At 70.3% G+C, this 57,671-nt stretch carries 43 protein-coding genes (1 of these 43 running past the window's edge); 14 read left to right on the forward strand and 29 right to left on the reverse strand.

The window, feature by feature from the left end; genetic code table 11:
* Positions 1–113: 113 nt before the first annotated feature.
* On the reverse strand, positions 114–965 hold the full coding sequence (locus OG588_RS48575; RefSeq protein WP_405952920.1) for an alpha/beta fold hydrolase: 852 nt from the start codon (positions 963–965) through the stop codon (positions 114–116).
* A gap of 237 nt (positions 966–1,202) precedes the next feature.
* Positions 1,203–2,507 carry an MFS transporter gene (locus OG588_RS48580; RefSeq protein ID WP_405952921.1) on the reverse strand — a complete coding sequence of 435 codons (1,305 nt, stop codon included), beginning with the start codon at positions 2,505–2,507 and terminating at the stop codon, positions 1,203–1,205.
* Positions 2,508–2,789: 282 nt separating this feature from the next.
* Between OG588_RS48580 and OG588_RS48585 the strand changes: the two genes are divergently transcribed.
* The 3 genes from OG588_RS48585 to OG588_RS48595 all read left to right on the forward strand — a co-directional run bounded on the left by OG588_RS48585 (position 2,790) and on the right by OG588_RS48595 (position 7,390).
* Positions 2,790–3,152, forward strand: coding sequence for a VOC family protein (locus OG588_RS48585; RefSeq protein ID WP_405953405.1), 363 nt, complete (start codon positions 2,790–2,792; stop codon positions 3,150–3,152).
* Positions 3,153–3,284: 132 nt separating this feature from the next.
* The gene (locus OG588_RS48590; RefSeq protein ID WP_405952922.1) at positions 3,285–5,921 is read left to right on the forward strand and encodes an alpha-L-rhamnosidase C-terminal domain-containing protein; all 2,637 of its coding nucleotides are present in this window, start codon (positions 3,285–3,287) and stop codon (positions 5,919–5,921) included.
* A 206-nt stretch (positions 5,922–6,127) separates the two neighbouring features.
* The gene (locus tag OG588_RS48595; RefSeq protein ID WP_405952923.1) at positions 6,128–7,390 is read left to right on the forward strand and encodes an MFS transporter; all 1,263 of its coding nucleotides are present in this window, start codon (positions 6,128–6,130) and stop codon (positions 7,388–7,390) included.
* A 36-nt stretch (positions 7,391–7,426) separates the two neighbouring features.
* On the opposite strand, the gene OG588_RS48600 is transcribed toward OG588_RS48595, so the two are convergent.
* A complete protein-coding gene (locus OG588_RS48600; protein WP_405952924.1) occupies positions 7,427–8,680 on the reverse strand; it encodes an acyltransferase family protein in 1,254 nt (417 codons plus the stop codon).
* A gap of 147 nt (positions 8,681–8,827) precedes the next feature.
* Here OG588_RS48600 and OG588_RS48605 point away from each other — a divergent pair, with 147 nt between their 5' ends.
* Both OG588_RS48605 and OG588_RS48610 read left to right on the forward strand, forming a co-directional pair.
* A complete protein-coding gene (locus tag OG588_RS48605; RefSeq protein ID WP_405952925.1) occupies positions 8,828–9,193 on the forward strand; it encodes a DUF4440 domain-containing protein in 366 nt (121 codons plus the stop codon).
* A gap of 63 nt (positions 9,194–9,256) precedes the next feature.
* Positions 9,257–9,901 (forward strand): CatB-related O-acetyltransferase, encoded by a 645-nt coding sequence (locus tag OG588_RS48610; protein ID WP_405952926.1) that lies wholly within the window; start codon positions 9,257–9,259, stop codon positions 9,899–9,901.
* Between the two features lie 32 nt (positions 9,902–9,933).
* Here the strand turns inward: OG588_RS48610 and OG588_RS48615 are convergent, their stop codons facing one another.
* The 13 genes from OG588_RS48615 to OG588_RS48675 all read right to left on the reverse strand — a co-directional run bounded on the left by OG588_RS48615 (position 9,934) and on the right by OG588_RS48675 (position 23,932).
* Positions 9,934–10,704: an aspartate/glutamate racemase family protein gene (locus OG588_RS48615; protein ID WP_405953406.1), complete on the reverse strand. Its 771-nt coding sequence runs from the start codon at positions 10,702–10,704 to the stop codon at positions 9,934–9,936.
* 80 nt (positions 10,705–10,784) lie between these two features.
* Positions 10,785–11,267: a MarR family winged helix-turn-helix transcriptional regulator gene (locus OG588_RS48620; protein ID WP_405952927.1), complete on the reverse strand. Its 483-nt coding sequence runs from the start codon at positions 11,265–11,267 to the stop codon at positions 10,785–10,787.
* A 74-nt stretch (positions 11,268–11,341) separates the two neighbouring features.
* Positions 11,342–12,190, reverse strand: coding sequence for an alpha/beta fold hydrolase (locus tag OG588_RS48625; RefSeq protein WP_405952928.1), 849 nt, complete (start codon positions 12,188–12,190; stop codon positions 11,342–11,344).
* A 33-nt stretch (positions 12,191–12,223) separates the two neighbouring features.
* Positions 12,224–12,886: an isochorismatase family protein gene (locus tag OG588_RS48630; RefSeq protein WP_405952929.1), complete on the reverse strand. Its 663-nt coding sequence runs from the start codon at positions 12,884–12,886 to the stop codon at positions 12,224–12,226.
* Positions 12,883–13,578 carry an SRPBCC family protein gene (locus OG588_RS48635; protein ID WP_405952930.1) on the reverse strand — a complete coding sequence of 232 codons (696 nt, stop codon included), beginning with the start codon at positions 13,576–13,578 and terminating at the stop codon, positions 12,883–12,885. Before OG588_RS48635 ends, OG588_RS48630 begins: the two co-directional genes overlap by 4 nt.
* A gap of 3 nt (positions 13,579–13,581) precedes the next feature.
* The gene (locus OG588_RS48640) at positions 13,582–14,130 is read right to left on the reverse strand and encodes a (2Fe-2S)-binding protein (protein WP_405952931.1); all 549 of its coding nucleotides are present in this window, start codon (positions 14,128–14,130) and stop codon (positions 13,582–13,584) included.
* Positions 14,127–16,505 carry a xanthine dehydrogenase family protein molybdopterin-binding subunit gene (locus tag OG588_RS48645; protein ID WP_405952932.1) on the reverse strand — a complete coding sequence of 793 codons (2,379 nt, stop codon included), beginning with the start codon at positions 16,503–16,505 and terminating at the stop codon, positions 14,127–14,129. Before OG588_RS48645 ends, OG588_RS48640 begins: the two co-directional genes overlap by 4 nt.
* Positions 16,502–17,350 carry an FAD binding domain-containing protein gene (locus OG588_RS48650; RefSeq protein WP_405952933.1) on the reverse strand — a complete coding sequence of 283 codons (849 nt, stop codon included), beginning with the start codon at positions 17,348–17,350 and terminating at the stop codon, positions 16,502–16,504. Before OG588_RS48650 ends, OG588_RS48645 begins: the two co-directional genes overlap by 4 nt.
* Positions 17,351–17,391: 41 nt before the next feature.
* Positions 17,392–18,789 (reverse strand): MFS transporter, encoded by a 1,398-nt coding sequence (locus OG588_RS48655; protein WP_405952934.1) that lies wholly within the window; start codon positions 18,787–18,789, stop codon positions 17,392–17,394.
* Positions 18,790–18,900: 111 nt separating this feature from the next.
* Positions 18,901–20,169, reverse strand: a complete 1,269-nt coding sequence (locus OG588_RS48660) for an FAD-dependent oxidoreductase (protein WP_405952935.1) — start codon at positions 20,167–20,169, stop codon at positions 18,901–18,903.
* Between the two features lie 55 nt (positions 20,170–20,224).
* The gene (locus OG588_RS48665; RefSeq protein WP_405952936.1) at positions 20,225–21,256 is read right to left on the reverse strand and encodes a hypothetical protein; all 1,032 of its coding nucleotides are present in this window, start codon (positions 21,254–21,256) and stop codon (positions 20,225–20,227) included.
* 456 nt (positions 21,257–21,712) lie between these two features.
* Positions 21,713–23,437 carry an MFS transporter gene (locus tag OG588_RS48670; protein ID WP_405952937.1) on the reverse strand — a complete coding sequence of 575 codons (1,725 nt, stop codon included), beginning with the start codon at positions 23,435–23,437 and terminating at the stop codon, positions 21,713–21,715.
* A 42-nt stretch (positions 23,438–23,479) separates the two neighbouring features.
* Complete coding sequence (locus OG588_RS48675; RefSeq protein WP_405952938.1) at positions 23,480–23,932, reverse strand: MarR family winged helix-turn-helix transcriptional regulator; 453 nt, start codon at positions 23,930–23,932, stop codon at positions 23,480–23,482.
* A 125-nt stretch (positions 23,933–24,057) separates the two neighbouring features.
* Between OG588_RS48675 and OG588_RS48680 the strand changes: the two genes are divergently transcribed.
* On the forward strand, positions 24,058–24,627 hold the full coding sequence (locus OG588_RS48680) for an RNA polymerase sigma factor (RefSeq protein WP_405952939.1): 570 nt from the start codon (positions 24,058–24,060) through the stop codon (positions 24,625–24,627).
* The gene (locus OG588_RS48685) at positions 24,624–25,244 is read left to right on the forward strand and encodes a hypothetical protein (protein WP_405952940.1); all 621 of its coding nucleotides are present in this window, start codon (positions 24,624–24,626) and stop codon (positions 25,242–25,244) included. Before OG588_RS48680 ends, OG588_RS48685 begins: the two co-directional genes overlap by 4 nt.
* Positions 25,245–25,254: 10 nt before the next feature.
* On the opposite strand, the gene OG588_RS48690 is transcribed toward OG588_RS48685, so the two are convergent.
* The 7 genes from OG588_RS48690 to OG588_RS48720 all read right to left on the reverse strand — a co-directional run bounded on the left by OG588_RS48690 (position 25,255) and on the right by OG588_RS48720 (position 32,922).
* A complete protein-coding gene (locus OG588_RS48690) occupies positions 25,255–26,103 on the reverse strand; it encodes a PaaX family transcriptional regulator C-terminal domain-containing protein (RefSeq protein WP_405952941.1) in 849 nt (282 codons plus the stop codon).
* 12 nt (positions 26,104–26,115) lie between these two features.
* Positions 26,116–26,520, reverse strand: a complete 405-nt coding sequence (locus OG588_RS48695; RefSeq protein ID WP_405952942.1) for an acyl-CoA thioesterase — start codon at positions 26,518–26,520, stop codon at positions 26,116–26,118.
* 29 nt (positions 26,521–26,549) lie between these two features.
* On the reverse strand, positions 26,550–28,904 hold the full coding sequence (locus tag OG588_RS48700) for a bifunctional salicylyl-CoA 5-hydroxylase/oxidoreductase (protein WP_405952943.1): 2,355 nt from the start codon (positions 28,902–28,904) through the stop codon (positions 26,550–26,552).
* Complete coding sequence (locus OG588_RS48705) at positions 28,901–30,550, reverse strand: AMP-binding protein (RefSeq protein WP_405952944.1); 1,650 nt, start codon at positions 30,548–30,550, stop codon at positions 28,901–28,903. Before OG588_RS48705 ends, OG588_RS48700 begins: the two co-directional genes overlap by 4 nt.
* Positions 30,551–30,611: 61 nt before the next feature.
* A complete protein-coding gene (locus OG588_RS48710) occupies positions 30,612–31,598 on the reverse strand; it encodes an acyl-CoA thioesterase (protein WP_405952945.1) in 987 nt (328 codons plus the stop codon).
* On the reverse strand, positions 31,595–32,080 hold the full coding sequence (locus OG588_RS48715; RefSeq protein WP_365989314.1) for a cupin domain-containing protein: 486 nt from the start codon (positions 32,078–32,080) through the stop codon (positions 31,595–31,597). The genes OG588_RS48710 and OG588_RS48715 overlap by 4 nt, the downstream gene beginning before the upstream one ends.
* 2 nt (positions 32,081–32,082) lie before the next feature.
* A complete protein-coding gene (locus tag OG588_RS48720; protein WP_405952946.1) occupies positions 32,083–32,922 on the reverse strand; it encodes a fumarylacetoacetate hydrolase family protein in 840 nt (279 codons plus the stop codon).
* 171 nt (positions 32,923–33,093) lie between these two features.
* Between OG588_RS48720 and OG588_RS48725 the strand changes: the two genes are divergently transcribed.
* Entirely contained in the window at positions 33,094–33,531 is a 438-nt protein-coding gene (locus tag OG588_RS48725) for a RidA family protein (RefSeq protein ID WP_405952947.1), read from the forward strand.
* A 167-nt stretch (positions 33,532–33,698) separates the two neighbouring features.
* Here the strand turns inward: OG588_RS48725 and OG588_RS48730 are convergent, their stop codons facing one another.
* On the reverse strand, positions 33,699–33,860 hold the full coding sequence (locus tag OG588_RS48730) for a hypothetical protein (protein ID WP_405952948.1): 162 nt from the start codon (positions 33,858–33,860) through the stop codon (positions 33,699–33,701).
* Positions 33,861–34,101: 241 nt separating this feature from the next.
* The gene (locus OG588_RS48735) at positions 34,102–34,791 is read right to left on the reverse strand and encodes a hypothetical protein (RefSeq protein WP_405952949.1); all 690 of its coding nucleotides are present in this window, start codon (positions 34,789–34,791) and stop codon (positions 34,102–34,104) included.
* Positions 34,792–35,270: 479 nt separating this feature from the next.
* Here OG588_RS48735 and OG588_RS48740 point away from each other — a divergent pair, with 479 nt between their 5' ends.
* The 5 genes from OG588_RS48740 to OG588_RS48760 all read left to right on the forward strand — a co-directional run bounded on the left by OG588_RS48740 (position 35,271) and on the right by OG588_RS48760 (position 51,513).
* Positions 35,271–36,476: a glycosyltransferase gene (locus tag OG588_RS48740; protein WP_405952950.1), complete on the forward strand. Its 1,206-nt coding sequence runs from the start codon at positions 35,271–35,273 to the stop codon at positions 36,474–36,476.
* Between the two features lie 109 nt (positions 36,477–36,585).
* Entirely contained in the window at positions 36,586–36,972 is a 387-nt protein-coding gene (locus tag OG588_RS48745; RefSeq protein WP_405952951.1) for a signal peptidase I, read from the forward strand.
* Positions 36,973–37,451: 479 nt separating this feature from the next.
* Positions 37,452–41,429 (forward strand): non-ribosomal peptide synthetase, encoded by a 3,978-nt coding sequence (locus tag OG588_RS48750; RefSeq protein ID WP_405952952.1) that lies wholly within the window; start codon positions 37,452–37,454, stop codon positions 41,427–41,429.
* A complete protein-coding gene (locus OG588_RS48755) occupies positions 41,429–50,560 on the forward strand; it encodes an amino acid adenylation domain-containing protein (protein ID WP_405953407.1) in 9,132 nt (3,043 codons plus the stop codon). Before OG588_RS48750 ends, OG588_RS48755 begins: the two co-directional genes overlap by 1 nt.
* A gap of 74 nt (positions 50,561–50,634) precedes the next feature.
* A complete protein-coding gene (locus OG588_RS48760) occupies positions 50,635–51,513 on the forward strand; it encodes a TauD/TfdA dioxygenase family protein (RefSeq protein WP_405952953.1) in 879 nt (292 codons plus the stop codon).
* Positions 51,514–51,544: 31 nt separating this feature from the next.
* Here the strand turns inward: OG588_RS48760 and OG588_RS48765 are convergent, their stop codons facing one another.
* The 4 genes from OG588_RS48765 to OG588_RS48780 all read right to left on the reverse strand — a co-directional run bounded on the left by OG588_RS48765 (position 51,545) and on the right by OG588_RS48780 (position 56,856).
* Positions 51,545–53,137 carry a PucR family transcriptional regulator gene (locus OG588_RS48765; RefSeq protein ID WP_405952954.1) on the reverse strand — a complete coding sequence of 531 codons (1,593 nt, stop codon included), beginning with the start codon at positions 53,135–53,137 and terminating at the stop codon, positions 51,545–51,547.
* A 174-nt stretch (positions 53,138–53,311) separates the two neighbouring features.
* Positions 53,312–54,706: an NAD(P)/FAD-dependent oxidoreductase gene (locus OG588_RS48770; RefSeq protein ID WP_405952955.1), complete on the reverse strand. Its 1,395-nt coding sequence runs from the start codon at positions 54,704–54,706 to the stop codon at positions 53,312–53,314.
* Between the two features lie 44 nt (positions 54,707–54,750).
* Positions 54,751–55,416 (reverse strand): HAD-IA family hydrolase, encoded by a 666-nt coding sequence (locus tag OG588_RS48775; protein WP_405952956.1) that lies wholly within the window; start codon positions 55,414–55,416, stop codon positions 54,751–54,753.
* A 66-nt stretch (positions 55,417–55,482) separates the two neighbouring features.
* Positions 55,483–56,856: an MFS transporter gene (locus OG588_RS48780; RefSeq protein WP_405952957.1), complete on the reverse strand. Its 1,374-nt coding sequence runs from the start codon at positions 56,854–56,856 to the stop codon at positions 55,483–55,485.
* Between the two features lie 347 nt (positions 56,857–57,203).
* Between OG588_RS48780 and OG588_RS48785 the strand changes: the two genes are divergently transcribed.
* On the forward strand, positions 57,204–57,671 hold the 5' end (the start) of the coding sequence (locus OG588_RS48785; protein WP_405952958.1) for an aspartate aminotransferase family protein. The gene runs 789 nt beyond the window's last position; the window shows 468 of its 1,257 coding nt (coding positions 1–468); its start codon is at positions 57,204–57,206; the stop codon falls past the right edge of the window.

Genomic DNA, 57,671 nt, shown 5'->3' on the forward strand with positions numbered 1-57,671 from the left:
CATCCGTTCGTCGCATCCACGCGCGACGAAAGTCGTACGGTCCGGGCGACGTCCACCTGCGGGATCGACAGTGCCCCGGTCCGTGGTGGTGGACCGGGGCACTGTCGTGAGCGTCAGCTGGTCGCCTTGGCGGCGTCCTCGATGAGACGGGCGACGGCCTTGGGGTGGCTGATCATCACGACGTGGGACGAGCGCGGCACCTCGACGATCTTGCGTGCGTTCGCGCGGCTGTACATCCAGCGCTCGCAGGCCGGCGGGATCGCCTTGTCCTGGCCCGCGACCAGGCCCCACACCGGGATCGTCTTCCAGGCCGCGGCCGTGGTCGGGAAGATGAAGGAGTCGGCGTCGAACGGCCGCTGCGTGGCCTGCAGGACCTTGAAGTCGGCGGTGGAGAGGTCGGCGGCGAAGGCGGCCTGGCCGTCCTTGCTGAGGTACAGGTCGGTGCCGGTCGTGCCGTCGGCCTTCGTGTACGGCACCGGCACGCTCACCGGCTCGACCTCGCTGCCGGGGAACTTGGTGATGAGCTCACCCTGCGTCTCGCCCACGTCGGGCACGAACGCCGCGATGTAGACCAGCGCCTTGACGTTGGCCTTTCCGGCGGCGGCGTTCGTGATGACCGTTCCGCCCATGGAGTGCGCGACCAGGACGACCGGTCCGCTGATCGAGTCCAGCAGGCTCGCGATGTACGGGGCGTCGGTCGGGATGCCGCGCAGCGGGTTCGACCCGGCGATCGTGGTGTAGCCCTTGTCCTGCAACTCCGCGATGGTGGCGTTCCAGCAGGACGAATCGGCGTAGCCGCCGTGCACCAGCACGATCGTGGGCTTCACCTTCGTCTTCTCCGCACCGGTACCGGCCGGGGCCGTCGCCGCACCGGCCGTTCCTTCCGAACCGGCGATCAGCGCAGCCGATCCGGCCAGCGCCGCGCCGGCGGCCAGGACATGGCGGCGGGAAACTTCGGTACTCATGGGACTCCTCAGGCATGGGACGGGCGTGGTGGGAACGGGTCTGACGGAGAGTCCGCCGCCGAGCTGTTGGGCGAGGGGCGGTGGCCTTGTGGAGCTTCCGGTCCGTCGGCGCGGCATGTCATGGACCCTATGAGGAGCGCTTTTACGGCGGCATCCGCAATATGACCTAGATTCCGGGTCCGGTGGCCCGGCAACCGGCGGCGGCAGCACGCCGAGCGACACCGGAGGTCAGCGTGACTACCCGCGTTTCGTCCCCGAACCGCGAGGCAGTGAGCCCGCCGCCGCCCTGCCGAGGGGAGAACCGGCAGGGTCCATCCTTCTCCAGACCGGGAAGACCACCGGGCACAGCGTGGCGAGCAGATACGCACCGCCGACCATCAACAACGTGGAGGGCGGGCCGACCGCGTCCACGAGGAAGCCCGCGGCCAATCCGCCCAGCGGAGTGACGAGTTGGACCGAGGCTGTTGTCGCGCTCAGCACGCGGCTGCGCAGTTCCTCCGGCACCGTCTCATAGGTCACTGTGGCCATGATGGGGTTGAGCACACCGCAGGCGAGACCCTCGATCGCCATGATCACGGCCAGTGGCGTGAAGGTGTCGGTGAACGCGGCCACCACGAAGCGCGGCAGACCCACGATGAGAAACGCGATCGTGAACACCGGCCACCGCCGAAAACGACTGCCCACCACGCCGTAGACGAGGGCCCCCGTGAGCGCGCAGACCCCGAACGCCGCGTTCAGCAGACCGAGTTCGACCGAACCGCCGAGCTCCTCACGGGCGTGGACGGGGAGGAGTACGGCACTCCATCCCTGGTCGAGGCCCCTGGTGACCAGCGTCATCAGACATACGCCCAGCAGCAACGGCGTGGCCGCCACGAAACGGTAGCCTTCCGCGAGTTCACGACCGTAGGCATGCAACGACACCGGCTCCGCCCGCTGTTGGGCCTGCGCCTCGGGCAGGCCGCGCACTCCGAACGCGAACAGCGGCGCGGCCACGGCGAAGGTCGCGGCGTCCACCAACAGGACGTTCGCGGCACCGAGTTCGGCGATCAGCACACCTCCGAGAGCCGACCCGGTCAGCGCCGCACAGCGTGCCGCGCCGTCGTACAGCCCGGCCGCCCGGGTCAGCGGCATTCCGGCACGTTCGGCGAGCGTGGGCAACAGCACGCCGCGGGCGGTTTCCCCCGGCGTACGGCACAGCCCTGTCACCGCCATCAGCACGCACAGCATCCAGAAACGCAGGGCGTCGGCGAACTGCAGCAGCGGGATCGCCGCGACGGCTACTGCGCAGGCGAGATCCGAGGCGACAGTCACCCGGCGTCGCCCGATCCGGTCGATGACCGGACCACCGACGAGCGCGGCGAGCACCACGGGCAGCATCGTGCAGAACGCGACGATCCCGGCCTTGGCGGCACTGCCCGTGCTCTGCAGCACGAACCAGGGCACGCCCATGTAGGTGAGGCAACTCCCGGTGATCGAAACGAGGTTGGCGGCAAGAACCGTCGTCAGCGGACGGCGATCGGGCGTCGAGAAGTCTTCGGGCACTACGGTGGTCTCCCGTACGGGGAAGCGCCCACCGCGAACGAAAGCGGGTCAGCCGGTGGGCGAGGCGAAGTGTTCAGCGTCTGGCGCGCAGGGCGAGGCGCACCGCGATGCGGTGTTCACAAGCAGCGCCTCCAACACTTCGCCGGGATGACCACCCGGCACGTCCCCGCATTGTCACCTCGGGCACGGGGCCTCCGCAATGACGATCCTTCGCCTGCCGCCGGTACCTGTGCGTCTCCGGGACGGTGGATAGGCTCAAGCATGCGATCTCGAACAGGCTGTATGTGGTGGGGGACCACGGTCGAAGCGCCGGATCCCAGTGGCTTGGCGAGGTTCTACGCCGAGCTCCTCGACTGGCACATCGGACATGAAGAGCCGGGAACATCCGTCGTGGCCGCCTCCCCGCAGGGGCCGTTCCTCGTGTTCCAGCAGGCGGAGGGTTATCGGGCTCCGGTATGGCCACCGGCCGACGGCGACCAACGCCCGATGATGCACTTCGACTTCCAGGTCGGAGACCTGGACTCGGCGGTCACCGAGGCGGTCGCCCTGGGCGCCGTCGTGGCGGAGTTCCAGCCGCAGGAGAATGTACGCGTGCTCTTCGACCCTGCTGGGCACCCGTTCTGCTTGTGTCGCGACGACAATTAGTCAGACCCAACCCCACCCCCAGCCCGCCGATTACTTCTGTCCCAACGCTGTACGGGCATCCGGTGTTCGAGATAGCGTCACCACGCAGCTGCCGAGTGAAACGATTCAATCAATGTCGCTCAAGGGGACCGTATGGCGTCGAACAGCACACCGGACAAAGGCATTTCCCGTCGCGTAGCTCTGGCCGCAGCAAGCACCGTCGGACTCACCGCGGTGTCCCTCTCCACCGGACTCCCCTCGGCGGAAGCGCTCCCCGCCGAGGAAGCCTCCGCTTCCGTCACCGGCAACTCGCCGCGCCGGTCCGGCGGTTGGCACCGCTACGTCCAGGGGCCGTCCTCCCGCACCGTCCGCCCGGTGCGGATCACCACGTCGACCGGGGACGTGAAGAACCCGAACGGGCTGCTCAAGCCCGGTGGCGCCAGATCCGTCCTGCGGCGCCCGCAGCCCGCGGCGGCGCCCACCTGGCCCACCGGCACCACGGCCGAGGCCTCCTCCGCTCACGCGGGCAACAACGGCAACGACGGACAACCGCGCACCTACGACGCCGGAAACGCGGTCGACGGAAACCCGGACACCTTCTGGAACGACGACACGCTCGGGGTGTTCCCCGACGTCCTCACCATCACCGCACCGCAGGTCACGCCCCTGCGGGGCATCACGGTGATCTCCAACAGCGACGGCGTGCCGACCGACTACACCGTCGACGTGTGGACCGACGGCGACTGGCACACGGCCGCGACGGTCACGGGCAACGACGCGGTGCAGAAGGCCGTTCCGTTCGCGGAGCAGGTGAGCACCGACCGCGTGCGCATCACGGTGACCCACGCGCAGGACACCTCGCACGGCAACTTCACCCGGATCAACGAGGTCTGGCCCGCACCGGTCGAACCGATCCCGATACCGAGTGTCACCGTGGACTTCGGCAAGGTCGTGGTCGGATATCCGCAGATCAGGTTCACCTCCGCCTCCGCCAACTCCCCGGGCGTACGCGTCGCGTTCTCCGAGACCCGCCAATTCCTCACCGACCGCTCGGACTTCACCCGCGCCGACCAGGCGGGCGGCGCCGGAGGAGGCACGGACCAGTTCGCCGTCCCCGCGAAGGGCGCCAACTGGACGGACCACAAAGGCTTCCAGGCCGGTGACAAGGTGTTCGCGGACGGGCTCCACGGATTCCGCTACCTCAAGATCAGCCTCGACGCGCTCGCCTCGGACAGCCCCGCCGCACAGCCCTGGGGCACGGTCGAAATCGACTCCGTGGCACTGCAGTTCACCGCGTACGTCGGTACACCCAGCACCTACCGCGGCTGGTTCCTGTGCTCCGACGACGAGTTGAATCGTTACTGGTACGGCGCCGCGTACACCAATGAACTGGTCACCGACACGTTCCGCCAGGACGACGTCGACCCCCGCAACGCCTGGAGCGCCACGCTGGAGGGGAAGTTGGTCCTCCAGGACGGTGCCAAGCGCGACCGCGACCCGTACGTCGGCGACCTCGCCGTCTCCGCCCGCACCCTCTATCTCACCCACGACGACGCAGCCGCGGCGGCCCGCAACGTCCTGGCCGACCTCGCCGACCACCAGCGCGCCGACGGCTGGATCCCGCCCGCCTCCATCGGCAACTACACGCTGCCCCTCTTCGACTATCCGCTGTACTGGGTCACTTGCAGCTGGGACTACGTCCTCTACACCGGCGACCGCCAGTACGCGACGCGCTACTACCCGACCCTGCTGAAGGTCCTGGACACCTGGTACCCGAGCGTCACGGACGACGCCGGCCTGCTGAGCAAGGGCCTCAACGGCACCGGCGGATACGGCGACTACGCGTTCCTCAGCCGTACGGGCCGCGTCACCTACTACAACGCGCTCTACGTCCAAGCCCTCCAGAACGCCGCCCAGTTGGCCCGCCTGCTGGGGCAGCAGGCCGACGCCACGCGGTGGAGCACGCGGGCCGACAACGTTGCCCAGGCCGTCAACGCCCTGCTGTGGGACGCGAGTTCGGGCGCCTACCTGGACTCCTCCACGGGCGCGGTACGCCATGCCCAGGACGGCAACTCCCTGGCCGTCGTCACCGGTATCGCGAGTGCCGACCGTGCCACCTCCGCGCTCGCGCATCTCGACGCGACGACCAAACGGCCGTACGGCAACGCCTTCATGGACAATGACACGATCTTCGACCAGGCCTCCCAGCGGGTGTACGCCTTCACCTCCTACCCGGAGATCGAGGCCCGCTTCCTGACCGGTCAGGCCGAGTCCGCGCTCGACCAGATCCGCCGTATGTACGGCTGGATGGACAAGAACGACCCCGGCATCACCCACTGGGAAGGCATCGGGCCAGGCGGGTCGTTGTACGAGGACGCTTACACGAGCATGGCCCACGGCTGGTCCACCGGTGTGCTGCCCGCGCTGACCAACCATCTGCTCGGCGCCCGGCCGACCTCGCCCGGATACGCCACCTGGGAAGTACGCCCGCGGCCCGGCGGCGTCGACTGGGCGACGGGTCAACTCCCCACCCCGCACGGCCCCTTGGGTGTCGAGTGGGAGAACAGTGCGCGCGTCTTCCGGCTCACGGTTCATGTACCCAAGCACGCTCAGGGCTCGGTCACCTTCCCCGGTGACTCGCGCGGCCAACGCGTGAGCGTCGGCCGACGGATGCTCTGGGACGGGCGGCGGGCATCGAGCCGTGACGTGACGGTGTCCGACGGCACGGTCACGGTCGCGGGCCTCGGTGCGGGCGACCACAGCTTCGTGAGCGAGCTGCGCGGCAACTGACCCCATGGGGCGCCGCGTTGGCGCGCGGTGTCGCGATGAACCGCTCCGGGACGGACCAACGTGCGTCTGGCTCGGGGCGGTTCGCTGTGCACCGCCCGAACCAGCCGTTCGCTTTGGCTAATTGTGGCGGGTGTTTTGCCGGACCTTGCGTTGCCCCGGGCCGCCGAGCCCACCTAGCCTGACCTGCGGACCGAGGGAGGGCCGGGATGCTGCAGACCGTCCGGGAACAGGCCGCGGGACTCACCAAGGATCAGCGCAACGCCTTCGTCGCCGCCTACTTGGGCTGGGCGATGGACGCCTTCGACTACTTCCTCGTCGTACTCGTCTACAGCGAGATCGCCGACGACTTCCACGTCTCCCTCACCGACATGGCCTTCCTCACCACGGCCACCCTGGTGATGCGACCGGTCGGCGCCCTCCTCTTCGGCCTGTGGGCGGACCGCAAAGGCCGTCGCACCCCGCTCATGGTCGACGTCGCCTTCTACTCGGTCATCGGCTTCGCCTGCGCCTTCGCCCCGAACTACACCGTGCTGCTGGTCCTGCGCCTGCTGTACGGCATCGGCATGGGCGGCGAGTGGGGCCTGGGCGCGGCGCTCGCCATGGAGAAGATCCCGGCCGAGCGACGCGGCTTCTGGTCGGGTCTGCTGCAGAGCGGCTACTCGCTGGGCTATCTGCTCGCCGCGGTGGCGTTCTTCGTCATCGAACCCGCCTTCGGCTGGCGGGGGTTGTTCGCCTTCAGCCTGGTGCCCGCCCTGGTCTCGCTGTGGGTGCGCGCCCGGGTGGAGGAGAGCGAGGTGTGGGAGAAGAGCGTCAAACTCAACCGCACCCCCGCCTACCAGGTGTTCAAGAACCCCGCGGTGCTACGGCGCTTCGTGTACCTGGTCGCGCTGATGACCGCCTTCAACTGGATGTCGCACGGCACCCAGGACATCTACCCCACCTTCGTGAAGAAGGGCCTGGGTCTGTCACCGGACACCTCGATCGCCATCGCCGTGGTCTACAACATCGGCGCCATCATCGGCGGCATGGTGCTCGGCGCGTACTCCGAGCGGCTGGGACGTCGGCGCACGATCATGATCGCGGCGGCCGCGGGCCTGGTCGTGGTGCCCTTCTTCGTCCTGTCCAGCACGGTGGGCTGGCTGATGCTCTCCTCCTTCCTGATGCAACTGTGCGTACAGGGAGCCTGGGGCGTCATCCCCGCGCACCTGACCGAGATGAGCCCGGACACGATCCGGGGCTTCTACCCCGGCGTCACCTACCAGCTCGGCAACCTCATCGCCGCCCTCAACCTGCCGATCCAGGAGGCCATCGCCGAGCACCACGGCTATCCGGTGGCGATGGCATGGACCGTAACTCCCGCTCTGGTCCTGGTGATCGTTCTGAGCGCCGTCGGCAAGGAGGCCAAGGGCATCCGGTTCGGCGGCACAGGGACGCAGGCACCGAGCCCTGCGACGGCGGACCCGGTGTAGCTCCGGCGGCGCGGGCAGGGGGCAGCCGGCCGTGCGTCACAGGACCGGCGACCGTGGTTCCGTGGCGACAACCGGCTCCGGTCGGCGCACGCGGGGCCGACCGCGTCGTAGCAGAGGCCGTTCGACGAGGGCGTACGAGGCGAGGGCGGCGGCGAGCGTGGCCGCGAGGCCGGTCTGGAGCAGGGTGTCACCCTGCACACCGAGGTCGTGCAGCAGCCGGATGACGGGGTAGTGCCACAGGTACATCCCGTAGCTGAGGTTGCGTCCGATCCAGACCGGAACTGACAGCGACAGCAGACGAGTTGGCCACGAGCGGGGGCACAGGTCCAGCGCGGCCACCACGCAGGCCGTCAGCAGGGCGGCGACGAGGAATCCGACCGTGTACCAGGCGGGGTTCCACCCGCTGACCTCGGTGATCGGGATCTGCCAGGCGATCAGCCCCAGCAGCGTGAGCGCGGGCAGGCAGAGGCGGCCGGCCCATCGGCGCAGCGACTCCAGGCGGGGGTCGTCGGCGCGCAGTCGGGCCAGGACGAGGGCGAGCAGGGCGCCGATGAGGAGCTGGTCGGCGCGGGTGTCGGGGCCGTTGTAGATGCGGTGCGCGGCCGAGGGATCCCAGAGCACCGTCCGCCAGAGCACCGGCAGCACACACAGCACCGCGACCCAGCCCAGCACCACCCGCGCCCTCGCGTGCCGCAGCAGGACGAGCAGCAGGAGCGGCCAGGCGAGATAGAACTGCTCCTCCACACCCAGGGACCAGGTGTGGCTCAGCGGCGCGGTGAGATCCGAGTACGTCCCGGCGTCCCCGGCCCGTACGAGATTGACGACGGACCCCGCGGCCAGCGCGGCGGCCACCCACGCCCCGCGGAACAGCGGCAGTTCGAACGCCACGGAGAGGAGCGCGGTGACCGCGCACATCACCAGCAGGGCCGGCATCAGGCGCACCCACCGCCGCCGGTAGAACGACCACAGCCCGATGCCACCGGTACGGGCGTACTCACCGACCAGCAGCCGGGTGATGACGAAACCGCTGATCGTGAAGAACACGTCCACGCCCACCGAACCGCCGGGCACCAGGTCCGGCTCCACGTGGTAGACGATCACCAGCACCACCGCGACCGTCCGCAGTCCGTCCAGCCCCGCGACCCGCCCACCCCCACGCAGCACTGACGAAAAGCCCCGCCCGCCACCTCTGCCCCGGTCCGCGGACGCGGGCACGAGCGGCGGCGCCGCCCGCACATCAGGGTGCTGCTCCGTGGCCTCGTCTGCCGTGCTCCGCTGGAGGGTGCTCATAACGGCCGCGTCTGCCCACGCCTGCCGGGATCACACAAATTCTCATGTTGCCCTCAGACAGAGGTCGCGTTCCGGTCGCCGACCGCGGGGGCGTGGTGAGTGATCAATTCGCTGGGCCTTCGCGAGCGGCGTCCATAGGGTTCCCCCATGACGGATGAGAGTGAGCGGGCCGTACAGGCGGCCGTCGACGGGGAGATGCGGCTTCTCGATCCCGAGGTGCGCGCGTCGCCGGACCATGTCCTGGAGCTGCTGGACCCGGAGTTCACCGAGATCGGTGCCTCCGGCCGCCGGTGGGACGTGGAGTCGGTCCTCGCGGTGACGAGCGGTGGCTCGGTGTCCGCGGAGTCTCCGGTCGAGGTCAGCCAGATGTCCGGAGTCGTTCTCGCACCGGGTGTCGTCCACCTGACGTACTTCGCAGACAACCAGGGCCGACGGGCGTGGCGTAGCTCTCTGTGGCGCCTGACGGAGACGGGTTGGCGGATGTACTTCCACCAGGGCACGTTGACCGCTTGAGCGGAGGCGACCGCCGCTCCACCTCGTCCGTCCGAAACCGCACCCCGGAAGGAACCACTCGTCATGCCCGTGCCCGCAGATCCCGCGGTCCTGCATCCGATGCCCGAGCAGCCGCGCGTGGTGCTGCTCAGACCGCTGGTGAAGTCCCCGCTGATCGAGGTCGGGGAGTACTCCTACTACGACGATCCGGACGACGCGACCGCGTTCGAGACACGGAACGTGCTCTACCACTACGGGCCGGAGAAGCTGATCATCGGCAGGTTCTGCGCGCTGGGCACGGGGGTGCGGTTCATCATGAACGGCGCCAACCACCGCATGGACGGCCCCTCGACCTTCCCCTTCCCCACCATGGGCGGCTCCTGGTCGGACCACTTCGACCTGCTCACCGGCCTGCCCAACCGAGGGGACACGGTCGTCGGCAACGACGTCTGGTTCGGCTACGGCACGACCGTGCTGCCCGGTGTGCGGATCGGACACGGCGCGATCATCGGCGCCGGTGCCGTGGTCACCGCGGACGTACCCGACTACGGCATCGTCGGTGGCAACCCGGCCCGCCTGATCCGGCTCCGGTACAGCGAGGAGGAGATCGCCCGCCTGCTGGCGGTGGCCTGGTGGGACTGGCCTGCGCAGCACATTTCCGAGCACGTACGGACGGTCATGTCGGGCAGCATCGCCGAGCTGGAATCCGCCGCCCCGGAGATCTCCTGAGCGAGGCGCAGGGGCCGTGCCGGCTTCCTCCCTCAGCCGCCCGCCGGGGTGTGGACCTGACCGCTGAGCAGGCTCCCCGCGCCCGGAACGACCGTCGGCAGGCCCAGTTCGGTGAGGATGCGGTACGCCGTGGCGGTCGCCGCCGACAGCACCGGCAGCCCGGACGCCTCCTCCACCGGTTGGATCGACGGCAGCGACGGCATCTGGACACAGGCGGACAGGACGAGCGCGTCGGCCCGGGACAGGTCCAGACGCCGCCAGTGCTCGCGCAGGTCGACGGGGTCGAGATGCGCGACGGCGAGATTGTCCGCCACCTCCAGGCTCAGCGCGTCGACCACCTCGACGCCCGCGTCCTCGATGTAGTCCGCCACCAGTCGCGTGAGGGGCTTCATGTACGGCGTGACGATCGCGACCCGCCGGGCGCCCAGGGCCCTGATGCCGTCGAGCAGAGCACCCGCGCTGGACGCCACCGGGGCCTTGGACCCCTCGGCACGCAGCACACCGGTGATCTCGTCCTCGGCGGTGCAGTGGTACCCCGGCCCCTGCGCCATGATCGCCACGAGGCACGCGGTGACGACCACGTCGGGCCGGGCGTCGGCGAGTTCCAGTGCCGCGCGCCCGGTCTGCGCGTTCATGGCGCGCAGCTGCTCGGGCGTCACGTGCCGCATCCGCATCCGGCTGCTGTGGAAGACGAACCGGTCCTCGGGAATCAGGGCCTCGCGCTGCCGCATCATGCGCGGCAGCTCCGTCTCCATGGTCAGGTTCGAGCTGGGCACGATCATGCCGATGCGGTGATCGGTCACGGGATCCTCCGGGTGTCCGGCGCGGGCGAGATACCCGCGCTCGTGGGCGGCCGGGGATCCGCCGACCGCCACCGGCGCGGTCAGGAGTCCTCGGCCAGTCCCTCCCAGTGATCGGCGAGGGACGTGAACAGCTGCATGATGTCCTCGCGTTGCTCCGCTCCGAACGGCGCGAGGAGCCGTTCGTCGAGCCGACGGGCGCGGAGGTTCGCGTCGCGCAGGGTCCGCTCGCCCTCCTCCGTCAGGTGGAGCAGCTTGCGCCGGCCGTCGTCCGCCGCCGTCCTGCGCACGATCAGACCCCGGTTCTCCAGCCGCCGGGCGACGTCCGCCATCGTCGACGTGTCCAGGGAGACCGCGGACGCCATCGAACGCTGGTCGCTCCCCGGCGCCGCCTCCACCGCCTGGAGCACCGCGAACTGCGGACCCGTGAGCGTCGGGTCGACGGCACGGATCCAGACCGCGAGATACGCCTGGTACAGACGGCGGACCTGGTAGCCGGGCGCGGCGGTGAGCGCCGGGGGAGACCCGGGCGGTGTGGACGTCGGGGTTGCGGTTTCGTCACCCATGGAGCCCACTCAATCACGGCACTTGATCGAACCGTCAGCCGGACCGGCGATCTCCGACCACCCGCGCGGCGGCGTCACACCAGCATCGGGCGCAGTACCTGGCGCAGGGCGGCGAGCGCGGCGGACGGGTTGTCCCAGAACAGCATGTGCCCGGCGTCCGGGATCTCGGCGAACACGGCCGACGGCGACAGCCGGGCCGCCTCCGCCGCGCCCTCCGCCGTGACGACGGGGCTGTCTGCGCCGTGGAGAAGTGCCGTGGGGCCGGGAACCGAGGGCCACCAGTCGAAGAAGTCCTCGCTCTCGAAGCCGCGGTGCGTGGCCGTGACGGCCTCCGTGTCGCAACTCGCCAGCCAGCGCGCCCGCAACTCCTGCTCACGGCGCGGCCAGCGCGGCCAGGACCGGGCCACCTCGTCCGCGTCGGTGCCGCGCCGCGCCTGCGCCAGTTGGTCGAGGAAGGCGTCCAGGGGTGTGGGGTAGGGCCCGCGTCCGGGGCCGCTCATCGGCGGATCGCCCAGGACGGTGCCCCGCAGTGCCACCTTGGCCCGGACGGCGGTCACGGCCGCGATCCGCGCGCCCATCGAGTGCCCGAAGAGGACCGGCCGGTGCAGACCGAGGCCCGCGACGACCGCCTCGGTGTCCTCGGCGTACTCCTCCAGACCGTACGATCCGCCGCCGTCGGACAGCCCACGCCCGCGGACGTCGACCACCAACGGCCTTACCGCAGGCGTCAGTTCACGGACCACGAAGTCCATCGCGACGGCCGGGCTGGTGATGCCGGGCAGCACGACCAGCGGAACGCCGTCACCGCCGTAGTCCAGGACGTGCAGGCGGGTGCCGCCCGAGCGGACCCAGCGGCTGGTGGCGGGGATGTCGGCGAGATCGGCGAGCGCGGACTGCGCGAGGAGGCGGGTGGGTGGGGGCATCGGTTCTCCAATGGTGCAGAACGGCAGTTGGGGTTACGGGGCTGTCCTCGGCAGTCCGTCGAGGTACCCGACGGCGTCCTTCACGTCGATCACGTCGCCGTACTTGGCCTGGATGTCGAAGAGGCTCGCCTCGTGCGGGCCCGACGCGCGGTCACCGACGCACTCCCTCGGCACCAGCACCGAGAAACCGGACTGCACGGCGTCCACGGCGGTGGCCCGTACGCAACCGCTCGTCGTCGCGCCGCACACCAGCACTGTGTCGCGGCCGAGCCCGGTCAACAGGGCGGCCAGGGACGTACCGAAGAACGCGGACGCGCCCTTCTTCACGATCAGATGGTCCTGCGGTGTCCGAGGCAATCGAGGGTCGAGCGCGACCTCCTCGCTGCCCTCGACCAGGCTCCGCATGCCCTGCGCCTTCTGCAGCCAGGTGACGGCGTCGCCCGCCGCCTCGGCCGGTGTGTAGGCGATCGCCGTGAACACCACCGGTACGCCGGCCGGACGCGCGGCGGCGATCAACTCGCCCGTGGCGTCGACGACTTCGGTGAGATCGGCGCCCGACGGGAAGCCTGCTTCGGTGAAGCCGCGCGTCAGGTCGACCACGACGATCGCGGGGCGGCTGCCGCGGTGCACGGGCGCCCCGAACCCGGCACGCTGGTAGGTCTGTTCCGTCTCCTGGCCGTACTGGGCGCCGCTCATGACGTCCTCCTGAGGGTGCGCAACTCCCGTGCCTGGGCGCCGAGTCGACCGAGCAGCCAGCCCTCCAGGACACCGAAGGCGAACGCCCCTGCCACCAGGCCGTACTTGGCGGCTCGCGGGCCGAGCAGCAGCGCCAGGCCGTCGAGGTCCGAGTCCGGCGCGAGGGCCGGCCGGGCCATGGCGGGAGCGGACGTGGTCGTGGTCGTAGTCGTGGACGAAGTGCTGGGCAGGGCAGGACCGTTGACCCGGTCCTGGTCGAGCAGGCTCCCCAGGTTCCGCGCGAACTGCTGGATGATCCGGTCCGACACCGTGACGATCGCGCCCTTGCCGAACTGGACGATCTTGCCCCGGATCACCAGGTCCGTGGAGAGCTGGAGCAGCGCTCCCTCGGGCGCCGCGAGGATGTCGAGAGTGACCTCGGCCTCCGCGTCCCCGCTGCCATGGGTGTCGGTACCGCGTGCGTGCACTCGCAGTCGCCGTTTCTCGGCGTCGATCTCCAGGAAGCGGACGGTGCCCGCGTAGGAGGCGCTGATGGGACCCACCCGGATCTTCACCCGGCCCCGCCAGCTGTCGCCGTCCTGCCCGTCGAGCGTGGCGCCCGGCATGCAGGAGGCCACCCGCTCGACGTCGTTCATCAAGGCGAAGACGTCCTCGGGGGAGGCCTTGACCGGCACGGTGTTGGTGAGCTGCATGCCTCAGTGCTCCTTGCTGTCGGGACCGCCGCACGGTGTGACGCAGGCTCCGCGCCGAGCCGTCGCGCAGGCGTCGATCGCCTCGACGATGGTCTGGTAGCCGGTGCACCGGCACAGGTTGGCGGCGACCACCTCGCGGATCTCCTCCTTGCTCGCCCCGGGTCGCTCGGCGAGGAACCCTTCGGCGAGCATCAGGAAGCCGGGCGTGCAGAACCCGCACTGCAGCGCGTGGTGATCCGTGAACGCCCGTTGCAGATCGTTCAGTTCACCGCCGCCGTCCTCTGACAACGACTCGACCGTGCGGATACGGGTCCCCTCCGCCTGTGCCGCGAACATCAGGCAGGCGCGGACGGGCCGCTCGTCGACCAGGACCGTGCAGGCGCCGCAGATTCCGTGCTCGCAGCCGACGTGCGTACCGGTCAGCCGCAGATCGTGCCGTAGTACATCGACGAGGGTGCGGCGGGACTCGGCGACCACGTCGTGCTGCTCGCCGTTGACGTCGAGGGTGATCAGCTGGAGTCGTGGATGCGTCACGACGGGGTCGGTGTTCATGCGGACAACTCCCGGTTCGGGGCGCCGTTCAGGGCGCGGTGCACGGTCTCGGGGGTGATCGGTGTGTCGTCGAGCTCGACACCGGTGGGGCGCAGGGCGTCGTTCACGGCATTGAGTACGGCGGCGGGCGCCCCGATCGTGCCGCCCTCACCGGCACCCTTGGCACCGGTCTCGGTGAACGCGCAGGGCGTCTCCAGGTGATGGATCAGCACGTCGGGGATCTCGTGCGCGGTGGGCACCTTGTAGTCCATGAAGCCGGTCGCCGACGGCTCGCCCTGGGCGTCGTACGTCACCTGCTCGAAGAGCGCGCCCGCGATGCCCTGTGCGATGCCGCCCCGGCACTGCCCCTCCACGACCTGCGGGTTGATGGCGACCCCGCAGTCCTCGACGCACACGTACCGCAGGATCTCCACCTGCCCGGTGCCCGCGTGGAGTTCGACGACGCAGGCATGGGTGGCGTTGGAGAAGGTGCCGTCGTTGAAGACGTCGAACGTGGCGGTGACCGACAGGCCCGGCTCGATGTCCTTCGGCAGCAAGTGCGCCTGGAGATAGGCGATATCGGCGATCTCCTCGTAGGTCAGGACGTCGGAGGCGTTACGACGCCGGGCCGCGCCGTCCGCCAACTCCACCTCGTCCGGAGCAACTCCCCAGCGGGAGGCGGCGATCGCGCACAGCTTGTCGCCGAGCTTCGCCGCGCCCAGGCGTACCGCGCTGCCGCCGATGGTGATGGAGCGGCTGGCGAAGGTGCCGAAGCCGTAGGTGATGCGGTCGGTGTCGCCCTGATGGAGCCTCACCTTGGCGATGTCCAGGCCGAGTTCGTCGGCGACGATCTGCGCCATCGTCGTCTCGTGGCTCTGCCCGTGGTTCATCGTGCCGGTGGTGAAGGTGACCGCGCCGCTGGTGTCCATCCGCACCTCGGAGATGTCGAAGCCGGGCACCACCTTCATCTTGCGCTGCGCGAAGGCCGCCGAGCCGTAGCCGGTGCGCTCGCTGAAACACGAGTAGCCGATGCCGATGTGCCGGCCCTCGGCCGCCGCCGAGGCCTGCTTCTCGTACCAGCCCTCCGCCCGGACGGACCGCTCGCACAGGTCGAGCGACTCCAGGTAGGAACCCGGGTCGTAGGTGATGGAGTTGACGCCCGTGTACGGGAAGTCGGTGATGACGTTGCGGCGGCGGATCTCGACCGGATCCAGGGCCAGTTCGCGGGCGGCGCGCTCGAAGAGCCGCTCCATGACCATGACGTACTGCGGCCGGCTCACCCCGCGATACGGCCCGGTGGGCGCCTTGTTGGTGGTGACCGCCCGGCCCCGCACCCGGTACGCGGGAAGCTTGTAGACGCCGGGCATCTCGGCGGACGCCATCAGCGGCTCGATGCCCGCCGTGAAGGGGTAGCAGGAGTACGCGCCCATGTCGCAGACCACGTCCGCGTCGAGCGCGAGGATCCTGCCCTCGGCGTCGAAGGCCGCGCGCGCCCGGTAGTGCTGCTCGCGGGCGAGGAACGACGCCGACAGGGCGTCCTTGCGGTCCTCGATCCACTTCACCGGTCGCCGGAGGCGTAGGGCTGCCGCAGCCGCGGCGATCTCCTCGCGGCCGACGACGCACTTCTGGCCGAAGCCGCCGCCCATGTCGGGCACCACTACCCGCACCGCGCGCTCGTCGAGGCGCAGGCAGCGGGACGCCACCGTCCTTACCTGGTGCGGGATTTGGGTGCACGTGTGCACGACGAGCTGTTCCTCGCGGTCGTCCCAGTGGGCCACGGCGCCCCGGGTCTCCAGCGGCAACGCGTTCTGCCGTCCGGTCCTGGTGTCGACCTCGACGACGCAGGGCGCGGACGCGAAGATCCGGTCGATGCCCTCCGTCGCGAAGAGTGAGACGTCCACGAGAGTGTTGCGCGCGGCTTCGGCGTGGACGAGCGGGGCGCCGTCCGCGAACGCCGCCTCCTCGGACATGACCGGCGGCAGCGTGGCGTACGAGACCTTCGCCGCCTCCAGGCCGTCCTCCGCCGCGTACGCGTCCCGGGCCACGACGATCGCGATCGGCTCACCGACGTAGCGGACCTTGTCGCGGGCCAGGACCGGCATCGCGGTCGGGACGAACTCCGAGAGCGGGCGCCCCAGTTGGGCCACGATGTCGCCCAGCCCCAGGTCTTCGGCCGTGAACACCGCGACGACGCCCGGGACTTCCAGCACCGCGGACACGTCTACGCTGGCCAGCTCGGCGTGCGCGACCGTGCTGCGTACGAACTGGGCGTGCAGCATGCCGGGCAGGGCGATGTCGTCCACGAACCTGCCGCGTCCGGAGAGGAGCCGCGGGTCCTCGCGGCGACGAACCGCCTTGCCCACCAACTTGCTGTCATTCAGGGGCACTTCACTCATCGGGACACCGCCTCCTCGCAGGCGCGTCGGACCAGGGTCCGGACGAGTTCCTTGCGGTAGTGCGTGCTGCCGGACGCGTCGGTGGGTGGCTCCACGGCCTCCGCCGCAGCCGCCGCGCACGCTTCGAAGGAGCCGCCGTCGGTCAACACGGCCTCCGCCTCCGGCACTCGGACGGCGGCGGATGCCACCCCGCCGAGCGCCACCCGGCCCCCGCGCACCTCGCCGTCCTCCACATCGAGGTCGACGGCGGCGGCAACGAGGGCGAAGTCCCCACGCCGTTCGGCGAATTCGGTGAGGGCTGCGTGTGGTGCGGGACGGGGGAAGGCGATCTCGACGAGGATCTCGTCCGGTTCGAGGGCCGTCGTGTAGTAGCCGTGGAAGAAGTCCCCGGCCGGGACGGTCCGTTCGCCCTGCGGCCCGCGCACCACGAACTGCGCGCCGAGCGTCACCGCGAGCAGACACCACTCGGCGGTGGCGTCGCCGTGTGCCATGCTGCCGCCGACCGTGCCACGGGTGCGGATCGGGAGGTGCCCGATCCAGGTCATGGCCCTCCGCAGGACCTCGAAGCCCGCCCCCAGCACCCCGGCCGGGTCTCTCTCCACCGTGTGGTGGGTGGTGAGCGCCCCGATGCGCAGTCCGCCGTCGGCGTTCCGGTGCATCCGGTCCAGTTCGCGCAGGCCGCCTATGTCGACGAGGTGGCGCGGCCGGGCCAGCCGGTAGTTCATCATCGCGACGAGGCTCTGTCCGCCGGCGATGACCTTGGCGTCGTCGCCGAGTTCTGCCAGCAGCCGCGCGGCGCCGTCGACGTCGCGGGCCCGGTGGTACTGGAAGGGGGCGGGCTTCATGGTCCTCCGTAAGTGGTCGGGCGGCCCGGGAGGGCTGTGCCTCAGAGCGCCGGCTGCTCGGCGACGCTCAGCCGGGGGAGGGCCGACGGCTCCTCCTCGTCGGCGTCGAGGACCCGGCCCTTCGTCTCCGGTGCCGCGAACGCCATCCACACGACGGCCAGCAGGACCGCGACTCCCAGTACGGCGAAGGTCGTTGCCAGCCCCAGCGCGGGCCACATCAGCGAGCCGAACAGCATCGGGGCGAAACCGGTGAGCGCCCGGCTGACCGACGAGGCCCAGCCGAAGCCGCTGGCCCGCAGTTCGGTGGGATACAGCTCGGAGGCGTACGCGTACAGGGCGGGGATGGTGAGCTGGATCAGGAAGCCGAAGACGGCGATCGCCACGACGGACCCGGTCGGCATGTCCATCACCAGCGCGAACACGACCAGCGCGACGGAGGCGATCGGTGCCGAGACCCCGATGAGCCACTTGCGGCCGACGATGTCGACGAGGGCCGTGGACACCAGCACACCGATGATGCCGACCCCGCTCATCAGGGTGGTCTTCATGAAGGCCGCGGTGTCACCGAGGCCCTCGTCCTTCAGGATGGTCGGCATCCAGCTCAGGGCCGCGTAGTAGACCAGCATGATCGTGGCGAACAGCAGCCAGGCCGCGGAGGTGATGCGCGGGCTGAACTTCCATATGCGGCGCAGCTGTTCGGCCGCGGCGGCCACTCCTCGCGGGCCGGTCTCGGCGACGGGCTCCGGGATCGTGTACAGCTCGGCGGGCGCGCCGGTGCGGGCGACCAGGTCGTCGATGACCTGCCTTGCCTCCACCTCGCGGCCCTTCTTCGCCAGGTAGACGGGCGACTCCGGGATGCCGCGGCGGGCCCAGAACAGCAGCAGCGCGGGCACGACCATCGTCGTCAGCATCCACCGCCAGTTCCCGTCGACGGTGAGCAGCGCCGTCGACACGAACCCGCACAGCGTGACGCCCACCGGCCACCACACATCGAGCCCGGTCAGCACCCGGCCCCGGTACTTGCGCGGCGAGAACTCGCTGACGAGCGCGTAGTCCACGGGGATACAGCCGCCGAGACCGATGCCCGCGAGGAAGCGCAACGCGAGGAAGACCGGGTAGGTGGGCGAGAGCGCGCCGAGCACGGAGAAGACGGCGAAGATCAGCAGCGTGACGCTGAACGCCTTCTTCCGGCCGATCCGGTCCGCGACCGAGCCCCACGCGATGGCGCCCACGGCCATGCCGATGAGGTTGGCGGTGGCGACGTACCCGCGATCGCTCAGCGAGAGGTCGAAGTGCTCACCCACCAGCGGCATCAGGAAGCCGTTGAGGGCGATGTCGTAGGCGTCGAAGAGGTAGCCGAGGCCGCCGATGACGAAGATCTTTCCCTGGACGGGCCATTTCCAGGGGAGTTCCTGAACTATCTGATCGCCTGTTTTCACGTTCGCTCCACGGTGTCGCGTGTCTGGTACGTGCCGCACGATTGCGGGCGCGCTTTTTCGCGGGGCTCCGGCGTGCGGACCGGATGGGGCACTCGTCAGAAGGGAGGGGGCTCAGCGCGCGAACTGGTACGAGAACGCGCCGAGATCCGGGTCGTTGAGCGGCGTGCCCGACCACAGCCAGTCGTAGGAGAGGTCCGACTCGCCGTCGAAGTTCCTCAACTTCTCGTCCCTGGCCCGCTGTTCGGGACCATCGGGCAGGTGGTAGAAGGTCTTGTTGCGCAGCGAGGCGTCCTGGACCATGCCGGCGTGCTTGGCGCGCCGGTCGACGTAGCGGCGCAGCGCGCCCTCGACGCCGGCGGAGGTGACCGCGCCGAGTTCCTCGGCCAGTACGGCGGCGTCCTCCATGGCCTGGGAGGCGCCCTGTGCCTGATAGGGGAGCATCGCGTGGCAGGCGTCGCCGAGGAGGGCGACCCGGCCGTCCGTCCACAACGGGTCACGGCGCCGGTGGTGCAGCGCGAAGGCGGAGACGTCCTCCTTCGCCTTGGACAGCATGGCCGGTACGCGGTCGTCCCAGCCGGGGAACGCGTCCACGAGGTCCTGCGCGGTCGCGGACACGCTCCACTTCTCGGCGACCTCGTCCGTGCAGGGCACGCACGCCACCACGTTGAGGTACTCGCCGCCGCGGATCATGTAGTGCACGAGGTGCCGGTCGGGGCCGTACCAGATGGTGCTCTGGAAGCGGTCCACGAGCCAGCGCGTCGCCGGGTCGGCGGCGATCAACTCCCCTGGGATCAGCGCCCGGTAGGCCATCTCGCCGGAGAAGAGGAGAGTGTCGGGGGCGCCCATCAGGTCACGGGTCCGCGAGCGGATGCCGTCGGCGCCGACGAGCACGTCACCGGCGTACCGGCGCCCGTCCTCGGTGACCGCGACGGGACGCTCGGGGTCGGTGCGGTCCAGGTCGACGACCTTGCTTCCGGTGTGCACCTCCACGACAGGGCCGGGTCCTGCGGGGTCGACGCACGCGTCCAGCAGGACGCGGTGGAGGTCGGCCCGGTGGTAGTGCCAGTAGGGGGCGTTGAACTGGTCCTTGCAGCGCTGCCCGAGCGAGGTCAGTCCGACGATCCGGCCGTCCTTCCAGCGCCGTCGCACCTGGTCGAGCGGCTCGGTGTGGATGGCCTCCATCTGCGGGCGCAGCCCGAGTCCCATCAACACCCGGCTGGCGTTGGGCGCCGTCTGGATGCCCGCGCCGGCCTCGCCGAGCTCGGACGCCTGCTCCAGGACGGTGACCCGCAGACCGCGCTGCCGCAGTGCCAACGCGGTGGTCAGCCCGCCGAGACCTCCTCCGACGACGGTGACTTCGTACGACTGGCTGGGCGCCACACTTCCTCCAACTCGCCTGCGGTTACGGGTGGTTCGTGGGAACGGAGCGGCGCGGTCAGTCGCCGGTGAGCTTCCCGGCGGTGACGACCTCGACGTCGTCGACCGTGACGGTGCAGCCGCGCATCGCGATGTCGAGGTGGGCGTACGACTCACGTCCGAGAACCGGGTGCGGGCCGGTCGACCAGAGGAAGTTGCCGGCGAAGGCGCGGGCGTCCATGCCCATCAGGTCGTCCTTGCCGTACATCGCGGTGGCGAACCAGTCGGCGGTGCGCATCAGGCCCCAGCCCATGTGGGAGAGGCTGCGCGCCCACTGGTCCCGGGCGTCCTCGAAGAACGTCGACAACAGCTCCGCCTCGGCGCCGCCGGACACCTTCTCGATGTGCCCGCCCGCGATCTGGAGGGTGACGGGGGAGCGGACGTACTCCTTGAAGGGCAGCAGGATGTCGCCCTCGGCGAGCACGATCTGCCCGTCGGAGATCTCCGGCCAGCACAGCACCATCGTGCTCGGCCAGTGGTCCCAGCGGCCCGGGTCGTCGGCGAAGCCGCACTGGAACTCCGGCTTGGCGCCCGCGAGTTGGACGGTGAGATCGGTTCCCGCGTCGGAGGTGACCCGCATGACGGACGACCGCTTGAGCAGGTCGACGCCTTCCAACACCTCTGCTTTGTCGCCCTCCTTGGGGAGGTTGCGGATCAGTACGTCGGGGGCGTCGCAGACGAAAATGATGCGGGTGCCGGCGCGCAGGATCTCCTGCTGGACCGGCGCGTGGATGAAGCCCTCGCGGGTCAGGTCGACGACCAGGTCGGCCGACTTCAACAGGTCCTGCGCGGTGCTGTCGTTGAGGACGGAGACCAGGCCGGGACCCGCACCGGTGTGGGTGCTGGGCATCGGCGCGGGGCTGCCGCCCGGCACGGTCGCGGAGATGACATGCGCCCCGCACGCCTTAGCGGCACCGAAGGCGGCGGCGACGTAGTCACCACGGCTCCCGGGCTCGGACAGCACCACGACGTGCTCGCCGCTGCGCAGCTTGCAGAGCTTCAGCTCGCGGGTGAAGGCGTCGAGCAGATCGACGGACGAAAGATCGAACACGGGCTTCTCCAGGTATCGCTGAGGGGGTACCGATCGCGCTCCTCGACGGGCTGCGGGCATGGCGCAGACACGCTCCGGGCGCGGTGACGGAAGGGGGAGCGAAGAGAGGGAGAGGGGAGGAGGTGAGAGGGGGGATGCGAGGGATATGGGGAGCGGAGGCAGGGCGAACAGGCCCCGCGGTGCATGGTTGAGCAGCGGATTCGGGACGGTGGGGTACCGCCCGACAGAGATAATCCGAGCACGTACTATCTCTGCTTGGCAAGGGTTCGCGCGCCGAGTTAACACGGTTATTTCATGACGAGCCGTCAGGGAAATCGCGAACGTGCGACCTGACCTCGGGTTCGCGTGCCGAGCGCTCCCGGGTGCTTCTCACGAGGACCCGCATACATCTGTGGCGGGCCCGTCGGTCGTCGGGCCCGCCACGTGTCGGTGTTCGTTGTCGGTGTGCGGAGGCGGTCAGGCCGCCCCGTCGCGCAGGGCCGGCAGGGTGGCCGACGTCAGTTGCCGTGGTGCGCTGTCGGGGGCGACGAGGACAACGGTGCAGGTGGCCGCGTGGGTGAGGGCGGTGGTGAAGCTGCCTTCCGCGAACTGGGTGAGGGGGCCGTGCGGTGAGCGGCCGACGGCGATGGCGCGGGCGCCCGTGTCGGCGGCGTGCCGGGCCAGCACGCGGCCGGCCGCGGAGTGGTCGCCGACGGTGGTGAGGATCTGGCCGGTCGCCGGGACGCCCTGCTCGGCGAGGCGGTCGAGGTGGGCGGTCACGGCGGCCCGGGCCTGGTCGGGTGTCTCCGTGTCGGCGGCCAGTTCCTCGACCACGGCGGTCAGTTGGACGTGTACGACCTCCAACGGGCTGTGCGTGTCGCGGGCGAGCCGGGCAGCGGCATCGACGATGGCGGCGGCCTCGGCTTGGGCGGAGACGGCGACGATGATCCGAGGCGTGCTCCCGCTCGCGGGCTTGCCGACGGGGGTGAGGGCCGGGGCGACGGACTCGCCGCCCTCGTCGGTGTGCTGCTCGGCCTCGCGGAGCAGCCCGTGGCCGCTGGCCAGGACCGGGATGGCGAGCAGGAAGGTGGCGGCGCCCAGGTAGAACGGGACGCTCAGATCGGTGGCGTCGGCGAGCTTGCCTGCCGCGTACGGGGCCAGACCGCCGCCGATGAAGCGCAGGAAGCCGTACGCGGACGAGGCGACGGGGCGCTCCACCGGCGAGACGAGCATGACGGCCTGGGTGGTCAGGGTGTTGTTGATGCCGATGAACGCGCCGCTGACGATGACCGACACGATGACCACGGTCGGCGTGGCGACGCCCGCGGCGATCACGGCCATCACGACGGAGAGGCCGGCCAGATTGACGTACAGGACGGGCGCGGTGCCGTACCGGGCCTGGAGGCGCGGGGCGAAGAAGACGCTGAACGCGGCCACGAGCAGACCCCAGCCGGTGAACACGAGACCGAGCTGATGGGCGTCGAGTTCCATGGGATAGGGGGCGTAACCCAGCATGGTGAAGAAGCCCCAGTTGTACAGCAGCGCCATGATGCCCATCGTCAGCAGACCGCGGTGGCGCAGCGCCTTCAGTGGTGCCAGGGGTGAGGTGACGTGCTTCGGCTTGGGCAGGTCGGGCACGAATATGGCCGTGGCGATGAGCGCGATGGCCATGAGGACCGCGACACCGAAGAACGGGCCGCGCCAGCTGATGCCGCCCAACTCACCGCCCAGCAGCGGCCCTACGGCGATACCGAGGCCCAGCGCCGTCTCGTACAGGATGATCGCGCCGCCGAATCCGCCGCTGGCCGAGGCCACGATGACGGCCAGGGAAGTGGCGATGAACAGGGCGTTGCCCAGCCCCCAGCCCGCGCGGAAGCCGACGATGCCGTTGATGGAACCGGAGGTGCCGGCCAGGGCGGCGAAGACCACGATGACCGCCAGGCCTATGACGAGGGTGCGCTTCGCGCCGAAGCGGCTGGAGAACCAGCCCACGAACAGCATCGCCGCCGCCGTCACGATCAGATAGCTGCTGAACAGCAGGGAGACCTGGCTCGGCGTGGCGTGCAGGTTCTTGGCCAGGGCGGGCAGGATCGGGTCGACGAGGCCGATCCCCATGAAGGAGATGACGCAGGCGAACGCGACGGCCCAGACGGCCCTGGGCTGCCGGAACGGGCTGGCGGCAGTTCCGTGTGGTGCGCTCATGTGTGCTTGTCCTCCAGGGAGTTGAAGGGTGCGGGGGTGCCGTCAGGAGTGGGGCTGACGGTCCTCGATCGCTCGGGCCAGGGCCGGGAGGGCGACCTGCACCGCCTGTCGCTCCGGCTCGCTCAACTCCGCGATGAGCAGGCCGAGGGCGTGGGCGCGTTCCGCGCGCCGCTGTCGGGAGACCTCCAGACCCGTGTCGGTCACCTCCACCAGGACGCCCCGGCCGTCGCTGCGGTCCGCGGTGCGTCGTACCAGGTCCGCGCGCTCCAGCCGGGTGACGAGCTGCGTCATGTTCGGCTGGGAGGCGCCCTCGGCCCGGGCCAGATCGGTCAGCCGGCACGGGCCCTCACGGCCCAGGCGCCCGAGCACTGCGGAGGCGGCCATGCTCAGACCACCGGTGACGGCGCTCTGACGGACGTAGCGGACCATCCGCTCGACGGCGACGATCAGGTCCTCGGGTGAGGCCTCGGGGGCCTCTGGTGGCACTGGATCCATAACCCGCTTATGCATAACGACATTATGCACTTACGTGTAGCTTGAAACAAGATGCGCGGGGTGACGCGTGCTGATGCGGGGTGAAAGGAACCGGCGGCTGCCGGACAGTACGGGTTGTGGAATCCATGACGGAACAGGAGGCGCGCCGGATGCAGCAGGCGCGCTTCGAACGGCTGGCGCGTGTGGTGGTGGAACCGCTGCACCGGTACCTGCTGCGCAGGACGAGCGCCGACATGGTCGACGACGTCCTGTCGGAGACGATGGTTGTGCTGTGGCGTCGCATCGACGAGGTCCCCGGGTTGGGAGAGGGGGCCGAGCCCGATCCGGGTGACGTGTTGCCGTGGTGCTACGGAGTGGCCCGGGGGTGTCTGGCGAACGCCCGCCGTGCCGATGGGCGCAGAATCCGGCTGGTGGAGCGGCTGATCCGGAGCCACGAGCAGTCACCGGACCGGGCCGCCGATCACGGCGAGCTGCACGCCGCGCTGGATGCCCTCGCGGCGCAGGACCGCGAGGTGCTGCAGCTGTGGGCGTGGGAGGGGCTGGCGCCGCGGCAGATCGCGGAGGCGACCGGACTGACCGCCAACGCGGTGAGTATCCGGCTCCACCGGGCGAAGAAGAAAATCGCCGCACAGTTGGGGCGAAAGGATGCCGAACCGACCGGACACAAGAGGGATGAAGGAAGGAGCAGTCAGTGAATGACGACGAGCTGCTGGCCCGGCTGAAGTCTGCGGACCCCGCACTGACCACCCAAGCTCCGCCGCCCGACATCGACCGTCTTGTGGAGGACACCTTGAACACCGATACTGCGCTTCAGTCCGCGACGACCGCCGCCGGCATCGCGACCGCGGGATGGGGGCGCCGTCGTCTCTTCGGACTCGCGGCGGCCGGACTACTGGTACTTGGCGGCGGCGTCGCGGGAGGAATCATGGCCAACAGCGGTAACGGCAACGGTCATTCGGCCTCGGCCAGGACCGTGCCGACGGCCGGCGCGCTGCGGCTCACCGCCGAAGGCGGCTCCGGCAAGTGCATGGTGCCCGGCGTCGACACTCTGAGCAAGTACCCGGTCCTCTTCCTGGGGACGGCCATTTCCGTCGAGGGCTCGACGGCCACTTTCCGTGTGGACCAGTGGTTCAAGGGCGGCGATGCGAAGACGGTCGTGCTCACCAGCGACACCAGGATCCCGGAGACGTTGACGTACGCGGAGGGCGGGCACTACATCGTGGGCGCAAAGGACGGCTTCGTCCCGATGTGCGCGGCGATCGAGGCCTCGCCCAAGGACATCGCCGAGTTCCGCCAGGCGTTCGGGAAGTGACCCCGCCGGATCACGAGGGATCGTCCAGCAGGCTCCGGGCGAACTCGTGCGCGGGGTCGGCCAGAGCGTGCCGGAGGGTGGCGAAGAGATCCGCCGCTGTCGTGCCGGACCAGGTGGCGGGGAGGAGGGTGCTGGGCAGGCCCGGGTCGAGGTAGGGCAACCGCCGCCAGGCTGTGAGGACTTGGACGTAGTCGATGAACGCGGCCCGGTCGGACACCTTGCCCGGCCCGGCCCAGCGTTCGGCCATCGACGTGAACTCGGCGACGAAATCGTCGTAGAGCTTCTGGAGCGCGTCCAAGTCCCACCAGCGGCCCACCTGTTCGGCGGGATCACCGAAGGCCACGTAGTCGCCCCGGAAGAGGTCGACGTACTGGTCAAGCCCGTGTCGGAGCAGGTGGTCGCGGGTGTCGTCGAGGGCGTGGGCCGGGGCGATCCAGATCCCGGACGAGACCGTGCCGAAGCCCAACCAGGCCAGACGCGACCGGAGTTGGTGCCGGTGCTGGCGCTCGCTCTCCGGTACCGAGAAGACGGCGATGACCCAGCCGTCGTCGGTGACGGCGTGGCGTTCGAAGATGCGTCGGTCACCGGTCTCCAGCACGGAACGGGCGTAGGGCGACAGCGCGTAGCCCGCGCGCCCGTCCCGGCGCTCGGCCACCAGGATCTCGCGGCGCTTGAGCCGGGAGATCGACGAGCGGACCGCCTGGGCGTCCACATCGAGTTCGGCGAGCAGACGGATCAGGGTGCTCACACTGATCCAGCCGCCGACCTCGCGCGCGTAGAGGCCGTACACCGTCACGATCAGGGATCGTGGCGGTGCGGGCTGGCCCGGGCTGTCGTCTTCGAGATCGCTTGCCGTCACGATCGTAGTATTTCAGTGCGCCCGTACGGCGTCGGATTCTGGTCGGCCGCCCAGCGCGGAACGCCAGGCGTCCGGCCACGGCGCGCTGCCGCCGGTCGCCTTGTCGGGGACGTGCACGGTGACATAACTGCCCCGGGCGGCCCGGCAGTTGGGCTTGCCGTCCTCGGTGTTCCGCCACACCTCGAAGCCGAAGGTCATCGAGGACCGGCCGAGGCGGATCAGCTCGACCCGCGTCTCGACCTCCTCACCGAACCGGATCGACGCCTCGAACTCCACCTCGTACCGCACCCTCGGCGCCACCGGGAAGTACCCCGGAACGTCGTACCTGCGCATCAGCTCCGCCTCCGCCGCCTCCGCGAACCGGACGACGGTGGTGTTGTGGTAGATCCCGGCCGCGTCGGTGTCGATCCACTCCACGCGAGCACGGTGAACGCCGAAGGGGCCACTCATGGGGTCCACCGCAGGTGCACGGCGTCCCGCGGGGTCTCCCGCAGCAGCGCGAGGCGCGGGCGGACCGCGTCGGTGCGCGAGGTGGGCGGCTTGCGGCGACCGGCCGCGAACTGCGCCGGCCAGTCGGCGCCCGGACCGCGGTACTCCTGCTCGGCCGCCGCCTGCAGCGTCCACTGCGGGTTGTAGAGGTGCGTACGGCCGAGCGCGCACAGGTCGGCACGCCCGGCGAGCAGGATCGAGTTGACGTCGTCGTACGACGAGATCGCTCCTACGGCGATCACGGCCGCGCCCGCCGGAGCGGCGACCTCGTGCCGGATGCGGTCGGCGAACGGGGTCTGGTACGAGCGGCCGTACGCCGGCCTCTCGTCCTTGGTGACCTGGCCGGAGGACACATCGACGGCCGCCGCGCCGTGCGCGACGAACGCCCGCGCGATCTCGACCGCGTCGTGCTCGGTGTTGCCGTCGGGGGTCCAGTCGGTGGCGGAGATCCGCACCGTCACCGGGCGGTCGGCGGGGAAGGCGGACCGTACGGCGTCGAAGGCCTCCAGCGGGAAGCGCAGCCGGTTGGTCAAGTCGCCGCCGTACTCGTCGGTGCGGTGGTTGGCGACGGGGGAGAGGAAGGAGGAGAGCAAGTAGCCGTGAGCCGCGTGGACTTCGAGGAGGTCGAAGCCTGCCTCGGCGCCTCGCCGGGCGGCGGCCACGAAATCGGCCACGACCGCGTCCATGTCGGCACGGGTCATCTCGCGCGGTGTGTGGCAGCCCGTGCCGTAGGGCAGTGGCGACGGGCCTACGACCTCCCAGTTCCCCCCGGTGAGGGGCTCGTCAATGCCCTCCCACATCAGCCGAGTTGAGCCCTTCCGGCCCGCATGGCCCAGCTGGAGACCGATCTTCGCGGTGCTGCGGTCGTGGACGAAGTCGGTGACCCGGGTCCACGCGTCGCGCTGGGTGTCGTTCCACAGGCCCGTGCAGCCCGGGGTGATGCGGGCCTCGGGGGACACGCAGACCATCTCGGTCATGACCAGGCCGGCGCCGCCGAGTGCCTTGGAGCCGAGGTGGACGACGTGGAAGTCGTCCGGTACTCCGTCGACGGCGGAGTACATGTCCATCGGCGAGACGATGATCCGGTTCTTCAGTTCCAAGCCGCCGATGGAGAACGGCTGGAACATCGCCGGGACCGACTCGGTGCGGCCCTGCGCTTCGGCGAAGCCGCGCTCGATCAGGTCGGCGAAGCCGGGGTCGCGGTCCTTGAGGTTGTCGAAGGTGATCCGGCGGGACCGCGTGAGCAGGTTGAAGCAGAACTGCGCGGGGTCCTGATCGGCGTAGCGGCCGATGTTCTCGAACCACTCGAGGGAGGCCTGGGCGGCGCGCTGGGTGGACTCCACCACCGGGCGGCGCTCGGTCTCGTACGCCGTCAACGCCTCGTCCACGGTGGGGTGTTCGTGCAGACACGCGGCGAGCGCGAGGGCATCCTCCATGGCCAGCTTGGTGCCGGAGCCGATCGAGAAGTGCGCGGTGTGGGCGGCGTCGCCGAGCAGGACCACGTTGTGGTGGTGCCAGCGCTCGTTCCGGACCGTCGTGAAGTTCAGCCACCGGGAGTTGTTGGTCAGGAGCGCGTGTCCGGCGAGTTCCCCGGCGAAGATCTCGCGGATCCGGTTCACCGACTCCTCGTCACTGATGCCGGGCGGGAACTGCGTGCCCTCCGTCACGTCGAGGCCCGCCTTGCGCCACACGTCCTCCGCCATCTCGACGATGAAGGTCGAGCCCGAGTCGGAGAAGGGGTAGCCGTGGATCTGCATGGTGCCGAACTCGGTCTGCTTGACGAGGAATTGGAATGCCTCGAAGACCCGGTCGGTGCCCAGCCACATGTACTTGTTGGTCCGCTGGTCGAGAGAGGGGACGAAGGCGTCGGCGTACTTGGTGCGCACGGCCGAGTTGATGCCGTCCGCCGCGACCACGAGGTCGTAGGAGACGCGCAGTTCGTCCACTTCCGGGGCGAGGGTCCGGTAGTGGACGGTGACGCCGAGTTCGGCGGCCCGCTCCTGGAGGATGTGCAGCAGGTCCTTGCGGGCCATCGCCGCGAAGCCCTGGCCGCCGACTGTGAAGGGGTGGCCGTCGAACTCGATGTCGATGTCGGTCCAGCGCGCGAACCGGCTCTCCATCGCGTCGTGCACGACGGTGTCCGCGTTCTCGATGCCGCCGAGGGTCTCGTCGGAGAAGACCACACCGAAGCCGAAGGTGTCGTCGGGCGCGTTCCGTTCCCACACGGTGATCTCATGCGCGGGGTCGAGCTGCTTCATCAGCGCGGCGAGATACAGCCCACCAGGCCCGCCGCCCACGATCGCGATCCTCATGCCTGGTTCTCCTTCTCGACGATCCGGCGCAGCAGGAAGTGCTGAAGTTTTCCGCTGGTGTTGCGGGGCAGCGCGTCGCAAAAACGCACCGCCCGCGGGTACTTGTACGGCGCCAGCTGCGCCTTGACGTGGTTCTGGATGTCCTTGACCTTGGCGTCGTCGCCGACGGCTCCCTCGGCCAGGACGACGAACGCGCAGACCACAGAGCCCCGTTCGGGATCGGGCTTGGCGACCACCGCCGACTCGACGACGTCCGGGTGGGTGTTGATCGCGGACTCGACCTCGGGACCGCCGATGTTGTAGCCGGAGGACACGATCATGTTGTCCGTGCGGGTGCGGTAGTAGAAGTAGCCGTCCTCGTCGCGCACGAAGGTGTCGCCGGTGACGTTCCAGCCGTGCACCACGTAGTTCGCCTGGCGCTGGTCGTCGAGATAGCGACAGCCGACCGGGCCGATCACGGCCAGCCGCCCCTCGACACCGGGACCGACCTCCTCACCGTCCAGGTCGAGAACGGTGGCGCGATAACCGGGCACCGGCCTTCCGGTCGATCCGGGCCGGATGTCGTCACCGGCGGCGGAGATGAAGATGTGGATCATCTCGGTGGCGCCGATGCCGTCGATGACCTTGATCCCGGTCTCCGTGTGGAGTTGCTCCCACACTTCCTCCGGTATGTGCTCCCCGGCGCTGACCGCACCGCGCAGACCGTGCAGCCGGTCCGCCTTGCCGGCCTTGAGGATCTGCCGGTATGCCGTGGGCGCGGTCGCCAGTACGGTGACGCCCGCCTCGGCGACCAACTCGGCGAGCGGCTCCGGCGCCACGGCCTCCGTCAGCAGCGCGCAGGCACCGGCCCGCAGGGCGCAGACGACCAGGATGCCGAGGCCGAAGGTGAAGGCGAGCGGGGCGGTGCACGACACGAGATCGTCGGACCGCAGGCGGAGCGTGTGCCGGCCGAAGGTGTTGTCGATCGACAGGATGTCGCGGTGGAAGTGGGTGGTGATCTTCGGTACGCCGGTGCTGCCCGAGGTGGGTCCGAAGAGGGCGACGTCGTCGGCGGCGGTGTCGACCGCGGTGAACTCGGCCGGTTTCGCGGACACTTGGCGCGTCAGGTCGTTGGGCGCGTCGCCGCCGTACGGCACGATCCTGAGGTCCGGCAGGACGGTGTCGCGTACGGCTTCGACGTCGGCCGTGAAGCGGTGGTCGACGAGGGCGACGGTCGGGCGGGTCTTCTCGACGACCGGGGTGAGTTCGCGGGCGCGCAGGGCCGCCATGGTGGTGACGACGATGCCGCCGGCCTTGAGGGTGCCGAGCCAACAGGCCACGGTCCAGGGGTTGTTGGGGGAGCGCAGGAGCACCCGGTTGCCGGGGACCAGACCGAGGTCGTCGGCGAGGACGTGGGCGATCTGGTTGGCGCGGCGCAGGAGTTCGCCGTAGGTCCACACCTCGCCCTCGGGTGTGCGCAGGGCCGGGCGGTCGGGGCCGAAGCGGGCGGTGGGGACGTCGATCAGCTCGACGCCGGCGTTGAGGCGCTCGGGGTAGCGGAGTTCGTCGGTGGTGAACTCCAGGACCGGCCACTGGGCGCGCGGCGGGAGGTGGTCGCGGGCGAACGTGTCCGGATAGGCGGAGGGCGAGAGGTCCAACTGGTCCATCGGGAGGGTCCTTTCCGCAGGCCGGGGGCGGGCCGTGCAGGGATCAGGAGCTGCGTGGGAATCAAGAGCTGCGGATCAGGCCTTCCTGGACAACGGTGGCCAGGTGAGTACCGGAGGGGGTGAAGAAGCGGCCGACGGCGAGGCCGCGACCGGCGTCGGCGGCGACGGCTTCCTGGGCGTAGAGGAGCCAGCCGTCCATGGGGGCGGGCCGGTGGAACCACATGGCGTGGTCGAGGCTTGCGGTGATGAGTCCGGGCAGGGCCCACGGCAAGTCCAGTACGCGAAGGACGGGTTCGAGGATCGTGTAGTCGCAGACGTAGGCGAGCGCGGCGAGGTCGCGCTGCTCGTCGGTGAGACCGTCGACGGGACGCAGGGCGTCGAACGGCCTTACCCACACGGCCTGTTGGGGAACGCGCTCACCCTCGACCGTGAGGTAGACGGGTCCGGGAACGTGCCGCATGTCGAAGCTGCGGCCGCCGCTCCAGTACGCCTCGGAGGTGTCGGTCATCGTGCCCCGGGGAGCGGAGGTCTCGCGCAAGTACGAGGCGGAGCTGGGCAGTTCGGTGGGATCCGGTACGCCGGCAGGGGGCTCGGCGGCGTAGGTGGCACCGGGCTCACCCGCGGCGAAGTTGGCGAGGCAGGTGTAGACGGGCTTGCCGTTCTGGAAGCCGCGGACCTGGCGGGTGGCGTATCCGCGGCCGTCGCGCAACAGCTCGACTTCGTAACGGACTTGGGCGCCGATGTCGACCGGCCGCAGGAAGTAGGAGTGCATCGAGTGCAGCGTCTTGCCCTCGACCGAGCGCATCGCGGCGGCCGTGGCCTGGGCGACCATGTCACCGCCGTAGGCCTTCGGCCAGGGGCAGGGCTGGGTGGTCGCCGTGAAGGCGAGGTCGAAGTGCTCGGGCTCGGTGGGGGTGAGGGCGATCGCGGCGGTGAAGATCGCCGAGGTCGGGGCGGAGCGGGCGTCCGCGCGGACGTCGGTGTTGGTGGCTCGGGAGTCCGAGCTGGTGCTTCGGGAGTCGGAGCTGGTGCTCTGGGTGTCGTTCACGGCCGGTCCAGCCAGTCGCGGAGGTCGGCGTCGGCCACCTCGTCCAGGTTGACCACGATGTTCTCCGGGGTGCGGGTCGTCATCCAGGTCAGCGGGTTGTTGCGGTCGAGGTTGCACTCGACGTGCGGCATGAACGGCGGCACGAAGACCCAGTCGCCCTCCGAGAGGTCGAGGTAGTCCTCGAACCGTTCACCGAAATAGATCCGGGCCCGACCGGAGAGGACGTAGCCGCCGGTCTCGGCCTCGCCGTGGTGGTGCGGGACCGAGCGGTAGCCCGACTCGTTGCTCACCTTCCCGAACCACAGCTTGGTGGCGGGTGTGTGCTGGACGGAGACACCGGAGATCCGGCTCGCGCCGGCGGACTGGCCGGTGGCACCGAACTCCAGACCGGCACGGGTCACGACCGGTACGACCAGGCCGGACTCGTTCGCGTACGACGAGTTGTCGCCCTCTAGGACGTACTTGGAGAAGTCGGGTTCCATGATCAGCTCCTGGAGTCGGTGCGGCGGAGGGCGGTGCGGCGGAAGCGGTTGCGCAGGGTGCCGATGCCGGGGATGCCGGTCTCGATGAGGTCGCCGTCGGCGAGGAAGACCGGCGGGTTCATGCCCGAGCCCACGCCACCGGGGGTGCCGGTGAGGACGAGGTCGCCGGGGCGCAGGACCGTGAAGGTGGAGATGTAGGCGAGCAGATCGGCGGCGTCGAACACCAGCGTGCTCGTGTTTCCGCGCTGCCGCTCGACGCCGTTGACCCGGCAGATCACCTCGACGCCCGCGACCGGGTCGAGCTCGTCGGGCGTGACGACCACCGGTCCGAGCGGGGTGGTGCGGTCCCACGCCTTGCCCTGGAACCACTGGAGCGTGCGCTTCTGCCAGTCCCGCACGCTGATGTCGTTGGCGACGGTGTATCCGGCGATCGCGCGTTCGGCGGTGCCCCGGTCCGCGTGGTAGAGCTCCGCTCCCACGACGACGGCGAGCTCGGCCTCCCAGTCCACGTCGACGCCGGGCGGGAGGATCAGGTCGTCCTCGGGGCCGATGAGCGTGTCGGCGTACTTGGCGAAGAGCGTGGGGTGGGCGGGAAGCTCGCGGCCCATCTCGGTGATGTGATCGCCGTAATTGAGGCCGCAGCAGACGACCTTGCGCGGTGAGGGCAGCGGCAACACGGGAGTGGCGTCGGGTAGTTCGGCCCCGGCGAGGCCGGCGATGCGGTCGGGTTCGGTGGTCGTCAGCAGCGCGGAGAGGTCGTCGGCCGGCAGCGCCCGCCAGCGGTCGCCGTCGAGCACGGCGGCCGTGGTGCGGCCTCCGTGGGCCACGGTGGCGAGCTTCATGGGCGTACTCCCTCGGGGTGGGGGCGGCGTCCGGACCGTGGTCGGTGACCGGGCTGCGTTATAGCGAGATTTTCACGACCGTCGAAAACAGTCAATAGATGAGCTACGCTGCTTGAGTCAGCCCGTCCAGTCCGGTCCGGCCCGTCCGATCCATCCGAGGAGCAACCAGCAATGACTCCGATCCCGGTGAACCCGCCCTCGCTCCCCGCACCGAGCGGCTACTCGCACGGCACCCTGAGCGGCAACACGCTGTATCTGGGCGGACAGACGGCCCTGGACGCGGACATGCGGATCGTCCCCGGCGGCATCGTCGAGCAGTTCCGACAGGCCTTCGGCAACGTGCTCACCACGTTGCGGGCGGCGGGCGGTATCCCCGAGGACCTGGTGAGCCTGACCATCTACCTCACCGACATCCCCGACTACCAGGCGCACGGCAAGGAGATCGGGAAGGTCTGGCGCGAGCTTGCGGGGCCGGTCTATCCGGCGATGGCGGGGATCGGCACGACCGCGCTGTGGCAGCCTGAGGCGATGATCGAGATTCTCGGGGTCGCGGTGATTCCGGACGAGCGGCTCATCCGGGCGGAAGGCCGGGACGGCCCCAAGGTGTGATGGATCGCCGTGGCCGTGGCAAAGAGCCCTGGTGATCGCCGAGCGCGGTGGAGGTGTTGGTCAGGCTGGTCCGGCCGAGGGTGCGATTACTCCGTGCGGGCCTGTCGGCGCTGAAGACACCGGGGTGGCGGTACGACCTGCTGCCTGACTCGACGAACCCATGTCGTTCACACCGAGGGCGGCGGGTTCTCCCGGCCGATCGAGTCGAGCGGCACCGGCGTCCCCCGGTGCTGATTGCGGCGGCCGTCGACCTGGCTGGTGCGCGGGACTCGGGGGCCGGGGCAGTTGCGTACGCGGCCGACAAGGACGCGGAGGTCGGAGGCGGGCACGCGTCCGCGCCACCGATGCCCGAACCGGCGGCCCGGTAGACCCCGTGCGGCTGGTCCGCCATCTGGTGCGGGTCGGCCGACGGCGGTTGTCGCAGTTCCCGCGTGGTTCGCCGCCGTTGCGACCGGGTCGAACTGCTCGGCAGGTGAATCCAGTGATCGACTCGTGACATACCGAGACGGTCGATGATCCCGGCGAGCGTGCGCAGCGCCTCCCGCGCACGAGTTCGTCGTGCCCCCGGAGTCAGCCCATGGTGGTGTTGTAGTTGACGATTCGCTCCACGATGAGCGCGACCGCACCGGCCAGCGGGCTGTCCGCCCCTTTGCTCGCGACGTCGGGCAACCGGTGTGCCTCCTCCTCGGCGACTGCCACCATGCCCCAGAACGCGTTGAAGCCCGACGGATCCGATGGCTTGTCGGTGGCCGCCCGGACCGCCACGATGCCGTCCCCCTCGACCACGGCCAGCGCGCCCATCTGCCGGAGGATGTCGGGGTCCCGCTCCTCGGCGGCCACAACGCTCCAGCCCGCGACCTCTGTCTGTCGCAGTGCGGCGAGGAGACTGCCGGCACTGCCCGCGCCGGAGACAACGATGTCGGGCAGGACGAGGGCCACCGGTCCCTGCGTCATCGGCAGGGCGGACCGGATGGCGCCGTCGAGATCTGGTTCGAGCGAATGGTCCTGGTAGACGAAGACCATTTGAAAGGTGTCGGCGTACCGCGCGAGATAGCTCACTGTGTCCAGCTTGTGTGCCCCGAACACGACGACCAGGCGCACATTGAGTCCGCTCTTGGCCAGCTCGACAACGGCCTCCAGGCTGCGGTCCAGCACGGTGACCCCGGGAGCCAGACAGTGCAGCTCCTTCGAGTAGGGCGCCCCGAAGCGCGTCGCGAATCCGGCGCAGGGCAAGATGATCGAAACGTCAGGAACGGGCACGGACGAACTATGCATGGAGTGGCTCTCAGATTGTGTCGACGATCGGGAACCTTGCGCACTTCGCCGGGTACGGGCTGGGGGCGTTGATCGACGAGATTGTCCCCAAGGTGCCCGGTGGGTATTCGCCGCTGCCGGTGAAGGAAGAAGTCGGCGTCGAAACAGCCGAGTTGGCCCACGAGAGGGACGAGACCGGCCGTCGGTCACCGTACGGCACTCCGGAACCGGCACTCGGCAGGCGCCGAGCGCTTCCAAGTCCGCTACGACGGCGCCGACTTGCGTGTCCACCCGGGCGACGGCGAGGCGCGCGCGGATACCGGTAACCCGGTGTTCGAGGACTACTGCCGCGTTCACGATCACGCGACGTACACTGCTGCCGCGCACCCGCTGCCGCCGACCCCGCGCCGTCGACGAGGACCGCTCGAGACCCGGGCGGGCACGGGCCGAGACGTACGGGAAGACCGAGCGAAAGAGGTCGCGGAATGCGGGTGCTGTTGTCCACGTACGGGACGCGGGGCGATGTCGAACCGCTGGTGGCACTCGCGGTGCGGCTGCGGGAGCTCGGCGCGGAGGTGCGGATGTGCGCCCCGCCCGACGAGGAGTTCGCGCAGCGACTGGCAGGTCTCGGGGTGCAACTGGTGCCGGTCGGGCCACCCGTGCGGGCGTTGATGAGCGGGACGACGCTGCCGTCGGCGGCGGATCTGTCCCGGTACCGGACCGAGATGCTCGAGGCACAGTTCGACATCTTCCCTGCGGCGCTCGACGGATGTGACGCGCTGGTGGCGGCGGGCCTGGCGCAGATCGCCGCGCGGTCCGTGGCCGAGGCCGCGGGCATCCGCTACGTGTACACGAGCTATTCGGCGGTCAACCTGCCCTCGCCCTACCATGCGCCGCCACCGCGGCCGGGCTGGCCGGATCCGGAGGCGGACGACAATCTGACGCTGTGGGAGCTGGACGCCCGCAGTGTGAACGCGCAGTTCGCCGAGCCGCTCAACGGACACCGGGCAGCTCTCGGTCTGCCGCCGGTGGACAACGTCCGTGATCACGTCTTCACCGATCGGCCGTGGCTGGCGGCGGACCCGGTCCTGGGACCGTGGCGGAAGACCCCGGGCCTCGACGTGATCCAGACGGGTGCGTGGACGCTGCCGGACGAACGCCCCCTGCCGGCCGAGCTGTTGACGTTCCTGGACGCGGGCGCGCCGCCGGTCTACGTGGGTTTCGGCAGCATACGTCCGTCCCCGGACATCGCCCGCAGGGCCGTCGAGGTGATCCGCGCACAGGATCACCGCGTACTCGTCTCCCGCGGCTGGGCGGACCTGGACCTGGGCGACGACAGGGACGACTGCCTCGCCATCGGCGAGGTCAGCCATCAGAGTCTCTTCGGGAGGGTGGCCGCGGTGGTCCACCACGGGGGTGCGGGCACGACGCTGACGGCCGCTCGGGCGGGTGCGCCGCAAGTGGTGGTACCTCTCCAGTTGGCGGACAACCCCTACTGGGCCGGTCAGGTGGCAGACCTGGATCTCGGTGCGGCACTCGACACTCCGACCCCGACGACCGAGTCCTTGAACGTCGCGTTCAAGACGGCCCTGGCACCTGAGACACGGGCTCGGGCCAAGGCTGTGGGCAGCAGGATCCGCACCGACGGAGCGGCGGTGGCCGCGAACCTGCTCCTCGACGCCATCCGGTGAGCGGGGCAGGCCCGGTCGGCGGGAATCCCGCTGGAACTCTGGCAGGCGTGCGCACAGGCGCTCGGCACCCTGTCACTGCCGCGGAGGTCGGCTGCTAGCGTTCCGGCGCATGGAAGACGGCGTGTACGTGGGTAATGCGGGCAAGGACGCGGCACTGGACCGGGGGTGGCTGCTCGGGCACTTCAAGGAGGAAGGCAGTCCTCTCCACAGCGACGCTGTGGAGGTCAAATGGGGCGTTCACCCGCGTGGCGAACAGCGAGCGCAGTGGGTGAAGGGCGAAGTGCGCGCAGCTGTCCTGGTCCTGATCTCAGGTCGCTTCCGTATGGAGTTCCCCGGTCGAAGCGTGCTGTTGGAAGAACAGGGCGACTATGTCGTCTGGGGCCAGGGGGTGGATCACTCCTGGGTCGCGGAGGACGAGTCCGTGGTACTCACTGTGCGCTGGCCTTCTGTGCCTGGATACGCCGTACCGCAGGAGGAAGAGCGGATGAGTCCGTGAGGTCCGCCGGAATATGAGGTCCTCTTTGCCCGGCACGGCGTTTCTCGGCACTCCGGGGAAAAACGCGTGACGTTGTGGAACCTTTCTTCCGATATGCGAGTTTCGTGGGACTCTTTTTCGGTGTGGGTGTTCTGTGCAGTGTTGCGGAATGTCGAGTATTGACATGTCCTGATCCTGTGATTGATGATTACGGCTGTGTCACGGAGTTCCGGAAGGGAATCCGGGTGTGCAGGAAAACAATGTGACCAGGTAATTGGCCAGTTATTTCGGGAATCGAATTTATCGAATCGCCCGGCCGCTATAGGACTCTTCGCTGCGTGGACTCGCCCCGCGCATCCCGGCCGTCGGCCCCGCCCCCCACCACGACGCCCACTCGACGGCGAGCGCGCCGAGCCAGGACCGACGGCAGTCCGGTGATCCCGGCTCGTCACTCCCGATGTCACCCCGCCCCACCCCGATGGGAAGGCCAGGTACCGCCGGTGCACACCACCCCCCACCCTGTCCCCACTCCATGCGCGTCAACCGAAACGGCCACGGACGACGCCGAGTCGGCGCCCCGCGTCCGACCGGCCTCCTTCGCCCAGCGGCGACTGTGGTTCCTGGCCCAACTCCCGGGCGCGAACGCCGCGTACAACGAGACGATCGCCTTCTCCCTGACCGGCCCGCTCGATGTCGACCTGCTGTCCCGAGCCTTCGACGAGCTGACCGACCGTCATGAGACGCTGCGGACGAGGCTGTTGGCCACCGAAGGGGACGTGCACCAGCACATCGACCCACCCGGCGGGGGATTCGCCCTGACCTTCGAGGACCTCGCCGCGGCCGATGACTCCGCGGCACGCGTCGCCGCCCGCCAACTCGACGAGGAACAAAGGTCGTTCGACCTCGACACCGGCCCCCTCGGGCGCGGACGCCTCCTCGCGCTGGGACCGGACCGCCATGTACTCCTGCTGACGTTCCATCACAGCATCTACGACGGCGTCTCGATGAACGTCATGATGGACGAACTCGGCCGGATCTACGAGGCGTTCGCGGCAGGCGCCCCGAACCCGCTGCCCCCGCTCGCGGTGCAGTTTGCCGACCACGTGCAGACCCGGGAACAAGCCGTCCTCGACGGTGGGCTCGCCGCCCAGGAGGACCACTGGCGCCGCGCGCTGCACGGCGCGCCGCCCGTCCTGGACCTGCCCACCGACCGTCCGCGGCCGACGGAACAGCAATACGAGGGCGGCCGGGCCGAGTTCAGCCTCGACGCCGAGGTCACCGCCGGGCTCCGCAGCCTCGCGAGACAGCACGGTGCCACCCCCTTCGTGGCTGTGCTGGCCGGCTGGGCGATTCTCCTGTCGCGTCTCTCCGGGCAGGAGGACATCGTTGTCGGCAGCCCCTTCGCCAACCGGCGCGGCCCGGGCGCGGCCGGTCTCATCGGCTTTCTCGTCAACTCCCTTCCGTTGCGCATCGATCTGTCCGGCTCCCTCACCGTGTCCGAGGCCCTCGCCCGCACCCGCGCCGTCGTACGCGAGGCACTCGCTCACCAGGACCTGCCGTTCGAGCGGATCGTCGAACTGGTCAACCCGCCGCGCAGCGCCTCCCGCACGCCGCTGTTCCAGACCATGCTGGCCTGGGTGCCCGAACGGCGGGACCTGCTGCACCTGCCCGGAGTCGACGCCCAGCCGCTGCCGATTGCCCACGCCCCGGCCAAGTTCGACCTCGCCGTCTCGGCGACCGAGTCCGACGGACGCATCACCGGGTACCTGGACTACGCGACGGCACTCCTCGACCACATCACCGCCGAGCGCTGGGCCGGCCACCTGCGGAACCTGCTCACCGACATGACACGCCACCCCGAACGTGAGCTCCGCGCGCTGGAGTTGATGTCCCCTCAGGAACGCCGGCGCGAGCTGCTCGACGGCGACGCCACGCGGCCGGAGACCTCCGGGGCCGCTCCGTACGCGGCCTCCGGGCTCGTCGAACTCTTCGAGACCCAGGTCCGCGAGCGTCCGACCCGCACCGCCGTCGTCGGCCGCGACGGCTTGCTGGACTACGCGGCCCTCGACCGCCGCGCCAACCACCTCGCGCACGCCCTCGTCGCCCGTTCCGTCCGCCCCGGCGACGTCGTCGGCCTCCACGCGAAGCGGTCCTGCGACCTTGCCGTCGGCATCCTGGGCATCCTCAAGGCGGGCGCTGCCTACCTCCCGCTCGACCCGGGCCAGCCCGCCGAACGCCTCGCGAACATGGTCGAGGACGCGGCCTGCCCCCTCGTGCTGAGTGACCACGACAGCGCGGAACGCGCCCCGGAGTGGCTCGACTTGGCAGCTGTGGAAGCCGAGGGAGCAACCCGCCACGAACCGCCCGCGGGCATCACTCCCACGCCCGACCGACTCGCCTACGTGATCTTCACCTCCGGGTCCACGGGACGGCCCAAGGGCGTCGCGGTCGAGCACCGCAGCGTCCTCAACCTCTTCGCCACCTGGCACACCCGCATGGGCACCGCCCCCGGCGAGGTCGGCTCGGCCTGGTCCAGCATCGGCTTCGACGCCTCGATCCACGAACTGCTGCTGCCCCTCACCACCGGCGGTGAACTGCACATCGTCCCCGAGGAGTTGCGCGGCGACCCCGAGGCCCTGCTGGCGTGGATGCGCGAACACGCCGTGACCCAGGCCTTCTTGCCGCCCGCGTACGTCAAGTGGATCGACGAGGACCCGGCCGTACGACTGCACGGGCTCCAACTGCGCACGCTGCTCACGGGAGTCGAGTCGCTCACCGAAGCCGCCCTGCACCGCATGACACAGCACCTCCCCGGCCTGCGGATCTGCTTCGGCTACGGCCCCACCGAAGCGACCCTCTACAGCACCGCGTACTACGACCCCCGCCCACTGGAGCGGCCCTGCCCCATCGGCCGCCCGCTGCCCGGCACCCGTATGTACATCCTCGACAGGCGCATGGAACCCGTCCCGCCCGGCGTGGTGGGGGAGGTGTACCTCGGCGGAGCGTCGCTGGCCCGCGGCTATCTCGGCCGCCCCGACCTCACCAAGGAACGCTTCCTGCCCGACCCGTTCGTGCCCGGCGAACGGATCTACCGCACCGGAGACCTCGCCCGACGCCTGCCCGACGGCCAGGCGCACTACATGGGCCGCGCCGACGACCAGGTCAAACTCCGCGGATTCCGGATCGAACCCGCCGAGGTCGAGGCCGCGCTCATGGCCCTGCCCGGCGTCCGCGAAGCCGCGGTCCTCGTCGACCACGACGCGAGCGGCCAGCCGCGCCTGCTCGCCGGCATCGGCCGGGGCACCGCACCGGCCCGCACCACCCACGACTGGCGCACCGCCCTCGCCCGCCTACTGCCCGACTACATGATCCCCGCTGTCTTCCTCGACCTCGACACCCTGCCGCTCAACCGCAGCGGCAAACTCGACCGGCCCCAACTCCTGCGCCTGGCCCAGGAGTCGACCTCCACCCAGGTCAACACGGCCAGCCCGCGCGACCACATCGAACACGGCCTGTACCGCATATGGCAGCGCATCCTGCTCCACCCCGATATCGGCGTCAGCGACAACTTCTTCGAGATCGGCGGCACTTCGCTCTCCGCCATCAAGATGGCCCACGCCGTCACCGAGACGTTCGGCCGCCGCCTGCCGGTAGGCGAGGTGATGACCCGCCCCACCATCGAGGCACTCGCCGCCCTGCTGCGCGAGGACGGCACCGCCGACGCCCCCGGCAGCCTCATCGAGTTCCGCCCCGGCACCGGCCCGCGCGTCGTCTGCGTCCACCCCGCCGGTGGCACCGCCTTCTGCTACCTCCCCCTGGCCACACTCCTCCCCGAGACCGTCGGCCTGTACGGCATCCAGTCCCCGGGAGTGAACCCCGACGAGGACCTCCTGCCGAGCGTGGAGGCCATGGCCGAGGAGTACCTCCGACTGATCCGACCCGACGGTGCATCCCCCCTGGTCCTGACCGGCCTGTCCTATGGCGGCCTCGTCGCCCACGAGATGGGACGCCTCCTGGCCCACGCCGGACACCGGGCCGTCAGCGTCGTCCTCCTGGACACCCAGGCCACCGACGACGCATCCGCACGCGCGGAGATCGGCGCCGTCGACGCGGCCGAGTTCCGCGACAAACTCGTGAGGTTCAACGGGATGTACCCCGGCATCGACGACGCCCAGGTCGACCGCTACTTCCACCTCTACAACCACAACCGGCTCACCGCCCGCGAACACCTCCCCGTCGCCTCCCCGGCACGCACCGTCCTCGCCCAGGCCGTGCCGGACGGCGACGACACCCCCTTCCACGCCGAGGTCCGCGACTTCTGGCGGCGCCGCGCCGAGGGCGACTACCGCGTCGAGCCGATGGAGTGCGACCACTGGGAGATCCTGGAGGGCGTCGGAGCAGCCCAGGTCGGCACCCTGCTCGCCGCCGAACTGGCCCACCACGGCGCCCAGTTGGCACTGCCGATACGGGAGGCATGATGGACCTCCGACATGCCCACAGAGCCACCCCGGTCCCTACGAGGTCGGTCTCCCTCGCCGAGGCCGTACTGGGCCAGGCTCGCCGCACCCCCACCGCCATCGCCGTCGAGGACGGCAACCGGGTCCTCGACTACGCGGAACTCGAACGAGCCAGCGGCCGAGTGGCAACGCGACTGCACGCGGCCGGAGTCCGCCCCGGCCACGCGGTCGCCGTACACCTGCCCCGCTCCTGGCAACTCGTCTGCGTCATGCTCGGCATCCGCCGCGCCGGAGCCACCGTCGTCCCCCTCGACCGACTCAGCCCACCCGACCGCCGGCGGCACATCCTGGACGACTCGGGCGCCGTCGCCGTAGTCCACGACAGCGGGCACACGCCTCAACTGCCGGAACACATCGCCGGGTTGGATGCCCACCTGCTCCTGACCGGCGATGGCCCCGTCTCGCCTGCCGTGCCTCCGGGGAAGCCCGGTGACACGGCCACGGGCTTCGTCTTCTACACCTCCGGCAGCACGGGGAACCCCAAGGGCGTCGAGGTCACCGACGACGGAGTACTGCGCCTGGCCCGCCCCGGCTACCTCGACCTACGGCCCGGCGCCCGCTTCGCCAGCCTGGCCAACCCCGCCTTCGACGCGCTGAGTTTCGAGGTGTGGGTCCCGCTCCTGACCGGCGGCGTCTGCGTCGTGCTCGACGACGAACAGGTGCGCAGTGCGCCCCGGTTCGCCAGGGTGCTGAGCGAGCGCGGCGTCGACATCCTGTTCATCACAACGGCCTTGTTCAACGCGGTGGTCGAGCAGGTACCGGACTGCTTCGCCGGCATCGGACAGGTACTCGTCGGCGGTGAACAGCTCAATGCACGCATCGTCCGCCGCTGGTACGACACCAACTCCGCGTCCCGCACCGTCCTGCACAACGTGTACGGGCCGACGGAGGCGACGACCTTCGCCCTCTGCGGCCCCATCCCGCGCGACTTCGCCGGCGACACCATCCCGATCGGCACCCCGCTCCCCGGCACCGCCGTACTGCTCCGTACCCAGGACTACCGCATCGCCGAGCCGGGCGAAGTAGCCGAACTACTGCTGTCCGGAACTGCGTTGGCCCTCGGCTACCGCAACCTTCCCGAACAGACGGAGCGCGGCTTCGTACGGCTGCCGCACGAGAACGGCGGCGAACGCCGCTGGTACCGCACCGGCGACCTCGTACGCCAGGACACCGAAGGCCGGATCACCTACGTCGGCCGGGCCGACCGCCAGGTCAAGGTGCGCGGCTTCCGCATCGAACCGGGCGAGGTGGAGCGGCAGATCCTGGCCCAACCCGCTGTCCGCCAGGCCTACATATGCACCCGCCGCGACGCGGCGGACCGCAGCGAACTGCTCGCATTCCTCGTCCTGGGCGACGAACTCTCCTACGACGCCTTCGACCGTCACCTCGCCGCCGCCCTGCCCTCGTACATGCGCCCCCACCACACCTACCTCGTCGCCGAGTTGCCGCGAAACGCCAACGGCAAAGTCGACCAGGCCGTCCTTCGGCGCGACGCCGGGGCCCCGTGGCGGGCCGCACAGGAGGGTGACGTGCCGGTCAGCGCCGCGCAACGGCGGGTGCTGGAGGTCGCCGAGGACATCCTCGCCGTCAACGGCCTCCGCCCCGGCGACCGTTGGGCCGCGAGCGGCGGTGACTCGCTGAAGGCGCTGCGCTTCCGCTTCGAGATCCTCAACCGTTTCGCCGTCGACCTGCCGCACGACCTCGTCCTGCGGTCCGACTTCGCGGCTCTCGCCGACGCCGTACACGCCCCGGACGCGACCACGGGAGAACACCCGCCCGTGCCCGCCCCCTCCGTGGAGCCGACCGCACCGGCCACCAGCGAACAGGAACGCCTCTGGCTCCTGCACCAGCGCGAGCCCGAAAACCGTTCCTACGACGTGCCGTTGGCCTTCCACGTCCGGGGTCGCGTAGACACGGAGGCCCTGCATCGCGCGGTGCGCGCGATGGTGGAACGGCATGTCGCCCTGCGTACCCGGCTGGTCCCCACCCCCGACGGGCTGCTCCAACAGGCCGGTGATGCGTACGACCCCTGGCAGCTCCTCGAAGCACGTCCCGGGGAGGAGTGGCAGGCCACCGCCGACCGGTTCTTCGACCACAGCTTCGACCTCGGCGACACCCGGATGCTGCGCACGGCCTGGGTGACACAGGCCGACGGCGGACTGCTCCTGCTGCACCTGCACCACGTCGCCGTGGACGGCTGGTCACTCAACCTCCTCCTCCGCGACCTGACCGACGCCTGCGCCGCCCGGAGCACTCAGCCGCACTCCGCCCTCACACCCCTGGACTTCGCCCGCTGGCAACGCGGTTGGCACACCAGCCCCGCCTACGAGGACCGCCGCGCCCGGCTGCGCTCCCACTACGGCCGTGACGGCGAACCGTCACCCGCGCTGCCGACGCCCGACGCGCCACGAGCCCGCCTGCTGCGCACCTCGCTCGACCTGGTCCGCCGCAGCGCGCTGGACCGCCGTGCCGCACAACTCGGTCTGACACGCTTCCAGTTGCTGGTGTCCGCGTTCGCCGCGAGCCTGTACGGCGTGACCGGGCAGGGGCGTCCGCTGGTCGCCACGCCGGTGGTGAACCGGCCCCGCCCCGAATTCGCGGACACGGTCGGCATGTTCGCCAACACCGTGCTCCTGGACCTGCCGTTGGAGCCGCACCGCTCACTGGACGCTCAGCTCTCGGCCCACTCCGATGCCGTGCGCGCCGTGCTCCAGGACCAGGAGGTCGCCCTCGCCGACGTCCTCGCGGACCCCGCCCTCCGCGAACGAACGCCTTTGTTCGACTACCTCTTTGTCCTGGAGAACACCGACTTCTCGGCACTGCGCCTGGATGGCTGCGACGTGCGGCCACTGTGGCCCGAGCCGCTGGGCGCCAAGTGCGCCCTCACGCTGTCGGTCGTGGAGCACGCGGCCGGCTTCGACTGCCTGTGGGAGTACCGCGAAGACATCGGCGCCGAACGCACCCAGGCCGCGGCCCGCCTCTTCCGCCAGACCCTCGACCACCTGACCGGCGACACGGACGCCACCATCACCCTGCACGAACTGGTCGCCCACTACCGTCGCACCCTGCCCGACCACGGCCAAGGCCCCACACGCACAACGGACTTCACCACCGTCGCAGACGGCTTCGCCCGACAGGCGGCCCGCACCCCGCACGCCCCGGCCGTCACCACCGGCGAGACCACCCTCACCTACACTGAACTCGACGCACAGGCAGCGGAGTTGGCGACCGCACTCGGCACCCGCCTCCCGGCCGATCCCGCAGCCCCGGCGGCCGTGGCGCTCTACCTCCAGCCCTCCGTCGAGCATGTCGTGGCGCTCCTGGCGGCGGCCCGCCTCAACCTCACCGTCGTACCGCTCGACCCCGCCTATCCACCGGCCCTGCTGAGGCATGTGCTCGACCAGGCCGACCCGTTGTGCGTACTCGTGACACCCGTGGACGAACACGTCCTCGACGCCATCGCGCCACCGTCCCTGCCCCGGCACATTCTCACCCTCGCCGACACCCCCACCGCGGTACCCCAACTGCCCACGCACCAGGGGCTGCGCCCGCTCTACACCTTGTTCACGTCCGGCTCCACCGGCACTCCCAAAGGCGTCCAGGTCCCCGACCGGACCCTGTGCAATCTGCTGACCTGGCAGCGCACCGACGGCGGCCTCAGCGGGTCCGCAGTCACCCAGCAGTTCTCCATGCTGTCCTTCGACGTCTCCTTCCAGGAGATCCTCACGACCCTTTGCTCCGGTGGCCTGCTGCGCCTGGTGGAACCCGGCTGGCGGCACGATGTCCCGTCCCTGCTGCGGGAGTTGGAGACCGGGGGAGCGGAGCGGATCTTCCTGCCGTACGTCGCCCTGCAACTCCTCGCCGAACACGGCGTGCGCACCGGGCAGTTCCCGTCCCGGCTGCGCGAAGTCGTCACCGCCGGTGAGCAGTTGGTGTGCACCGACGCGATCCGCCGCTGGTTCGGCGGCCTTCCGGACGCCCGGCTGTTCAACCACTACGGCCCCACCGAGACCCATGTCGTCAGCGGCCTCCGCCTCGACGGCGACCCCGCCGCCTGGCCGCTGCGCCCCGCGATCGGGCGTCCGGTGGCGAACGCCGTCCTGCGGGTCGTCGACGAGGGCGGTCTCCCCGTCCCGCCCGGCGTCACCGGCGAGTTGCTGATCGGTGGTGTCATGGCCAACCGCTGCTACGTCGGCGACGGCGACGGTGACGACGCACCGAACCGCGACCGCTTCACCGACGACCCGGACCTCGGGACCTTCTACCGCACCGGCGACCTGGCCCGGTTCGACGAGCGGGGTCTGCTGCACTACGCGGGCCGCGACGACAGCCAGGTCAAACTCGGCGGGTTCCGGCTGGAGTTGGGGCAGGTCGAGGCCGCCTTGCTGCAACATCCCGGTGTGACCCACGCGGTCGCGGTGGTGGAGGGCGGGCAGCTGGTGGCCTGCCTGCAATGCCGGGGCGGCGACCCCGATCCGGCCGATCTCGCGGACCATCTGGCCGGGCTGCTGCCGTCCTACGTGCGCATCAGCCGTTTCCGCCGCCTGACGGAGCTGCCGCGCACGCCCAGCGGGAAGCTGGATCGCCGGGCGGCGTACACCGCCCCGGGTCGTGACTTGCGCTCCGTCGACGTGACCGCCCCGGCCGTCTCAGCGCTGGAGGGGCGGCTGGCCGTGCTGTTCGAGACGGTGACCGGCAAGGCCATCGGCGTGGAACAGCGGTTCTTCGACGCGGGCGCCACCAGCCTGGACCTGATGCGCTTCCAGCTCCGCTGTGCGGGCGAGGACGAACTAGCCTTCACCGTCCCGGAGTTGTTCGAGCACGTCAGCCTTCGCGCGCTGGCCCGCCTTGTGGAGGGACGCACAACGGAGGGCGCTGTCGTGACCGCCGTCACCTCCGATGCCCCACGGCTGCCGGGGGAGCGGGCCGATGAACCCGTCGCCGTCATCGGGATGGCCGTACGACTGCCCGGCGCCCCTGACCTGGCCGCCTTCTGGGACCTGGTGGTCTCCGGTCGCCGGGGCATCGAGCACTTCCAGACGACGGACGGCCGGGTCGGCGCCCGCAGCCAGTTGGCGGGGATGCTCGACTTCGACCCCGGCCGCTTCACGATCAGCCCGCACGAGGCCCGGCTGATGGACCCCCAGCAGCGGCACCTCCTGATGAACTGCGTCGAGGCACTCGCCCACGGAGGCATCGGAGACCCGACGACCCAGCGGGTCGGACTCCTCGCCGCCTGTGGGGAGAACACCTACTTCCAACGCATGCTGCGCGAGGCGGAGTCGGCCGAACTCCCCGACACCTTCCGGCTCGCGCTGCACCACGAGAAGGACTTCCTGGCCACCAAGGCCGCCTACCACCTCGGCCTGACCGGGCCCGCCTTCACCGTGCAGTCGGCGTGCTCCAGTTCCCTCGTCGGCGTGCATGTCGCCGCCGGGATGCTGCGGCAGGGCGACGCGGACGTGATGCTCGTCGGCGGTGTCCTCGTCGACACCGAACTGACCGACGGCTACTCCTACCGACCGCAGCACATCTTCTCCCCGGACGGCCACTGCCGCCCCTTCAGCGCGGACGCCGCAGGCACCGTCGGGGCCAGTGGAACCGGCGTCGTCGTTCTCAAGCCCCTCGCCGCCGCCCGCCGTGACGGGGACACCGTCTACGCCGTCATCACCGGCTCGGGCATCAACAACGACGGCTCGGACAAGCTCAGTTACAGCGCCCCGGCCCTGGCCGGGCAACGCGCCGCGATCCGCACCGCCCTGCACCGCAGCGGCCGTAGCGGCGCCGACCTCGGCTATGTGGAGGCACACGGCACCGGTACCCGCCTCGGGGACCCGGTGGAAGCGGCCGCACTGCGCCAGGCGTACGGACTGGCGGACGACGCGCACGTGGCGCTGTCGTCGGTGAAGAGCCAGATCGGACACCTGGGCGCCGCCGCGGGCGTCGTCGGCATGGTGCGGGCCGTCCTCGCCGTGCACCACGGGATCGTCCCGCCGACAGCCGACTTCGATCGGCTCAACCCCGAGATCGACGACGGTCCGTTCCGCATACCGGTCGCGGCCGAACCGTGGCCCCAGGACAGGCCGCGAGTCGCCGCTGTCAGCAGCTTCGGGATCGGCGGGACCAACGCCCACCTGCTCCTCGAAAACCCGGATGTGGCGCAAGTCGCGCACGCCGCACACGAGTTGGTGCCGTGCCTGGTGCTGTCCGGGAGCTCCGAGACCGCCGTACGCGCGGACGGACGCCGTATCGCCGCCTACCTGAGGGCGCGGCCCGACGCCTATCCGCAGGTGCTGCGCCACCTCCAGGCCGGACGGCCCGTGCTCGGCCACAGGGCGGCGGCGGTCTGCCTGGACGCCGACTCCGCCGTCGCATGGCTCGAAGCCCTCTCCGACATCACGACGCCGCACCCGCAGACCGGCAGCCCGACCCAGGACCGGGACCCCCATGCCCTCGCCGAGGCATGGACGGCCGGGCACACCCTCGTATGGCCCGAGGGACCCGCGTCCGCCCCCTGGGACTTCCCGCCGCCCGCCTTCGACACGGCGGAGTACGACTTCCCGCGTACGCCCATGTCGGCGCCACCGGCCGGACCGCAGCGGCTGCCCGCCGACCAGTGGCTGCACCAGCCGCAGTGGACGCGGTTGCGCCGAGCCCGCACCGGCGCGCACGAACCGCGCCGCACCGCCGTGGTGGTCACGGACGCGGGCGGCGAGGCGTGGCGGTTCCTGGAGCGGCACTACGCCCGGGTGGTGACCGTGTGCTCCGGAGAGACCTTCGCCCGTCTCGACGAGGACCGCTACGAGGCTGACCCAGCCGACACCGGGCAACTCGCCGCTGTGCTGGAGCGGGTCACCCGTTCCGGCGGCCCCGGGGTCGACTGGCTGCACGCACTGCCGCTGGCTCTCGACGGCAGCCTCGATGAACACGCCCTGGAGACAGCCCAGTTGGCCTGCCTCGACACCGTCGCGGCGCTCGCCCGCGCCCTGGCCGACGTACCGGACGCCGTACGGCCACGGGCCTGGCTGCTCTCCCACGGGGCGCAGCCGGTCACCGGCCCCGTCCGCACTCCTGAGGCGGGCCTGCTCGCCGCCGCTCTCGAAGTGCCCCGCCAGGAACTGGGTGTGACCCTGCGCTGGACCGACCTGCCCGGATCCCGCCCGGCCGACTGGGCGGCCCACCTGCCCGACCTGCTCCTGGACGACACGATCACCGAACCGGCGACCGCCCTGCGCGACGGCTTCTGGTGGCAGCGCACCCTCCAACCGGTCCCGGTCCTCAACTCCCCGCCGACCGCCGTCCGTTCGGCAGCACCCGGCACCCACCTGGTGCTCGGCGGCACCGGAGGCATCGGCACCACCCTGGCCGCCCGCCTCCTGGAGCACCCCGGCAACCACGTGGTCCTCGTCGCCCGGGGGACCGCGACACCGCCCGCACTACGGCCGTACCAGGACCGCGTCACACTCGTCCCGGCCGACCTCGCGACGGACGAACTGACCACGGTCGCCGACCGGTTGGCCCCGCATCTCGACGGCCTCGCCGGCATCGTCCACGCCGCGGGCACAGCAGCCGGAGGACTCCTCGCCCGCCGTGACCCCGCGATCGCCCATCGCGCCACGGCCGCGAAACTGCGCGGAGCCCTGCTCGTCGAACGGCTCATCGCCGAGCACGACCCCGACTACGCGGCCTACTGCTCGTCAATGGCGGTCCGTTTCGGTGGAGTTGGGCAGTTCGACTACGCGGCGGCCAACGCCTGCCTCGACGCCTACGCCCACCACGCACCGCCCGGCGACGACGCCACCACCGTCCGGATGAGCATCGGCTGGGACGCCTGGCGGGACGTCGGCATGGCGCAACACGCCCTGACCAGCGACGCCCGCCACCAGGAACACCTCAAGGCGGCGCTCACCCCCGAGGACGGCGCGGCCGTCTTCGAACAGGCCCTGCATCTGCAGTTGCCGCACCTGATGGTCAACACCACGCCCCTGACCGAGGCTCGCTACTTCTACGAGCCGGACCCCGGCTCGCGACACGCGCCGGTGCCCTCCGCGCAACCCGCGCAGGGCGACCCCACGGCCGAACTCACCGAGATCCTGGTCGACTTGCTCGGCGTGGACACCGTCGACCCGGAGGCCGCGCTGTACGACCTCGGCGCCGACTCGCTCACCCTGCTGGAACTCATCGACGAGGTGAAACGCCGCTACGGCACCGACATCGACCTGTCCCGGCTGAGCCACCGGGTGAGCCTGACCGAGATCCTCGGTCACCTCGACACCGGCACCCGCGCGTCCGCCGCCGCGGTGGACATCGAGGTGTGGCAGCGCGGACCGGGTCCGGACGTGCTGTGCCTGGTCCATCCGGTCGGCGGCGACATCCAGGCGTACCGGCCTCTTGTGGCGGCCCTGCCCGACGAGTTGACCATCTGCCTCATCGCCGACCCGAAACTACGCGACCCGGCGCAACCCGCCCGCTCGATCGCCGACCGTGCCGCGCACTACCTGGAAGCCGTCCGGGCCGCGTTTCCGGACCCCGACTACCGCCTGCGCCTTGCGGGTTGGTCGTTCGGTGCCTGGACTGCCCTGTCCATGGCGGCACTTGCCGAGGCGGACGGCCGATCCGTCGACGCCGTCCACCTCCTCGATCCACCGCCACCCGGCGCCGGACAACGGCTCGCCGCGTACGACGAACAGCAGGTGGGCGCTGTGTTCGCCCGGGAGTTGAGCGGCAGCGGTGACGGTGGGGGACGGCTGTCGGCGTCCGGCCGCGCCTACGCCGAACGTCTCGCGGACTGCTGCCGGACCAACCTCGCCGCCATGGCCGAGCACCGGCTGCCGCGGCTGCACCGGACGCCAGCCGAGATATGGCTCGCCCAGCGTCCCGTAGAGGAAGGGGTGTTGGCCCCGGAACCGACCGCCCCCGACGCGTGGGACGCCCATCTGCCCCGCCCCTTCCGCCTTCACCACGTCGACGCCACCCACTACGAACTCGTCGCGCCACCCCACGTGGAAGCGATCGCCGCCGCGCTCGCAGCGGTGCCACCCCCCACGCAAGCCGCCGTTGCCGCGCTGCCCCATCCCGCCGGAAGATCCTGAGGATGTCACCGTGCGGCATCTCTGCCCCCTATTCCCCCTCACCCCCGCCCCCACCGATGCCACGGAGGTCCCTCATGGAGGACTACGCACTCAAGGCCGTCGAGCGGCTCACCACCCGACCTGCTGAGCCGTACGACACCCTGTCCGTCGCCCCGATCACCCCGTTGCTGGGCGCCGAGGTCACCGGACTCGACCTGTCCCAGGAGCTGACACCCCAGCAGGAGAAGGAACTCAAGCACGCGTTCCAGACCCACCACGTCCTCGTCTTCCGCGACCAGGACATCACTCCCGAGGAACACAAGCGGTTCGCGGGCGTCTTCGGCGAACTGCACCCCGTGGCCCTCGCGCCCGAGGGATCCGACCCGTACATCCTGGAGATCAAGGCGACCAAGGAGTCCAAGGCCGTGGCCGGCAACGGCTGGCACGCCGACGGCACCGCCGACGCCGAACCCTCCCTCGGTTCGCTGCTGTACATCACCACCATCCCCGAGGGCGGCAGCGGTGGCGACACCGTCTTCGCCAACATGCACCTCGCCTACGAAGTCCTCTCACCGGCGATGCGCAGCTTCCTCGAGAGCCTCACCGCCGTCCACGACGGAGCCCTGCCCTGGACCGCCGCCGGACAGACCCCGCCGCCCGAGTACGAGGTGCCCCGCACCGAACAGCCGGTCGTCGCCCGCCATCCGGAGACCGACCGCAAGCTCCTCTTCGTCAACGCCCCCTACACCTCGCACATCACCCAGCTGTCCCGCGTCGAGAGCGACGCCCTGCTGGAGATGCTGTACGCGCACATAGCCCGAACCCAGTTGCTGCACTGCCGGGTCCGCTGGCAGGAGCGCACCCTCGTCCTCTGGGACAACCGCAGCGTCCAGCACCACGCCGTCTGGGACTACTTCCCGTACACCCGCGAGGGCCGCCGGGTCGCCGTCAACGGCAGCCGCTTGGAGGCCTGACCCGGTGTCACGCGCCCGGCCGAGGGCCTGTTCACGGCGTCGGCGTCTGCAGAACCTCCAACGCGGTGACGGCCACGTGCAGTTGGGTGCGTTCGGCGCCGGACTCCAGGTCGGTGCCCAGGAGGCGTTCGATGGTGTGCAGGCGCTGGTAGAAGGCCTGCCGGGAGAGCCCCACGCGCTTGGCCGCGATGGACTTGTTGCCGGCGGCGTCGAGGTACTCGCGCAGGGTGGTGAGGAGGTCGCTGCCGTGCCGGGCGTCATGCTGGACCAGGCGCCCGAGCCGTTGTTCCACATACTTCTGGACCCGGACGTCGTCGCGCAGGGAGTAGAGCAGTTCCGGCAGGCCCACGTCGGAGGCGACATGGAAGGGCCGACCGCGGGAGGCGGGACCGATGGCGTCGGCGACCTCCTCGGCCTCGCGGAACGAACGGGTGACCTGGCTGAGCTCGGTGACGCCCGGGCCGACGGCGACGACGGTGTCCTCCCCGAACGTGGCCCGCAGATCGCGGGCGATGCGTTCCACGACGGGCTGCCACGCACTCGCGCGGGCCAGCGCCATGAGCAGCCCGGTGCGCCGCCCCGACAGGTCTCCCACCAGGGCCTTGACCCCGGACGTGAGGAGCCCTTCGGCGAGATGCGCGCTCACCGAGCCCTCGTCGGCCGGTACCCCCGAGTGGTCGACGACGACCGGCAGGAGGCGGTGCCCGGTCGTGGGCAGCCCCAGCGCCTCGGCCCGCAGTCGCGCCTCGGTACGGCTGCGATACCGCCAGTGCAGTAGATCGAGCAGAACGGAACTGTGCGCCCGCCGATCCCACTCCGGTGAGCCGGTGAGCCGCGCCAACGTCAGTGCGGTGGCGGCCTGTTCGAGGATCATCGTGTGTTCAGGACCGAAGGGCGGTCCGCCCGTGAGGGGCAGCATGACCAGCCGCCCCCACCGGCTGCTCCGCTCCTCGACCGGCGCCACGAGCCACCCCTCCGGCCCGCTGGCCGCCGCCCGGTCCGGCGTTTCGGCGGCGCGCGACCGACGCGGCCAGGCATCCAGGACCTGCCCGTCCGCCCGCCCGGCCACGGCCCAGCTCACCGCGTGGTGGATCAGGTTCTCCAGCACGACCGGACACCCCGAGAGATCGGAGGCGGTCTGCACGAACTCCTCCGGTTCGGCGCCGCGCAGAGTGAGCGACGTGAACAGCTCGTGCACATGCTGGGCGCGGCGCAACAACTCGCCCTGCGCGTCCAGGATCAGCGCGTGCACGGTCTGGGTGACCTCGATGAACCGCACCCCGCGCGCCAACATGATCAGCGGCAGGTCCCGCTCACCGCACGCGGCGACGAGATCCGGGGGCGCCTGCTGATACCGACGCCCCAGCTCCACGACCAGCCCCGCGACCCCGACATCCGCCAACTGGTCGACGTAGCCGCGTAGTTGTGTCGGGTCCGATGGGTGCGGCATGCCCGTGGTGAGTACCAGCTCCCCGCCCTCCAGGAACGAGGCGGGGTCGAGGAGCTCGGTCACGTGGACCCAACGGACCGTGCGCCCCAACTGCTCCTCGCCGGCCACCACCCGGGGCAGACCGGCGGCGATGACGGGGAGTCGCAGTACGTCGGCGACCGTGAGGAACGGCATGGGTGCGGGTTCCTCCGGAGGTGTGGCGGTGTGGTTCCGGAACACTCTGCGGGGTGGGGCGAGGCTTGTGCAAGCTGCTCAGAGGGGTGCGCCTGTTCGCCGTAGGGCGGCTGTCGCGTTGGCGGGTGCGGGTTCGTTGTGGTTGCTCGCGCAGTTCCTCGCGCCCCTGGGGGGTTAGGGCCGGCGTGCGATCAGATCCGCGACCGTAGCGATCGGAGACGTACGCGAACGCCCACCCGCCTCATGCCGATCCGCCAGTCGATAGGCGACGTAAAGCCCCCGCACCCCGAGCCACCGCAACGGCTCCGGCTCCCACGTGCCCGGCCGATGTCCGGTCCACGGCAACCGGGTCAGCCGGGACTCCCGCCCCAACACCAGATCGGTCAACGTACGGCCGGCCAGATTCGTGGAGGTCACCCCATGCCCCACATACCCCCCGGCCCAGCCGAGCCCGGTCACCCGGTCGAGCCCAACCGTCGCCGACCAGTCCCGCGGCACCGCAAGCACCCCGCACCACGCATGGTCGACCCGGGCGTTGGCGGTCTGCGGCAGCACCTTGTACAAGGTCTCGGTCAGCTCACCGATCGTCCGGTCGGCCACCCGCCCGTCGGAGTCGGTCCGCGACCCGAACCGATACGGCACCCCCCGCCCCCCGATCGCGATCCGGTCGTCCGGCGTGCGCTGGGCGTACAGATGCCCGTGCGCGGTGTCACCCAAGGTCTCGCGCCCGGCCCACCCGATCTCGTCCCAGACACCCGCCGCCAGCGGCTCGGTCACGATCATCGAGCTGTTCATCGGCAACCAGGCCCGCCGCAGCCCCTTCAGAGACGCGGTGAACCCCTCAGTCGCCCGCAGGACGACAGGCGCGCGCACCACACCGTGCGCAGTGACCGCCCGCCCCGGCTCCACAACGCTGACCGGCGACTTCTCGTACAGGCTCACACCAAGTCGTACGACCACGTCGGCGAGCCCGCGCACCAGTGCCGCCGGCTGCAACCGGGCGCAGTGCGGCGTCCAGGCAGCCGCCGTCATCCCCTCGATGCGGATACGTTCGGCGGCCTCCTCCGGCGTCAGCATCACCGAGTCCGTGACACCCCACTCGTGGTCGTCCTCGGTCTTGTGCCGCAGCCGGGTCGCCTGCGCCGGGGTCCGGGCCACGCGCAGGGTGCCGCCCTTGACGATGTCGGCGTCGATGCCCTCCCGTTTCGCGACGGCGATGATCTCGTCGACGGCCTCGTTCATCGCGCGCTGATAGTCGAGCACCGCCTCCCGTCCGTACTGCTCGGCGAGCCGGTCACGCGCCCCGGGCACCAGCCCCGACGCCCAGCCGCCGTTGCGCCCGGACGCGCCGAACCCGGCGAACTCGGCCTCCAGGACGGTGATGCGGAGCGTCGGGTCGGCCCGTTTCAGGTAGTACGCGGTCCACAGGCCGGTGAGACCCGCGCCCACGATGCACACATCGGCGTCGCGGTCGCCGGGCAACGCCGCTCGGGGGGTGGGGAGTTCACTGAACCAGTGGGAGATCCGGCCGTTGACCGGTCCGGGCCGGCCGAGCGTGGTCGCGCTCACGGGGTGTTCCTTTCGAAGCGGCGGGCGTGCGGGTGCCGGAGGGTTCAGACGCCGAGCAGGCCGGGCAGCTCGGACAGGTCCTTGATCTCCTCGTACGGCTGGAACGCGGCCGAGCCCGGGAAGCCGTACCGGTTCACCCAGATCCGTCGCATGCCCGGGTAGCGCTTGGTCGGCATGATGTCGTACTCCCAGCCCTGGGCGGTGTGGACGATGTCCTCCGGTCCGCGCCCGGTCGCCTCCATCAGGTACTCGAAGGCCTGCGGCAACGGCTTGTACGCTCCGGCCTGTTCGGCGGTCAGGACGTAGTCCCACTCGACGCCCAACTCGTCGACGGCGTACGAGATGAGGTCGTCCTCGCTGTTGGAGAGGATGGCGATGTCGTACTCGCTCTTCAACCGGCGCAGCGCGTCCGGGACTTCACGGAACGGCTTGAACTTCTTGATGGCCTCGATCAGCGCCTCGCCGTCCTCGTCCCGGTACTCCAGGCCGTGCAGCAGCATGACGTTGCGCAAGGTGCTGCGGACGATCTCGCGGTAGGGGCGGTACGCGTCGACGACGCCCTGGAAGCGCATCACGTACGCGTCGTGGTGGAACTGGTCGGGGTCGACGTCGAGTTCGGCGAGCCGGTCCTTGACGATCTCGTGCGTGGCGGCGCGGGTGTCGAAGTTGATGAGGGTGCGGTAGCAGTCGAAGCTGACGACCTTGCGCATGGGGTGAACTCCTAGACGGGGGAGGGGTGTTCAGAGACTTCGGGGACTTCAGAGACTTCGGGGACTTCAGGAACGGCTGACGGCCTTGGCCAGACCCACGTCCTTCAGGGCCAGGTCCTTGGTCTCGGGGGCGAGGAAGTACGACACGACGAGTCCCGCCAGTGTGATCACCACCGCGATCCCCAGCGTGCCGCGCACGCCCAAGTCGTCGGCGGCGATGGGGAGAAGGAACGTGGAGGTGGCCGACCCGACCCGGCTCATCGCGGTCGCGATGCCGACTCCCGTGGCCCGCAGGTCGGTCGGGAACAGTTCGCTCGGGTAGACGAACTGCAGCCCGCTGCCGGCCGCCTCGAAGAACTGGAACGCGGCGAACAGGGTCACCACCAGGAACGCCCAGTGCAGCGGCAGCACCGCCAGCGCTAGCAACGACACGGTGATGCACGCGAACGTGCTGATCAGCAGCGGGCGGCGACCGATCCGGTTGACGACGATCAGGCCGAGGGCGATGCCCGCGACGGCGAGAGTCGTGATCAGCGCGCTCGCGCCGTACGTGCTCTCCACGCCGAAGGCCGAGAGCATCTGCGGCTGGAAGGAGCGGACCGCGAAGGCGGGCGCGACCTGACAGATCCAGAACACGGAACAGAAGACGACCGGGACCGTGTACCCGCGTTTGAAGATCTCGACGAGGTTGCCGAGCCCCGAGCCGCCGCGCTGTTCCCGCTGGGGCTCGGCGAGGAGTTCGTCGGCGTCGATGTCGGAGCCGAGGTGTTTGCGTACGACGGCCCGCGCCTCGTCGATCCGGCCGCGCGAGGCGAGCCAGCGCGGTGACTCGGGGATACCGGCCCGGAACACGAGGAAGACCAGCGCCGGGACCGTGCCGGAAGCCAGCATCCAGCGCCAGGCGTCGTCACCGAGACCGGTCAGCGCCCAGCCCACCCAGTAGCTCACGCCGTAGCCGACCCACCACGCGAGCACCAGGCCGGACAGGGCCGGGCCGCGCAGTCGGCGGGGGACCAGTTCGGTGGTGAGGGCGGAGGCGATGGGGTAGTCGGCGCCGATCGCGACGCCGATGAGCAGCCGCAGCACCACGAGCTGCCAGGCCTCCGCGACGAAGAACTGGAGTGCCGAGAAGACCACGAACGCGGCCAGGTTGAGGACGTACATCAGATGGCGGCCGACCCGGTCGGTGATCGGGCCGAAGACGACACCGCCGATGAACACGCCGATCAGGACGGACGCGGCGACCAGGCCGGTCCACAGGGTGTCGAGGGCGAGTGCCGGGGTGATGAGGCCGAGCGCGACACCCATCACGCCGAGCAGATAGCCGTCGCAGAACGGGCCGCCCATGGCGACCGCCATGATCCGGCGGTGGAAGGAACTGACGGGCGCGTCGTCGAGCGACGAGCCCCCCGAGGTGGTCGAGGACGAGGTCACGGACATGCTTGAGGCTCCTGGGGACGCAGGGGCGGAGGAGGTCGTGCGTCAAGCATTCGAATGCGTACGCCGCTGTACGCCGGAGAGACCGACTGGTCACCGAGGGGGGAGGGGGACGGTGAGGCGGTCCGGGGTTGGCAACACCCTGGTTCAGTGCGCGGCCACCGTCAATGAACACCGTGTTCGCTTCGCCGCCGGTGGGTGGACAGTGTGTTCCGCGGACGCGGTCCGGTTGACAGACCGTCCACACCGGGCGGGCCGGGGGAACACGTTGTCCGTTGCCCCTCCCGGCGCACCGCCCACAGGGTGAGAGATGTCCCCCGCACCTCCTCACGTCGTGGGAGAACCGCCGTATGACACACCTGTCAGAGCACCTGCGCCAGGCCACACCGGTCGTCGTCGAACGCGGCGAGGGGGTGCATCTCTTCGGTACGGACGGCCGCCGCTATCTGGACTTCACCGCCGGCATCGGCGTCACCAGCACCGGCCACTGCCACCCCAAAGTGGTCGCCGCCGCGCAGGAGCAGGTCGCCACGCTGATCCACGGCCAGTACACGACGGTCATGCACCAGCCTTTGCAGCGCCTGGTCGAGCGGCTCGGCACGGTCCTCCCGGACGGCCTCGACAGCCTCTTCTTCGCCAACTCCGGCAGCGAGGCCGTCGAGGCCGCGCTGCGCCTCGCCCGCCAGGCCACCGGCCGCCCCAACGTCGTCGTCTGCCAGGGCGGTTTCCACGGCCGTACGGTCGCCGCCGCGTCGATGACGACCTCCGGCGCCAAGGTGCGCACCGGGTTCGGGCCGCTCATGGGCGGGGTCGTCGTC

It is taken from the genome of Streptomyces prunicolor (assembly GCF_045162825.1).
Classification (GTDB): domain Bacteria; phylum Actinomycetota; class Actinomycetes; order Streptomycetales; family Streptomycetaceae; genus Streptomyces; species Streptomyces prunicolor.

Bases quoted from the DNA above. Each gene is read 5' to 3' on its own strand.
- OG588_RS48575 (WP_405952920.1), bottom strand. From the start codon at position 965: ATGAGTACCGAAGTTTCCCGCCGCCATGTCCTGGCCGCCGGCGCGGCG.
- OG588_RS48585 (WP_405953405.1), top strand. From the start codon at position 2,790: ATGTGGTGGGGGACCACGGTCGAAGCGCCGGATCCCAGTGGCTTGGCG.
- OG588_RS48590 (WP_405952922.1), top strand. From the start codon at position 3,285: ATGGCGTCGAACAGCACACCGGACAAAGGCATTTCCCGTCGCGTAGCT.
- OG588_RS48595 (WP_405952923.1), top strand. From the start codon at position 6,128: ATGCTGCAGACCGTCCGGGAACAGGCCGCGGGACTCACCAAGGATCAG.
- OG588_RS48600 (WP_405952924.1), bottom strand. From the start codon at position 8,680: ATGAGCACCCTCCAGCGGAGCACGGCAGACGAGGCCACGGAGCAGCAC.
- OG588_RS48605 (WP_405952925.1), top strand. From the start codon at position 8,828: ATGACGGATGAGAGTGAGCGGGCCGTACAGGCGGCCGTCGACGGGGAG.
- OG588_RS48610 (WP_405952926.1), top strand. From the start codon at position 9,257: ATGCCCGTGCCCGCAGATCCCGCGGTCCTGCATCCGATGCCCGAGCAG.
- OG588_RS48620 (WP_405952927.1), bottom strand. From the start codon at position 11,267: ATGGGTGACGAAACCGCAACCCCGACGTCCACACCGCCCGGGTCTCCC.
- OG588_RS48625 (WP_405952928.1), bottom strand. From the start codon at position 12,190: ATGCCCCCACCCACCCGCCTCCTCGCGCAGTCCGCGCTCGCCGATCTC.
- OG588_RS48630 (WP_405952929.1), bottom strand. From the start codon at position 12,886: ATGAGCGGCGCCCAGTACGGCCAGGAGACGGAACAGACCTACCAGCGT.
- OG588_RS48635 (WP_405952930.1), bottom strand. From the start codon at position 13,578: ATGCAGCTCACCAACACCGTGCCGGTCAAGGCCTCCCCCGAGGACGTC.
- OG588_RS48640 (WP_405952931.1), bottom strand. From the start codon at position 14,130: ATGAACACCGACCCCGTCGTGACGCATCCACGACTCCAGCTGATCACC.
- OG588_RS48645 (WP_405952932.1), bottom strand. From the start codon at position 16,505: ATGAGTGAAGTGCCCCTGAATGACAGCAAGTTGGTGGGCAAGGCGGTT.
- OG588_RS48650 (WP_405952933.1), bottom strand. From the start codon at position 17,350: ATGAAGCCCGCCCCCTTCCAGTACCACCGGGCCCGCGACGTCGACGGC.
- OG588_RS48670 (WP_405952937.1), bottom strand. From the start codon at position 23,437: ATGAGCGCACCACACGGAACTGCCGCCAGCCCGTTCCGGCAGCCCAGG.
- OG588_RS48675 (WP_405952938.1), bottom strand. From the start codon at position 23,932: ATGGATCCAGTGCCACCAGAGGCCCCCGAGGCCTCACCCGAGGACCTG.
- OG588_RS48680 (WP_405952939.1), top strand. From the start codon at position 24,058: ATGACGGAACAGGAGGCGCGCCGGATGCAGCAGGCGCGCTTCGAACGG.
- OG588_RS48700 (WP_405952943.1), bottom strand. From the start codon at position 28,904: ATGAGGATCGCGATCGTGGGCGGCGGGCCTGGTGGGCTGTATCTCGCC.
- OG588_RS48705 (WP_405952944.1), bottom strand. From the start codon at position 30,550: ATGGACCAGTTGGACCTCTCGCCCTCCGCCTATCCGGACACGTTCGCC.
- OG588_RS48715 (WP_365989314.1), bottom strand. From the start codon at position 32,080: ATGGAACCCGACTTCTCCAAGTACGTCCTAGAGGGCGACAACTCGTCG.
- OG588_RS48720 (WP_405952946.1), bottom strand. From the start codon at position 32,922: ATGAAGCTCGCCACCGTGGCCCACGGAGGCCGCACCACGGCCGCCGTG.
- OG588_RS48725 (WP_405952947.1), top strand. From the start codon at position 33,094: ATGACTCCGATCCCGGTGAACCCGCCCTCGCTCCCCGCACCGAGCGGC.
- OG588_RS48740 (WP_405952950.1), top strand. From the start codon at position 35,271: ATGCGGGTGCTGTTGTCCACGTACGGGACGCGGGGCGATGTCGAACCG.
- OG588_RS48745 (WP_405952951.1), top strand. From the start codon at position 36,586: ATGGAAGACGGCGTGTACGTGGGTAATGCGGGCAAGGACGCGGCACTG.
- OG588_RS48755 (WP_405953407.1), top strand. From the start codon at position 41,429: ATGGACCTCCGACATGCCCACAGAGCCACCCCGGTCCCTACGAGGTCG.
- OG588_RS48760 (WP_405952953.1), top strand. From the start codon at position 50,635: ATGGAGGACTACGCACTCAAGGCCGTCGAGCGGCTCACCACCCGACCT.
- OG588_RS48765 (WP_405952954.1), bottom strand. From the start codon at position 53,137: ATGCCGTTCCTCACGGTCGCCGACGTACTGCGACTCCCCGTCATCGCC.
- OG588_RS48775 (WP_405952956.1), bottom strand. From the start codon at position 55,416: ATGCGCAAGGTCGTCAGCTTCGACTGCTACCGCACCCTCATCAACTTC.
- OG588_RS48780 (WP_405952957.1), bottom strand. From the start codon at position 56,856: ATGTCCGTGACCTCGTCCTCGACCACCTCGGGGGGCTCGTCGCTCGAC.